52 protein-coding genes and 1 tRNA gene are annotated in these 50,005 nt (G+C 74.2%); 24 read left to right on the top strand and 29 right to left on the bottom strand.

Annotated features, from left to right (window positions below; genetic code table 11):
• Positions 1–280, top strand: a 280-nt coding sequence (locus tag LWC35_RS29375; RefSeq protein ID WP_232873522.1) for a hypothetical protein, incomplete at its 5' end; no start/stop codon positions are given.
• A 94-nt stretch (positions 281–374) separates the two neighbouring features.
• On the opposite strand, the gene LWC35_RS29370 is transcribed toward LWC35_RS29375, so the two are convergent.
• Positions 375–1,142 carry an isoprenyl transferase gene (locus LWC35_RS29370; protein WP_232873521.1) on the bottom strand — a complete coding sequence of 256 codons (768 nt, stop codon included), beginning with the start codon at positions 1,140–1,142 and terminating at the stop codon, positions 375–377.
• A 176-nt stretch (positions 1,143–1,318) separates the two neighbouring features.
• Between LWC35_RS29370 and trhA the strand changes: the two genes are divergently transcribed.
• Positions 1,319–1,948, top strand: a complete 630-nt coding sequence (gene trhA, locus LWC35_RS29365; RefSeq protein ID WP_232873529.1) for a PAQR family membrane homeostasis protein TrhA — start codon at positions 1,319–1,321, stop codon at positions 1,946–1,948.
• Positions 1,949–2,084: 136 nt separating this feature from the next.
• Here the strand turns inward: trhA and abmR are convergent, their stop codons facing one another.
• The 4 genes from abmR to mca form a co-directional block, all read right to left on the bottom strand.
• Positions 2,085–2,687: an ATP-binding transcription factor AbmR gene (gene abmR / locus LWC35_RS29360; RefSeq protein ID WP_372463122.1), complete on the bottom strand. Its 603-nt coding sequence runs from the start codon at positions 2,685–2,687 to the stop codon at positions 2,085–2,087.
• A 107-nt stretch (positions 2,688–2,794) separates the two neighbouring features.
• Positions 2,795–4,804 (bottom strand): thioredoxin domain-containing protein, encoded by a 2,010-nt coding sequence (locus LWC35_RS29355; RefSeq protein ID WP_232873520.1) that lies wholly within the window; start codon positions 4,802–4,804, stop codon positions 2,795–2,797.
• Between the two features lie 67 nt (positions 4,805–4,871).
• Complete coding sequence (locus LWC35_RS29350; protein ID WP_232873519.1) at positions 4,872–5,186, bottom strand: hypothetical protein; 315 nt, start codon at positions 5,184–5,186, stop codon at positions 4,872–4,874.
• Between the two features lie 111 nt (positions 5,187–5,297).
• On the bottom strand, positions 5,298–6,191 hold the full coding sequence (mca, locus tag LWC35_RS29345) for a mycothiol conjugate amidase Mca (RefSeq protein ID WP_232873518.1): 894 nt from the start codon (positions 6,189–6,191) through the stop codon (positions 5,298–5,300).
• 394 nt (positions 6,192–6,585) lie between these two features.
• Between mca and greA the strand changes: the two genes are divergently transcribed.
• Positions 6,586–7,074, top strand: coding sequence for a transcription elongation factor GreA (gene greA, locus LWC35_RS29340; RefSeq protein WP_232873517.1), 489 nt, complete (start codon positions 6,586–6,588; stop codon positions 7,072–7,074).
• Between the two features lie 3 nt (positions 7,075–7,077).
• On the opposite strand, the gene ilvA is transcribed toward greA, so the two are convergent.
• The gene (gene ilvA, locus LWC35_RS29335; protein WP_232873527.1) at positions 7,078–8,349 is read right to left on the bottom strand and encodes a threonine ammonia-lyase; all 1,272 of its coding nucleotides are present in this window, start codon (positions 8,347–8,349) and stop codon (positions 7,078–7,080) included.
• Positions 8,350–8,439: 90 nt separating this feature from the next.
• On the opposite strand from ilvA, the gene LWC35_RS29330 reads away from it, so the two are divergent.
• Complete coding sequence (locus LWC35_RS29330) at positions 8,440–8,706, top strand: hypothetical protein (protein ID WP_232873516.1); 267 nt, start codon at positions 8,440–8,442, stop codon at positions 8,704–8,706.
• 129 nt (positions 8,707–8,835) lie between these two features.
• Here LWC35_RS29330 and LWC35_RS29325 read toward each other — a convergent pair whose 3' ends face one another.
• From LWC35_RS29325 to LWC35_RS29310, 4 genes are all read right to left on the bottom strand, one after another.
• Entirely contained in the window at positions 8,836–9,984 is a 1,149-nt protein-coding gene (locus tag LWC35_RS29325; RefSeq protein ID WP_232873515.1) for a cystathionine gamma-synthase, read from the bottom strand.
• Positions 9,985–9,994: 10 nt separating this feature from the next.
• Positions 9,995–10,942: an endonuclease/exonuclease/phosphatase family protein gene (locus tag LWC35_RS29320; protein WP_232873514.1), complete on the bottom strand. Its 948-nt coding sequence runs from the start codon at positions 10,940–10,942 to the stop codon at positions 9,995–9,997.
• A gap of 68 nt (positions 10,943–11,010) precedes the next feature.
• A complete protein-coding gene (locus tag LWC35_RS29315; RefSeq protein ID WP_232873513.1) occupies positions 11,011–12,372 on the bottom strand; it encodes a cystathionine beta-synthase in 1,362 nt (453 codons plus the stop codon).
• Positions 12,321–14,042, bottom strand: a complete 1,722-nt coding sequence (locus LWC35_RS29310; RefSeq protein WP_232873512.1) for an nSTAND1 domain-containing NTPase — start codon at positions 14,040–14,042, stop codon at positions 12,321–12,323. Before LWC35_RS29310 ends, LWC35_RS29315 begins: the two co-directional genes overlap by 52 nt.
• 385 nt (positions 14,043–14,427) lie before the next feature.
• Between LWC35_RS29310 and shbA the strand changes: the two genes are divergently transcribed.
• A complete protein-coding gene (gene shbA, locus LWC35_RS29305) occupies positions 14,428–15,081 on the top strand; it encodes an RNA polymerase sigma factor ShbA (protein ID WP_232873511.1) in 654 nt (217 codons plus the stop codon).
• Positions 15,082–15,139: 58 nt separating this feature from the next.
• Here shbA and LWC35_RS29300 read toward each other — a convergent pair whose 3' ends face one another.
• From LWC35_RS29300 to LWC35_RS29290, 3 genes are all read right to left on the bottom strand, one after another.
• Positions 15,140–15,595 (bottom strand): pyridoxamine 5'-phosphate oxidase family protein, encoded by a 456-nt coding sequence (locus LWC35_RS29300; protein WP_232873510.1) that lies wholly within the window; start codon positions 15,593–15,595, stop codon positions 15,140–15,142.
• A 168-nt stretch (positions 15,596–15,763) separates the two neighbouring features.
• Positions 15,764–16,582 (bottom strand): Bax inhibitor-1/YccA family protein, encoded by an 819-nt coding sequence (locus LWC35_RS29295; RefSeq protein WP_232873509.1) that lies wholly within the window; start codon positions 16,580–16,582, stop codon positions 15,764–15,766.
• 110 nt (positions 16,583–16,692) lie between these two features.
• Positions 16,693–17,130: a hypothetical protein gene (locus LWC35_RS29290; protein ID WP_232873508.1), complete on the bottom strand. Its 438-nt coding sequence runs from the start codon at positions 17,128–17,130 to the stop codon at positions 16,693–16,695.
• A gap of 87 nt (positions 17,131–17,217) precedes the next feature.
• On the opposite strand from LWC35_RS29290, the gene LWC35_RS29285 reads away from it, so the two are divergent.
• Positions 17,218–17,694, top strand: a complete 477-nt coding sequence (locus LWC35_RS29285) for an NUDIX hydrolase (RefSeq protein WP_232873507.1) — start codon at positions 17,218–17,220, stop codon at positions 17,692–17,694.
• Here LWC35_RS29285 and tatA read toward each other — a convergent pair.
• Positions 17,691–17,942, bottom strand: a complete 252-nt coding sequence (gene tatA, locus LWC35_RS29280) for a Sec-independent protein translocase subunit TatA (protein ID WP_232873506.1) — start codon at positions 17,940–17,942, stop codon at positions 17,691–17,693. The genes LWC35_RS29285 and tatA overlap by 4 nt on opposite strands.
• Before the next feature lie 261 nt (positions 17,943–18,203).
• Between tatA and LWC35_RS29275 the strand changes: the two genes are divergently transcribed.
• Together LWC35_RS29275 and LWC35_RS29270 are read left to right on the top strand one after the other, a co-directional pair.
• Positions 18,204–18,425, top strand: coding sequence for a hypothetical protein (locus LWC35_RS29275; protein ID WP_232873505.1), 222 nt, complete (start codon positions 18,204–18,206; stop codon positions 18,423–18,425).
• A gap of 363 nt (positions 18,426–18,788) precedes the next feature.
• Entirely contained in the window at positions 18,789–20,456 is a 1,668-nt protein-coding gene (locus LWC35_RS29270; RefSeq protein WP_232873504.1) for an FAD-binding dehydrogenase, read from the top strand.
• Positions 20,457–20,716: 260 nt separating this feature from the next.
• Here the strand turns inward: LWC35_RS29270 and LWC35_RS29265 are convergent, their stop codons facing one another.
• Positions 20,717–21,142, bottom strand: coding sequence for an ATP-binding protein (locus LWC35_RS29265; RefSeq protein ID WP_232873503.1), 426 nt, complete (start codon positions 21,140–21,142; stop codon positions 20,717–20,719).
• 195 nt (positions 21,143–21,337) lie between these two features.
• Here LWC35_RS29265 and LWC35_RS29260 point away from each other — a divergent pair, with 195 nt between their 5' ends.
• The gene (locus LWC35_RS29260) at positions 21,338–21,886 is read left to right on the top strand and encodes a GNAT family N-acetyltransferase (protein ID WP_232873502.1); all 549 of its coding nucleotides are present in this window, start codon (positions 21,338–21,340) and stop codon (positions 21,884–21,886) included.
• Here LWC35_RS29260 and LWC35_RS29255 read toward each other — a convergent pair.
• Positions 21,883–22,413, bottom strand: a complete 531-nt coding sequence (locus LWC35_RS29255) for a GNAT family N-acetyltransferase (protein WP_232873501.1) — start codon at positions 22,411–22,413, stop codon at positions 21,883–21,885. The genes LWC35_RS29260 and LWC35_RS29255 overlap by 4 nt on opposite strands.
• Before the next feature lie 167 nt (positions 22,414–22,580).
• On the opposite strand from LWC35_RS29255, the gene LWC35_RS29250 reads away from it, so the two are divergent.
• The 4 genes from LWC35_RS29250 (at position 22,581) to LWC35_RS29235 (ending at position 26,447) form a co-directional block, all read left to right on the top strand.
• On the top strand, positions 22,581–23,753 hold the full coding sequence (locus LWC35_RS29250; protein WP_232873500.1) for a serine hydrolase domain-containing protein: 1,173 nt from the start codon (positions 22,581–22,583) through the stop codon (positions 23,751–23,753).
• A gap of 55 nt (positions 23,754–23,808) precedes the next feature.
• Entirely contained in the window at positions 23,809–24,771 is a 963-nt protein-coding gene (locus tag LWC35_RS29245; RefSeq protein ID WP_232873499.1) for an alpha/beta hydrolase, read from the top strand.
• 66 nt (positions 24,772–24,837) lie between these two features.
• Positions 24,838–25,893: a helix-turn-helix domain-containing protein gene (locus tag LWC35_RS29240; RefSeq protein ID WP_232873498.1), complete on the top strand. Its 1,056-nt coding sequence runs from the start codon at positions 24,838–24,840 to the stop codon at positions 25,891–25,893.
• 89 nt (positions 25,894–25,982) lie between these two features.
• A complete protein-coding gene (locus tag LWC35_RS29235; protein ID WP_232873497.1) occupies positions 25,983–26,447 on the top strand; it encodes a hypothetical protein in 465 nt (154 codons plus the stop codon).
• Positions 26,448–26,560: 113 nt separating this feature from the next.
• Here LWC35_RS29235 and LWC35_RS29230 read toward each other — a convergent pair whose 3' ends face one another.
• Both LWC35_RS29230 and LWC35_RS29225 read right to left on the bottom strand, forming a co-directional pair.
• Complete coding sequence (locus tag LWC35_RS29230; protein WP_232873496.1) at positions 26,561–27,034, bottom strand: hypothetical protein; 474 nt, start codon at positions 27,032–27,034, stop codon at positions 26,561–26,563.
• A 177-nt stretch (positions 27,035–27,211) separates the two neighbouring features.
• Complete coding sequence (locus LWC35_RS29225) at positions 27,212–27,925, bottom strand: TIGR00266 family protein (RefSeq protein WP_232873495.1); 714 nt, start codon at positions 27,923–27,925, stop codon at positions 27,212–27,214.
• Positions 27,926–28,025: 100 nt separating this feature from the next.
• On the opposite strand from LWC35_RS29225, the gene LWC35_RS29220 reads away from it, so the two are divergent.
• Both LWC35_RS29220 and LWC35_RS29215 read left to right on the top strand, forming a co-directional pair.
• Positions 28,026–28,217, top strand: coding sequence for a nuclear transport factor 2 family protein (locus LWC35_RS29220; protein ID WP_232873494.1), 192 nt, complete (start codon positions 28,026–28,028; stop codon positions 28,215–28,217).
• 70 nt (positions 28,218–28,287) lie between these two features.
• Positions 28,288–29,136 carry an aminoglycoside phosphotransferase family protein gene (locus LWC35_RS29215; RefSeq protein WP_232873493.1) on the top strand — a complete coding sequence of 283 codons (849 nt, stop codon included), beginning with the start codon at positions 28,288–28,290 and terminating at the stop codon, positions 29,134–29,136.
• 11 nt (positions 29,137–29,147) lie between these two features.
• Here LWC35_RS29215 and LWC35_RS29210 read toward each other — a convergent pair whose 3' ends face one another.
• Positions 29,148–29,789 carry a LysE family translocator gene (locus LWC35_RS29210; protein ID WP_232873492.1) on the bottom strand — a complete coding sequence of 214 codons (642 nt, stop codon included), beginning with the start codon at positions 29,787–29,789 and terminating at the stop codon, positions 29,148–29,150.
• Positions 29,790–30,080: 291 nt separating this feature from the next.
• On the opposite strand from LWC35_RS29210, the gene LWC35_RS29205 reads away from it, so the two are divergent.
• Positions 30,081–30,623 (top strand): dihydrofolate reductase family protein, encoded by a 543-nt coding sequence (locus tag LWC35_RS29205; protein WP_232873491.1) that lies wholly within the window; start codon positions 30,081–30,083, stop codon positions 30,621–30,623.
• Positions 30,624–30,666: 43 nt separating this feature from the next.
• Here the strand turns inward: LWC35_RS29205 and LWC35_RS29200 are convergent, their stop codons facing one another.
• Positions 30,667–30,825 carry a hypothetical protein gene (locus LWC35_RS29200; RefSeq protein WP_232873490.1) on the bottom strand — a complete coding sequence of 53 codons (159 nt, stop codon included), beginning with the start codon at positions 30,823–30,825 and terminating at the stop codon, positions 30,667–30,669.
• Between the two features lie 109 nt (positions 30,826–30,934).
• On the opposite strand from LWC35_RS29200, the gene LWC35_RS29195 reads away from it, so the two are divergent.
• The gene (locus tag LWC35_RS29195; RefSeq protein WP_232873489.1) at positions 30,935–34,141 is read left to right on the top strand and encodes a chemotaxis protein CheB; all 3,207 of its coding nucleotides are present in this window, start codon (positions 30,935–30,937) and stop codon (positions 34,139–34,141) included.
• A gap of 153 nt (positions 34,142–34,294) precedes the next feature.
• Here LWC35_RS29195 and LWC35_RS29190 read toward each other — a convergent pair whose 3' ends face one another.
• A complete protein-coding gene (locus LWC35_RS29190) occupies positions 34,295–35,254 on the bottom strand; it encodes an NADP-dependent oxidoreductase (protein WP_232873488.1) in 960 nt (319 codons plus the stop codon).
• A gap of 108 nt (positions 35,255–35,362) precedes the next feature.
• On the opposite strand from LWC35_RS29190, the gene LWC35_RS29185 reads away from it, so the two are divergent.
• The gene (locus LWC35_RS29185; RefSeq protein WP_269805009.1) at positions 35,363–35,965 is read left to right on the top strand and encodes a TetR/AcrR family transcriptional regulator; all 603 of its coding nucleotides are present in this window, start codon (positions 35,363–35,365) and stop codon (positions 35,963–35,965) included.
• A 143-nt stretch (positions 35,966–36,108) separates the two neighbouring features.
• Here LWC35_RS29185 and LWC35_RS29180 read toward each other — a convergent pair.
• The 4 genes from LWC35_RS29180 to LWC35_RS29165 all read right to left on the bottom strand — a co-directional run bounded on the left by LWC35_RS29180 (position 36,109) and on the right by LWC35_RS29165 (position 39,438).
• Positions 36,109–36,181 (bottom strand) — tRNA-Leu (locus tag LWC35_RS29180).
• A 99-nt stretch (positions 36,182–36,280) separates the two neighbouring features.
• A complete protein-coding gene (locus LWC35_RS29175; protein ID WP_232873487.1) occupies positions 36,281–37,642 on the bottom strand; it encodes an NAD(P)/FAD-dependent oxidoreductase in 1,362 nt (453 codons plus the stop codon).
• 57 nt (positions 37,643–37,699) lie between these two features.
• Positions 37,700–38,461 (bottom strand): uracil-DNA glycosylase, encoded by a 762-nt coding sequence (locus LWC35_RS29170; RefSeq protein ID WP_308194695.1) that lies wholly within the window; start codon positions 38,459–38,461, stop codon positions 37,700–37,702.
• Between the two features lie 35 nt (positions 38,462–38,496).
• Positions 38,497–39,438 carry a Ppx/GppA phosphatase family protein gene (locus tag LWC35_RS29165; protein ID WP_232873486.1) on the bottom strand — a complete coding sequence of 314 codons (942 nt, stop codon included), beginning with the start codon at positions 39,436–39,438 and terminating at the stop codon, positions 38,497–38,499.
• Between the two features lie 108 nt (positions 39,439–39,546).
• On the opposite strand from LWC35_RS29165, the gene LWC35_RS29160 reads away from it, so the two are divergent.
• Positions 39,547–41,163 carry an acyl-CoA dehydrogenase family protein gene (locus LWC35_RS29160; protein ID WP_232873485.1) on the top strand — a complete coding sequence of 539 codons (1,617 nt, stop codon included), beginning with the start codon at positions 39,547–39,549 and terminating at the stop codon, positions 41,161–41,163.
• 7 nt (positions 41,164–41,170) lie between these two features.
• On the opposite strand, the gene LWC35_RS29155 is transcribed toward LWC35_RS29160, so the two are convergent.
• Genes LWC35_RS29155 through eno form a run of 3 tightly spaced genes read right to left on the bottom strand, consistent with a single transcriptional unit; the run spans position 41,171 to position 43,485 of the window.
• Positions 41,171–41,641, bottom strand: a complete 471-nt coding sequence (locus LWC35_RS29155; protein ID WP_372463123.1) for a DUF501 domain-containing protein — start codon at positions 41,639–41,641, stop codon at positions 41,171–41,173.
• Between the two features lie 22 nt (positions 41,642–41,663).
• Complete coding sequence (locus LWC35_RS29150) at positions 41,664–42,191, bottom strand: FtsB family cell division protein (protein WP_232873484.1); 528 nt, start codon at positions 42,189–42,191, stop codon at positions 41,664–41,666.
• Positions 42,192–42,195: 4 nt separating this feature from the next.
• Positions 42,196–43,485, bottom strand: a complete 1,290-nt coding sequence (gene eno / locus LWC35_RS29145) for a phosphopyruvate hydratase (protein WP_232873483.1) — start codon at positions 43,483–43,485, stop codon at positions 42,196–42,198.
• Between the two features lie 171 nt (positions 43,486–43,656).
• Here eno and LWC35_RS29140 point away from each other — a divergent pair, with 171 nt between their 5' ends.
• The 5 genes from LWC35_RS29140 to LWC35_RS29120 all read left to right on the top strand — a co-directional run bounded on the left by LWC35_RS29140 (position 43,657) and on the right by LWC35_RS29120 (position 49,377).
• Positions 43,657–44,073 (top strand): tetratricopeptide repeat protein, encoded by a 417-nt coding sequence (locus LWC35_RS29140; RefSeq protein ID WP_372463121.1) that lies wholly within the window; start codon positions 43,657–43,659, stop codon positions 44,071–44,073.
• A gap of 186 nt (positions 44,074–44,259) precedes the next feature.
• Positions 44,260–45,084: an iron uptake transporter permease EfeU gene (efeU, locus tag LWC35_RS29135; protein WP_232873481.1), complete on the top strand. Its 825-nt coding sequence runs from the start codon at positions 44,260–44,262 to the stop codon at positions 45,082–45,084.
• 20 nt (positions 45,085–45,104) lie between these two features.
• Positions 45,105–46,265, top strand: coding sequence for an iron uptake system protein EfeO (gene efeO, locus LWC35_RS29130; RefSeq protein WP_232873480.1), 1,161 nt, complete (start codon positions 45,105–45,107; stop codon positions 46,263–46,265).
• A 92-nt stretch (positions 46,266–46,357) separates the two neighbouring features.
• Positions 46,358–47,584 (top strand): iron uptake transporter deferrochelatase/peroxidase subunit, encoded by a 1,227-nt coding sequence (gene efeB, locus LWC35_RS29125; RefSeq protein WP_232873523.1) that lies wholly within the window; start codon positions 46,358–46,360, stop codon positions 47,582–47,584.
• Positions 47,585–47,871: 287 nt separating this feature from the next.
• Complete coding sequence (locus tag LWC35_RS29120; RefSeq protein ID WP_232873479.1) at positions 47,872–49,377, top strand: hypothetical protein; 1,506 nt, start codon at positions 47,872–47,874, stop codon at positions 49,375–49,377.
• Positions 49,378–49,411: 34 nt separating this feature from the next.
• Here LWC35_RS29120 and LWC35_RS29115 read toward each other — a convergent pair.
• Positions 49,412–50,005 (bottom strand): nucleoside triphosphate pyrophosphohydrolase (locus LWC35_RS29115; RefSeq protein ID WP_232873478.1); only part of this gene is annotated, 594 nt, incomplete at its 5' end.

Raw genomic sequence — 50,005 nt, 5'->3', positions numbered from 1 at the left:
CGCGTTCGCCCACGAGTCGCACGAGACCGGCATCGACAAGTCGGGCAAGGGCCTGATCAACCTCTCCGGCAACAACGCCAACGTGCCGGTCCAGGCCTGCAACAACGACGTCCCGGTCAACGCCGGCTTCCTCGCGGGCCAGGCCAACGTCAAGGACATCGTCGGCTCCGCCACCGGTGCGCTCGGTCTGTTCGGCAACGCCAAGGCCGACAGCTCGGTGCACACCGACACCGACCGCTCCTGCGGCATCGTTTCGGGCGCGGGCGACTCGGTCGACTGAGAACCGCACCTCACCGACGGCGTCGGTCCCATTCGGGGCCGGCGCCGTTCGGCGTTCTCGGACCGTTTTCTCCGCGGGCCTCGCAGGCCCTGCGTCAGCCGCCGAATCGGCGGTGCCGGGCGGCGTACTCGCGCAGCGCCCGGAGGAAATCGACGCGCCGGAACTCGGGCCAGTAGGCCTCGCAGAAATGAAACTCCGAATGCGCGCTCTGCCACAGCAGGAAGCCGGAGAGCCGCTGCTCCCCCGACGTGCGGATCACGAGGTCGGGGTCCGGCTGGCCGGAGGTGTAGAGATGCGCGGCGATGTGGTCGACGTCGAGCACCTCGGCCAGCTCCTCGATCGACGAGCCGGCCTCGGCGTGCTGCAGCAGCAGTTTGCGCACGGCGTCGGCGATCTCCTGCCGGCCGCCGTACCCGACGGCCACGTTGAGCTCCAGCCCCGGGCGGTCGGTGGTGCGGGCGGCGGCCGCGGCCAGGCGCTGCGCGATCCGCTGCGGGAGCAGCTCCAGGGCGCCGACGACCCGGAGCCGCCACGGGGCGGCCGGGCCGCTCAGCTCGTCGACGACGTCGGCGATGATCTCCAGTAGCGGCTCGAGCTCGTCGGCAGGCCGGGACAGGTTGTCCGTGGACAGCAGGAAGAGCGTCACGACCTCGACGCCGGCGTCGCCGCACCAGCCGAGCAGGTCGGAGATCTTCGCCGCGCCGACCCGGTGGCCGTCGTTGACGTCCTCGAGCCCGGCGTCGCGCGCCCAGCGCCGGTTGCCGTCGAGGATCAGCGCGACGTGGCGGGGGCGCTCCGCACCGACCAGCCGCCGGGCGAGCCTCGCCTCGTAGGTCGAGTAGAGGAGGTCACGGACACCCACGGGGCGGAGCCTACGCCGCGGCCCCGGACCACCTGCGCCCGAAGCGTCGAGCCGGCGCGCTTCACCGACCGGCCACCGGTCGGCAACCCGGGCCCGGACGGTGATCCCGTACCCTCGGGCGGGTGACCGCCGGGACCTTCCAGCCGCCGTCGGACCTCCCCTTCGTCAAGCCGCGGATGCGCGGCTGGCTGCACTTCTGGTCGTTCGTCACCTCGGTCGCGGCGTGCGCCACGCTGATCGCCGTCGCCGGGTCGCTCGTGGGCGGGGCCGCCGCGCTGGCGACCTCGGTCTACAGCGTGACGATCCTCGGCCTGTTCGGGGTGAGCGCGCTCTACCACCGCCGCACCTGGACCACGCCCCGCAGCCGGCTGATCATGCGCCGGCTCGACCACTCGATGATCTTCGTCTTCATCGCGGGCACCTACACGCCCGTCGCGATGCTGGCGATGGCCCCGGGCACCGGCCGCATCGTGCTGGCCGTGGTGTGGGGCGGCGCGCTGGCGGGCGTGATCCTCAAGATGTGCTGGCCGCACGCGCCCAAGTGGCTCGCGGTCCCGATCTACCTCGCGCTCGGCTGGGTCGCGGTGTTCGTGCTGCCCGACCTGCTGCACAACGCGGGCGTGACCGCCCTGGTCCTGCTGCTGGTCGGCGGCGCGCTCTACACCGCCGGCGCGGTCTTCTACGCCGTGCACTGGCCCAACCCGTGGCCGAAGACCTTCGGCTACCACGAGTTCTTCCACGCCGCCACGGTGCTGGCCGCGATCTGCCACCAGATCGCGATCTGGTTCGCGCTCTTCGGCTCGTGAGCATCCGCCCTCACCGCCGCACTATGGAGCCATAACGCTGACGGAGCTCGTCGAGATCAGCATTATGGTTCCATAACGCTGTCGGAGCTCGTTGAGATCAGCATTATGGTTCCATAACGCTGTCGGAGCTGGTCGGTCACTCGGGGCCGCGGGTCCGCAGCTCGTCGACCTTGGCCATGGCCTCGCGCAGGTCGGCGAGCCAGGTGTCGGCGTTGCGGCCCACCAGGCGCACGGCCCAGGCCAGCGCGTCGGACCGCGAACGCGCCACCCCGGAGTCGACCAGGGTGTCGAGCACCATCCGCTCGGGCTGGCGCAGCCGCGTCATCACCGGCACCGACGCGGTGGTGAACAGCTCCTCGACCTCGCCGATCCGGGCGCCCCAGGCGACCTTCCGCTGGTAGCGGTGCTCGGCCTGCCGGGCGATGTCGATCCGCTCGTCGCGGGTCTCCTCGCGGAAGCGCGAGATACGCCCGGCCGCCGCGGCCGCCTTCTCGGCCCGACCGGCGTCCGTGTCCGGGAAGTCGCCCTCCACGGCCGCCAGCTCCCCGACGATCACGATCTCCTCCCGGTCGATCGTCACCTCCGGCGCGCCGACGAACCAGCCGTCGGGCAGCCGCCCGCGCAGCCATGCCGCCGCGTCGCCGGTGTCCGGCAGGTCCGCCTGCTGCCACCCGCCGCGGGGCCCGCGCCCCTGCCCGCGCCCGCCGCCGTGCCAGCCCTTGTGCATCCGTCCCGTCATCCCGCACCTCCCGCTGCGATGCTTACGAGATTACACAGCAACACCAGCAACACAAGACATGCCAGACCGTTCTCCGAGGGCGAAGCGGGACGGCGGTGGGCAGGGGCTCAGAGCAGGGCGGCCAGCTCCTCGGGCGTGGTCACCGGCCGGTCGCACACGAACCCGCGGCAGACGTACGCAGCGGGCCGGTCCGCCACGAGCGGGCGGGCGGCCAGCAGCGGCACACCCGGTGCGTCCGGATCCCCCGGCACGACGACGCCGCCGCCGGGCACCAGCGCCCGGGCACGGGCCAGGAGCTCCTCCCGGTCCGGATCGCCGACGGGCCCGACCACCGCCACCTGCGGCGGCCCGGACGCCGACGCCTCGGCGGCGGTGAGCCAGTGCCCGGCGAAGCGGGCGTGCCGGGCGAAGAGTCCGCCGACCGCGCGCACGGACTCCTCGGCCAGCTCGCGGTACCGGCCGGAGCGCTCCTCGTCGACCAGGACCGACGCCGTGAGCAGCGCGTTCGCCATCGCGGCACCGCCGGACGGGGTGGCGTTGTCGGTGATCTCGCGCGGCCGGTGCAAGAGCTCCTCGGCGTCGTCGGCCGTGTCGAACCAGCTCCCCGGGCTCTCGCCCCGGAACCGGGCGACGGCGAGGTCCAGGACCCCCACGGCGGCGGCCAGCCGCCCCGGGTCGCCCGTCGCCTGGTGCAGCGCGAGCAGGCCCTCGACGAGACAGGCGTGGTCGTCGAGGACACCCGGCGCGACGCCCACCGCGCCGTCGCGCGAGGAGCGGCGCAGCCGCCCGTCGACCACGTGCAGGCGCAGCAGCAGGTCGGCCGTCTCCCCCGCGGCGGCCACCCAGTCCAGCCGGCCGAGCGCGGCACCGGCCTCGGCGAGCGCCTGCACCGCCATGCCGTTCCAGGCCGTGACGACCTTGTCGTCCCGGGCGGGTTGCGGACGGGTCGACCGGGCCGCGAACAGGACCGTGCGGACGCGCTCCCAACGCTCCGGGTCGTCCGGGTCGTGCAGCAGCTGCAGCGTCGACGCCCCGTGCTCGAAGGTGCCCGCCGCGGTCACCTCGAGCAGCTGGGCGGCCCAGGTCGCGTCCTCGGGAGTGAGGACCTCGGCGAGCTGGCCGGGCGTCCACGAGTAGGTCAGACCCTCGACGCCGTCGGTGTCGGCGTCGAGCGCGGAGGCGAACCCGCCCTCGGGGGTGCGCAGGTCGCGCAGCAGGAACCCGGCAGTCTCCTCGGCCACCCGGGTCGCCACGGCGGAGCGGGTGCGCCGCGCCCAGTGTGCGTAGACGCGCAGGAGCAGCGCGTTGTCGTAGAGCATCTTCTCGAAGTGCGGCACCACCCAGCCAGCGTCGACGCTGTACCGCGCGAAACCCCCGGCGAGCTGGTCGTACATCCCGCCACGGGCCATCGCGTCGCAGGTCCGCTCGACCATCCGCAGGGCGTCGGCCGAGCCGGTGCGCTCGTGGTGGCGCAGCAGGAACTCCAGCACCATCGACGGCGGGAACTTGGGGGCGCCGCCGAACCCGCCGCGCTCGGCGTCGAAGTCGGCCGCGAGGCCGGCCACCGCCGAGTCGAGGACGTCCGGGTCCACCGCCACGGGCGTGGGCTCGGCGCGGGCGGCGTCGGCCAGCCGGGCGGCGATCTCCCCGGCGGCCCCGCGGACCCGCGCGCCGTCCTCGGTCCAGGCCCGGGTGACGGCGTCGAGCAGCTGCCGGAAGCCGGGCATGCCGTGCCGCGGCGTGGGCGGGTAGTAGGTGCCGCAGTGGAAGGGCTCGCCGACCGGGGTGAGGAAGCAGGTCATCGGCCAGCCGCCCTGCCCGGTCATGGCCTGCGTGGCCGCCATGTAGACGGCGTCGATGTCCGGGCGTTCCTCGCGGTCGACCTTGATCGCCACGAAGTCCCGGTTCACCTGTGCCGCCGTCTCCGGGTCGGAGAACGACTCGTGCGCCATGACGTGGCACCAGTGGCAGGCGGCGTAGCCGACGGAGAGCAGCACCGGGACGTCCCGGCGCTGCGCCTCCGCGAACGCCTCGTCGGACCACTCCCACCAGTCGATGGGGTTGTCCGCGTGCTGGAGCAGGTACGGGCTGGTCGCCTCCGCGAGCCGGTTGGGCATGCGCCCACCCTGTCACCGGCGGGCGGCACCCGCCGTCCGGGCACCCCGCCGGCGCGTCAGCGCGGGATCACCGCTGCTCGGGACGCTCCCCGGCCGAGGTGCCCGCCTCGTCGCGGTCCGCGCCGTCCGGGTCCTGCCCGGTCTGCTCGGCCGGCTCGGTCTGCCCGGACTGCTCGTCGAAGGACTGCGGCAGCCGGCGGATCCGCCTGCTCATCGACACGATCAGCACGATCGTGGCCACCGCCAAGCAGAGGATGACGACGAGCGCGACGGGCGAGGCCTTGCCGAACTCCTCGCCCTTGTCCGGCGGGGGCTCCGGGTTCTGCGCCAGGACGGTCGCGACCGTTTCCCCGGTGGGCACGCCGCCCAGCTCGACCAGCACGTTCCGTCACTCCTCGCAGGTCACGTCCTCGGACGTCCAGGCTACGCGGGCCCGCGAGCCCCGCGTGCGCCGGTCGCCGGGCCGCTCGACCCCGCCGCTCGGCCAGCCCGCTCAGCCCGCCCGCAGCGCCGGCTCCCGCAGGCCCGCGAACAGGTCGTCCTCCGGAGTGGGGCTGGGCACGAGCGAACGGACCAGCTCGTACTCCTCCCACGGCCAGATCTCCCGCTGCAGCTCCAGCGGCGTGAAGAACCAGCGGCTGGTGGGGTCGATCTGGGTCGCGTGGGCGCGCAGCGCGTCGTCCCGCCGGCCGAACCAGTCCGCGCACTCCACCCGGGTGGTGACGCGCTCCCCGGGGTCCGGCCGGTCCTTCCAGTTCGCGATCCACTCGGCGTACGGCGACTCCAGGCCGCGGGCCTTCAGCCCCTCGTCGAAGGCGAGGATCCGCTTCTTGGAGAAGCCGTGCGAGTAGTAGAGCTTGAGCACCTGCCACGGCGCGCCCGCGGCCGGGAACCGCTCCGGGTCCGCGGCCGCCTCGAACGCCGCCATCGACACCTCGTGGGTGCGGATGTGGTCCGGGTGCGGGTAGCCGCCGTTCTCGTCGTAGGTCACGAGCACGTGCGGGCGGAACTCCCGGATCACCTGCACCAGGCGCTCCGTCGGCTCCTCCAGCGGGACCAGCGCGAAGCAGCCCTCGGGAAGCGGCGGCTTGGGGTCGCCCTCGGGCAGGCCCGAGTCGACGAAGCCGAGCCACCGGTGCTGCACCCCCAGGATGTCGGCCGCCCGGGCCATCTCCTGCTTCCGGATGGAGGTCATGTTCTCCAGGACGTCCGGCCGGTCCATGGCGGGGTTGAGGATGCTGCCCGCCTCGCCGCCGGTGCAGGTGACGACCATGACCTCGTGGCCCTCGTCGACGTACCGGGCCGTGGTCGCCGCGCCCTTGCTCGACTCGTCGTCCGGGTGGGCGTGGACGGTCATCAGCCGCAACGGTTCGCGTTCGGACGTCATGGGTGACCGGGGTCCTTCCGTGTCCTCGCGCCCGCGGTGGCGGGCGGCTGTCGCAGGGCCGGGCGCCCGCCCGGCCGGTCGACGCCGATCCTGGCATGCGGGACCGACGGTTCTTCCGCGGGAGGTCAACGCGCGCGCCCCCGCGACTCTTCCCGGAACCCGCCGACCAGCGCAAACGGGTCCGCCGGGAACTTCGTCGGACGCCCGACCGTTTGCCGAAGGACCGCGCCGAGCGGTCGGCCCCGTGCTAGGGTTGCTCGCACACGGCCCGCAGGCGGGTCGTGTTTTTCCTTACTCGGGGCCTGTAGATGGACGGCCTCGATCGTGCCCGCGCGACCTGCCGGGCGCCCGGCCCGCGCGGTGCGGTGCCCGGTTCGCTGGAGGAGTGATGACCGTGACGGAGACTCAGGTGACCTGGCTCACCCAGGATGCCTTCGACCGGCTCAAGACGGAGCTCGACGAGCTGATCGCGAACCGTCCCGTCATCGCCGCCGAGATCAACGCCCGCCGCGAGGAGGGCGACCTCAAGGAGAACGGCGGCTACCACGCTGCGCGCGAGGAGCAGGGCCAGCAGGAGGCGCGCATCCGCCAGCTGCAGGAGCTCCTGCGCACCGCGCAGGTCGGCACGGCCCCGACCAGCGCCGAGGAGGCGGCCCCCGGCACCGTTCTCACGATCAAGTACGAGGACGACGACGACACCGAGAAGGTGCTGCTCGGCTCCCGCGAGGAGGGCAGCCACGGCGACCTGCAGGTGATCTCCCCGAACTCGCCGCTGGGCGCCGCGTTGCTGGGCGCGAAGAAGGGCGAGGACCGCGAGTACGCCCTGCCCGACGGCGGCAGCATGCGCGTCACCCTCGTCGACATCCAGCCCTTCACCGGCTGACCCTCACGCCCCGAGCCGCGGGTCCCCTTCCGGCACGCCGGTCACCGTCACGCGGTGGCCGGCGTCCCGCAGTGCGGTGACCATCTCGCGGCAGTGCTCCGGGCCGCGCATCTCCAGGCTCACCGCCACGTCGACCTCCCCCATCGGGACGGTCGCGCTGATCCGGGTGTGCTCGACGTCGATCACGTTGGCGCCCAGCTCGCCCACCCGGGTCAGCAGCGTGGCCAGGGCGCCGGGGCGGTCCCCGATCCGCACCACCAGGGACAGGTAGCGGGCGGTCGCGGCCATGCCGTTCTGGATCACGTGCAGCAGGACCAGCGGGTCCACGTTGCCGCCGGACAGCACCGCGACCACGGGCGGCGCGAAGCGCTGCGGGTCGTCGAGCAGCGCGGCCACCGGCGCCGCGCCCGCGGGCTCGACCAGCATCTTCGCCCGCTCCAGGCTGAAGAGCAGGGCGCGGGAGAGCGCGTCCTCGCCGACCACGGCGAACTCGTCGACCAGGGCCTCGACCTGCCGGAAGGTGACGTCGCCGGGCCGGCCGACCGCGATGCCGTCGGCGATGGTCCGCATCCCGCCCAGGGCCACCGGCCCCCCGGCGGCGAGCGAGGCGGGCCAGGCGGCGGCACCCGCGGCCTGCACCCCGACCACCCGGACGGCGGGCCGCTGCGCCTTGACGGCCGCGGCGATCCCACCGAGCAGCCCGCCCCCGCCCGTCGCGACCAGGACGGTGGCGACATCGGGCACCTGTTCGAGGATCTCCAGGCCGACCGTGCCCTGCCCGGCGATCACGTCCGGGTGGTCGAACGGGTGGATGAGGACCGCCCCGGTCCGCTCGGCGTGCTCGAGCGCCCCGGCCAGGGCCTCGTCGACCGTGGCGCCGCCGAGCCGGACGCGCGCGCCGTAGCCCCGGGTCGCCTCGACCTTCGGCAGCGCGGCGCCCGCCGGCATGAACACGGTGGCGTCGATGCCGAGCAGCTGCGCGGCCAGCGCCACCCCCTGCGCGTGGTTGCCCGCGCTGGCGGCGACCACGCCACGGGCGCGCTCCTCGTCGGACAGCCGCGCGAGCCGGGTGAACGCGCCGCGGATCTTGAACGACCCTGTGCGCTGCAGGTTCTCGCACTTGAACCACACCGGTCCGCCCACGGTGTCGGTGAGCGCCCGGGAGCGTGCGACGGGCGTGGTCCGGGTGACGCCGGCGAGCAGCTCCCGGGCCGCCCGGATCTCGGCGAGCCCGACCGGGGCCTCCGTCGGAGGATCACGATCGACCGTTCGCAGGCCGGCCGTCCCGGAGTCGGCGTTCACCCCCGCATCGTGCCACCGGGCCCGGTAGCCTCGCGAACGGGCGGTTCCAGCGGGGGAGGCACGATGCGGGGCGGGGTGGGACGCCGGCCGAACAGCGGGCCGAAGGGCGCCCGCGCGGCCGTGCCGCTGCTCGCCGCCGTGGTGCTCGGCACCCTCGCGATCGTCACCGTGGAGCAGGCGGGCTGCACCGACCCGGGCCACTACGTCGCCGTCCAGGGCGGCTACGAGCTGGTCGGCGGCTGCCTCTCCCCCGACGACCTCGTCGTCCCCGCCGCCCCCTCGGCCCCGACGCCGGTCGCCCCGTCGGTCCCGGTGCCCCCGCGCTCGTAGGAGACGCCTCGTGGGCCAGGGAGCGGGCCGGCCGGCCCCGAGGGCCGCACGTACGGCGGCCCGACCCCATGAGACCGGGTCGGACCCTCGACGTTCACGGCGGGCACGAGTGCCGTGGGGAGACCGGCCTCAGGACGCGGCCGCGTCGAGTGCGGTGCGCAGGTCCTCGACCAGGTCCTCGGCGTCCTCGATGCCCACCGAGAGGCGGACCAGGGAGTCCGGCACCTCGAGCGCCGAGCCCGCGGCGGAGGCGTGCGTCATCTGGCCCGGGTGCTCGATCAGCGACTCCACACCACCGAGGGACTCGGCCAGCGTGAACAGCCGCGTGGAGGCACAGACCTTCAGCGCCGCCTCCTTCCCGCCCGCGACCAGGAAGGACACCATGCCGCCGAAGCGGCGCATCTGCTTCGCGGCGACCTCGTGGCCGGGATGGCCGGGCAGGCCCGGGTAGAGGACCTGCGCGACGGCGGGGTGTGCGGCCAGGGCGTCGGCGATCCGCTCGGCGTTGTCGCTGTGCCGCTCCATCCGCACCGCGAGCGTCTTGGCGCCCCGCAGGGTCAGCCAGGCGTCGAACGGACCGGGCACCGAGCCGACGGAGTTCTGGGTGAACCGGAGCCGCTCGGCGAGCTCGTCGTCGTCGAGCACAAGCGCGCCGCCGACGACGTCCGAGTGGCCGCCGACGTACTTGGTCGTGGAGTGCAGCACCACGTCCGCGCCGAGGGCCAGGGGCTGCTGCAGGTAGGGCGAGGCGAAGGTGTTGTCGACGACGAGCCGGGCGCCGGCCGGGCGGGTCACCTCGGCCAGGGCCGCGATGTCGGCGATCCCGAGCAGCGGGTTCGTCGGGGTCTCGCACCAGACGACCTTCGTGGTCGGGCGCAGGGCGGCCCGCAGCGCGTCGACGTCGGCGAGGTCGACGGTCGAGTACTCCACGCCCCACTGCGCGAGCACCTTGTCGACCAGGCGGAAGGTGCCGCCGTAGGCGTCGTGCGGGATGACGAGGTGGTCGCCCGGCCCGAGCAGCACGCGCAGGAGGACGTCCGAGGCGCCCATTCCGGAGCCGAACGCGAAGCCGTGCCGCCCGCCCTCCAGCGCCGCCAGACACTCCTGCAGCGCGGTGCGGGTGGGGTTCGCGGAGCGGGAGTACTCGTACCCGCCGCGCAGCCCGCCGACGCCGTCCTGGGCGAAGGTCGAGCTGGGGTGGATCGGCACGATCACCGCGCCCGTGGTCGGGTCGGGGTCCTGGCCGGCGTGGATGGCCCGGGTGGAGAAGCCGCGCATGGCGGCGAGGCTACGCGGCCCCCGGCAACTGCATCCCCACCAGGACCGCCCGATGGTCCGTGCCCGGGAGGTCGACGACGTCGTAACGGGTCGTGCGGGCCTCCCGGGGCACCAGCACGTGGTCGATCCGGATGCCGGCCCACCGGGGCAGCGCCGCGTGGTACGTGCCGGTCAGACCCCTGCCGGTGCCCTCGGCGGCGTCCCGCACCCCGATCAGTGCCCGGCGCAGCGGGCCGTGGTCGAGGGTGGCGTTGAAGTCGCCGGCGACGATCGGTGCGGGCAGCGCGGCACACCATCGGGCGATGCTGTCCATGTCCCGGGACCACACGCGGGCCTGCCAGCGGGCCATCGGCGCCTGCGGGTGCACGGCGTGGAAGCGGCGCGGGCCGAGCAGCCCGCCGCGCGCCCAGAGGTGCTGGCGGCGCAGCTCCGGACCGGACCCGACCTCCACGTCGCCCAGCCGCTCGGAGACCAGCATCGTGACCGACCAGCCGTCGGGCTTGCCGGGCTCGGTGGAGACCCAGGAGCGGTAGCCGAGGCCGTCGAGCAGCGGCATGAGCTTGTCGCGGTACTCGCGGCCCGACTCCGGCAGCGAGACCAGGTCCGGGCGCTCGCGGGCGATCAGGGCGGCGAGCGCACCCGCGTCGGCCCTGCCGTCCCAGACGTTCGCGGCCAGGACGGTGAGGTCCGCGGTCCCGGACGGCCGGCGGCGCGGTACGACCCGGCGGAGCAGGCCCGCCGCGGCGGCGAGCGCGACGGCGCCCACGGCGAGTCCGGCCGGGCGGGTGGGCCGGCCCACCGCGAGCACGCCCGCCGCGACGGCCGCCGCGGCCGTGGTGTGCGGGCGCAGCGCCCCGAGCGCGGTGAAGGGGTGCCGCCGGTCGAGGCCGAGCCGGTCCGGCAGGACGACGGCGGCGGCGCCCGCGCCGACCACGGTCGCGAGCAGTGATCTCCGCATGGCCCCGACGGTAGCCGCGCCGGCTGAGGGACCCCTGTGAGCGGCGGGCGACCCTCGCCACTCCCGGGTCAGCCGAGGAAGGCCAGGACGTCCGAGCGGGTGACGACCCCGGCGGGCTTGCCGTCGACGAGCACCAGCGCCCCGTCGGCGGTGGCGAAGGCGCCCATCGCGGTCTCCAGCGGCTCGCCCGCGCCGATCGTCGGCAGCGGCGGGGACATGTGCTGGTCGAGCCGGTCGGAGAGCTTGGCGCGGTTGGTGAACAGCAGGTCGAGGATGTCCCGCTCGACCACCGAGCCGACGACCTCGGCCGCCATCACCGGCGGCTCGGCGCGCACCACCGGCATCTGCGAGACGTGGAACTCCCGCAGGTAGTGCACGGCGTCGGCGACCGTCTCGTTGGGGTGCGCGTGGACCAGGGCGGGCAGCGTGCCGTCCTTGCGCCGCAGCACGTCGCCCACGGTGGCGCCCGCGCTGGGCGGGAGGAACCCGTAGCTCGCCATCCAGGCGTCGTTGAAGACCTTGCCGAGGTAGCCGCGGCCGCCGTCGGGCAGCAGGACGACGATCACCGCGTCCGGCGGGGCGGTCTCAGCCACCCGCAGCGCCGCGACCACGGCCATCCCGCAGGAGCCGCCCACCAGCAGCGCCTCCTCGCGGGCGAGCCGGCGGGTCATGTGGAAGGAGTCGGCGTCGGAGACCGCGACGATCTCGTCACAGACCTCCTTGTCGTAGGTGGTCGGCCAGAAGTCCTCGCCGACGCCCTCGACCAGGTAGGGCCGTCCGCTCCCGCCCGAGTACACCGAGCCCTCCGGGTCGGCGCCGACGACCCGCACCCGTCCGCCGGAGATCTCCTTGAGGTACCGGCCGGTGCCGGAGATCGTGCCGCCGGTGCCGATGCCGGCCACGAAGTGCGTGATCCGGCCCTCGGTCTGCTCCCAGATCTCGGGCCCCGTGGCCTCGTAGTGCGACGCGGGGTTGTTCTTGTTGGCGTACTGGTTCGGCTTCCAGGCGCCCTCGATCTCCTGGACGAGCCGGTCCGACGTCGAGTAGTACGAGTCGGGATGGTCGGGGTCGACCGCGGTGGGGCAGACGACGACCTCCGCGCCGTACGCCTTGAGCACGTTGCGCTTGTCCTCGCCGACCTTGTCCGGGCACACGAACACGCACCGGTAGCCGCGGCGCTGGGCGATCATGGCCAGCCCGATGCCGGTGTTGCCCGAGGTCGGCTCCACGATCGTGCCGCCGGGGCGCAGCTCGCCGGAGGCCTCGGCCGCGTCGACCATCTTCAGCGCGATGCGGTCCTTCACGCTGCCGCCGGGGTTCATGTACTCGACCTTCGCCAGGACCAGCGGGGACAGGCCCTCGGCGATGCCGCCCAGCTTCACCAGCGGGGTGTTCCCGACGAGGTCGGAGATGTGCTCGGCGTAGCGCATGCCGTCATCGTGCCCGATGGTCGGGGCGGCGGGGCGCCCGCCTCCGGCCCGGCCGCCAGTACCCCGCCCGTGCCCGTCGGTGCGCCGCCGTGCCCGCTCGGGTCGGCCGGGACGCGGGTGAGGGCGTAGGCGGTGGCCGCCACGGCCACCACCAGCAGCACGGCGAGCACCGCGATCGCGACCTGCAGCCGGCGGGTGCGGCCGGACCCGGCCGCATCCTCCCGTCGCCGGCTCGCGGCCAGGAACTCGTGCTCGAGCGGGTAGAGCTCGTCCGGCTCCGCGGCCGCGAAGGCCTCCGCCTCCGCCAGCACACGTCCGCGCAGGAGGGTGCCCTCCTCCTGCCCGCTGTCGTGCCAGATCCGCACGCCGTCGGTCACGGTGCCCCGGACGGGCCGGAGCTCGCGGTCGTCGCGCACCCAGCCGGCCAGCCGCGGCCACGCCCGCAGCACGATGTCGTGGGCGAGCTCGAGCGTGCCCTCCCCGGCGACCAGGATCCGGGCCGCGACCAGGGCGTCCACGGCGGCGTCGGTCTCCGCGGCGGCTCCGGCGTCGAGCCCGTGGGTGAGCCCGAAGCGGCGGATGCGCCGGCGCACGGGGTCGGCGACGCCCGCCGGGCCCGGCACCCGCACGAGCCGCAGCAGCAGGGGGCGGACCAGCGCCTGCCGCGACGGCGGGAGGGCCGCGTAGGCCGCCTCCGCCGCGCGCTCGACCGCCCCGTACACCCCGCCGGCCTCGCAGTAGTGCGCGATCGTGATGCCCGGCCCGCCCACCGCGGCGGCCCGCTCCCACGTCGCCGCCAGCGCCAGCGCGAGCAGGGGCAACGCCCCCGGCGGCGACGACGCCGCCCCCGGCGGGACCTCGAGCTCCCCCAGGGCGAGCTCCGCCAGCCCGTCGGCGGTGGGGAACCCGGCCGCGAGGGCGGGCACCGTGACGACGTCGCGCAACTGCCCCGCGGACATCGCGGGCACGCGCACCAGGTCCGCCCGGAGCCCGCCGAGCCCCGGGAGGACGTCCTCGCGGATCCCGAGCAGCACGACCCGCCCGGGCGGCACGGCACCGAGCGCGTCCCGCAACGCGGCGACCTCGGCGGCGCGGTGGACGTCGTCGACCAGCACGGTGCCCGCCGTGCCGGGCAGGGCCGTGCGTGCGGTGCCCGGCGGGAGGGTCACGACGTCGTCGAGCGCCGGGAGCGCCCCGGCGTGCAGCAGGGAGCTCGTCCCTGCCCCGGACGGCCCGGTCACCACGACGACCCCGCCCGCGGTCCGCGCGGCCCGGACCCGTCCGACGACCTCCGCCACCAGGGGCGCCCGGCCGGGCAGCACCCCCTGGACCGGCGCGGCACCGGGATAGGGGTGCGGCCCGGGCGGTGGCTTCGCGGGCGCAACCGCCGCCCGCCGCAGGGCCGCCCGCCAGCGCTCGCGCACCGGGTCGTCGGTGGCGACGCCGAACGCGGTGAGGAGCGCGTCGAGCCGGACCGGCGATGGCAGGGACCGGCCCTGCACGTAGTCCCGGAAGGTGGTGAACGGCAGCAGCGGCACGCCGGACTCCTGCGTGCGCTTCGCGAGCGCGCGGAAGCTCAGCCCGGTCGCGTCCTTCATCCGGCCCAGCTGCTCGGCCAGCCCGGACCGGTCGGCGACCGCGTCCGGATCGCCGGCCTGCTGCGGCGGCATCCCCCGGCACCCCCCGACGCCCGCACCCGGGGACCGTCCCCCGGTACCGGGAGGATAGGGCGGCGCGACGCTCGCGTGCGTCGTCCGGCACCGGTGCCGGATGCCGACTTCAGCGCCCGGCCCGGCTGTACGGGACTGTACGAAGTTGTACGAACACCACCATGCCGCGTCCCTCCGGAGCACGGAGGCCGTCCGTTCGGACTAGATTCCGGGGTCCCGACGCGGGTGGCGGCCGGAGGGGCACGCCGCCGCCGCTCGCCGTCGCCGCGCTCCCCGCCCGGGCCCGGAGGCCCGGCCACGAGCACCCGCGGCGCCCACCACCGCCGGGCGCCGCGGGGCCTCCCGTCCCGTGCCCCCGTCCCAGGTCCGAGGAGGCAGGCGTCGGGTGTACGCGGGCGAGGGCGAGTCCCGCGGGGAGGGCGGGCGCGGGTCCTGGACCCCGTCCCGGCACCCCGGCCGTCGGCGCACCGACCAGGCCGCCGATCTCGACGCGCGCCTCACGGAGCTCGCCCGGTTCGCGGCGAACGGCGACCGCCGCGCCCTGGACGCCCTGCTGCGCGCCGCGAGCCCGCTGCTGGTCCGCTACTGCCAGGGCCGGCTCGGGAACCGGGCGCCGGGGCTCGCGACCCCCGACGACGTCGCCCAGGAGGTGGTGATCGCGCTCTGCGCCGCCCTGCCGCGCTACCGGGACATGGAGACGCCGTTCATGGCCTTCGCGTACGGCATTGCGCGCAACAAGGTCGCCGACGCCTACCGCTCGGCCGCCCGGGACCGCTCGGACCCGTTCGACGACGTGCCGGAGTCCACGGACGTGCGGGCCGGCCCGGAGGCCGCCGCCGTCGGCTCCGCGCAGATGACCGAGCTGATGGCGCTGATCGACAGGTTGCCGGCGCAACAGCGGGAGATCGTGGTGCTCCGCGTGCTCGGCGAGCTGACCGCGGAGGAGACCGCCGTGGCCGTCGGCTCGACGCCCGGCGCGGTGCGGGTGGCGCAGCACCGCGCCCTCGCGAAACTCAGGACCTGGCTGAACGAGGGGTGAGCGCGGTGTCGTGCGGCAGCCGGCCGCACGACACCGCGCCCGGAACCCGTCGGCGTCCTCACTCGCGCTCGACGCGCCGGACCCCGGAGCCCTCCCGCCAGTACTCGACGACGAGCCGGTCCGCCGCCTCGTTGAGGCAGGTCACCACGACCTCGGTGACGTCGGCGCGGAAGGCGTCGCCCTCGGCCTCACCGCTCAGCGGGCCGGCCGGCACGGCGCGCCCCGCGATCTTGGCGTCGCCCTCCCAGTCCGCCGGGGCGCCCTCGGGCGGGTCCACGGACGTGCTGTGCAGGGCGAACCGCGGGTCGCGGCGCAGGTCCGCGCCCTTGCGCGAGGCCGGCATCGACCCGAACGTCAGCTCGCCCGCCTCGAACTGCGCCTCGATGCCGGAGATCCGCGGCGCGCCGTCCGCCCGCAGCGTGGCGATGGTCTTGTGCGTGTGCGCGTCGAAGAGCCGGCGGGCACGCGCCGCCAGCTCGGGAGCCTGCTCCTCGACGTCCTTCCAGGAGGCCATGACACGAGCGTCCCGCGGATCCCTGACAGCTCCCGTCAGGAAGGCCCGGGAACGCGGGAGCGCCGCGGGCCGGCCCGAAGGCCCGTCCGCGGCGCCCACCCGGCCGGGTGGAGGGGGACCCCGGCCGTCACCCGGGGACGACCCGGGCGGTCCGGCGGTGCGGCCCGACTAGTCCTGCCGCAGGTAGCTCAGCAGCCGCAGGATCTCGATGTACAGCCAGACCAGCGTGGTCATCAGGCCGAAGGCGATGTACCAGGAGAACTTCGCCGGTGCGCCCTCCTTCACCGCCCGGTCGGCCATGTCGAAGTCCAGCATCAGGCTGAAGGCGGCCACGCCGATGCAGACGATGCTGAACAGGTACGCCAGCGGTGACCCGTCGCGCAGGCCCAGACCGCCCTCGGTGAAGAAACCGACGACCAGGTTGGCCAGCATCAGGATCACGACGCCGATCGAGGCGCCCATCAGCCACTTCGTGAACTTGGGCGTGACCCGAACGGCGCCGGTCTTGTAGACGATCAGCATGCCGACGAACACGCCGGCGGTGCCCACGATCGCCTGGAAGCCGATGCCCTGGAAGTTCGTGCCGGAGAACTCGAGCGCGCCGGTGAGCGCGCCGAGCGCGACACCCATCGACGCCGAGTACAGCAACACCAGGAACGGGTTCGTGCTCTGCTTGAAGATCACGATCAGCGACACGACGAAGCCGACGATGATCGCCGGGAGCGCCAGGCCGAACAGGCCGGACCAGGCCGTCAGGATGCCCGCGACCAGCGCCACGCCACCCGTGATCGCGGTCTTGATCACCACGTCGTCGACGGTCAGCGGCCGCTCGCCGGCGCCCGCTCGGCCGAACCCGGCGCGCGCGGCCTGGGAGTCGGCGTAGGCGGCCCCGCCGCCCATCATGCCGCCGCCCTGGCGGTCGAACGTGGCGTAGCCGCCCTGCCCCGTGGGCAGGTTGCGGAACGCCGGATTGCTGGTGGTGCGCACCGGTTCCTCCTCGTCGCGTGTCTCGCCGCGCTACGTGGTCAACGCCGGCGGGAGCCGATCGGTTCCCGCTCGGTAAAGACGACTTTACCCAGACCGGCGCGAGCGGCGCGTCATGCGGCGGTGGAGCCCCGGCCCGGCGGGTCCAGCACCACGCCGGCCGCCTCGATCGCAGCCTCCGTCTGCAGCCGGGCGAAGGGCCGCTCGCGTTCGGGGACCTCACACAGCGGCGGCCGCGCGACGCCGACGGCGCGGCAGAGATCGTGGAGGACGTCGTCGTAGGCGGCCATCAGGGCGACCCGGCGGACGTGGGTGGTCGGCTGCCGGCCGCACACCTCGCGGCGCAGCCGGTGCAGGTCGGCGACCAGCGACTCGAAGGACTGCCCGGTCGCGCGCGGCGGGCCCGCGCGCCGGAAGAGCCGGTGCAGCAGGTCGGGCAGCCCGAGCAGTACGGGCAGGAACCGCGCCACGGCCCAGATGAGGAGCGTCGGCGCGGCGGCGATCACGACGTAAACCAGCACGCCGAGGACGATCGGACGGTCTGCCGACACCCGACCACGGTACCGAGGATCCGCAGGTCAGAGGGATCTTGGCGGCGGCGGCCGGGGCGCTCGCGGCACGCGCGCTAGGTTCGCCCGGTGCCGCACCCCGAACCCGCGCCCCGCCGGCTCGTCCGCCCCGCCGCCTACGCGGTCTGCGTCGAGGACGGGCAGGTGCTGCTCGCCCGCCGGACCGGCCCGCGCGGCCCCGAGTGGACGCTGCCCGGCGGCGGCCTGCACCACGGGGAGGACCCGCGCGCCGGCGCGGTGCGGGAGGTCGAGGAGGAGACCGGCTTCACGGTCGCCCTCGACCGGCTGCTCACCGTCGACTCCGTGCACTTCCCGGACGCCGTGACCCGGGCGGGCGAGCCGCTCGACATGTTCGGCATCCGGATCGTCTACGCCGCCCACGTCGTCGGCGGGCAGCTGCGGCACGAGGTCGGCGGGTCCACCGACCGGGCGGCCTGGGTGCCGCTCGACGAGGTCGCGGGCCTCGTCCGGGTCCCCCTCGTGGAGACCGGGCTGGCGGCCTGGCGGTCGGAGGACCCGGCGCGCAGCGCCGTGCTCGGCTTCTAGGCGACCTGGCCCTTCGCCCTGTCGGCGTCCGTCTCGGCGGCGACGACGGGCAGGGCGGCCGTCGGGGTCGGCGGCTGGGCGTTCACCGTCGGCGCGGGGGTGTCCTCGCGCAGCCCGCGCATCTCGCCCTTGAAGATCCGGGCGCTCTGCCCGACCGAGCGGGCCATGGTCGGCAGCCGCTTCGCCCCGAAGAGGAGCAGCAGCACACCGACGAGGATGACGATCTCCCAGCCACCGAGGTTCGGCACGACGTGGTCCTTCCGTGTCGCGCGGGCCGGAGGGGACCCGCGCGGTCGGCGACCCGGTCGCGGTCGCCGTCGACCGCGGCCGTCGCGGGCCGCCCTTCTTCCCCCTGCAACGATCTCGGGGCCCTTCGGTCACCCCCCGTGCCCCGGTCGCGCGACCAGGGGGACCGATCTCCGCGGTGCGGCCGGTCGGCGCGCGCCCTACCCTCACGGTCCCGCCCGCGGAACCGCCCGGGCACCGACCCTCAGGGAGCACCGGACACGATGTGGGCCTTCTTCTCCCGCCGGCTGCGGCTGTGGCTGGTCCTCGCGATCGCCGTCCCGCTCGGCGGCTGGCTGACGGGCAAGGTCGCGGACCTGATCGAACAGCGCCGCGGGCCCAACGCCGCGAGCCGCACGCTGCACCGGGCCCGCGGTTGGCTGCAGCGCCGCTCGAGGGGACCGCTCGCCGCGCGGACCACGGAGAAGGACCGGCCGGCCCGGTAGCGGAGCCCGGGAGCCGGGCGGAAGTGGGGCGCCGCGGTCCTCCCGAGGGTTCCGGACCGCGGCGCCCGGCAGCGCGTGTTCGCTCCCCAGCAACACGCGGTGTGCCCATACCTCGTGTGGTGAGGGACCGGTGTTACGGGGAGCGGACGAACTTCCGTCGAATCGATGAGAACGCTCAGTCCGCGAGGTTCGGGCCGGTGCGTCGCGCCGCCGGGGAGCGGCCCCTCGGCTCCTCCCGCTCCGAGCGCGGTGAGGTCGAGGAAGGCGTAGGAGCCGCCGGTCCACTCGGCCCCGCGGGCATACTGCGAGGAGGTGTGAGATGTCCGGTTTGCCGGCGGGAGCGGCGGGGGCCAGGCTGGACCCGTGAACGCCGACGTGATCGTCGTGGGGGCCGGGCTGGCCGGCCTCGTCGCGACCGCCGAGCTCGCGGCCGCGGGCCGCAGGGTCGTGCTCGTGGACCAGGAACCGGAGACGAACCTGGGCGGCCAGGCGTTCTGGTCGTTCGGCGGGCTGTTCCTCGTCGACTCCCCCGAGCAGCGCCGGATGGGGATCCGGGACTCCGCCGAGCTGGCCCTGCAGGACTGGCTGGGCAGCGCGGGTTTCGACCGCGACGTCGACGACCCGGCCGGCGAGGACTTCTGGGCCCGGCAGTGGGCCACCGCCTACGTCGACTTCGCGTCCGGCGAGAAGCGCGCCTGGCTGCACCGGCTCGGCGTGCGCTGGTTCCCGCTCGTGGGCTGGGCGGAGCGCGGCGGCCACCTCGCCGACGGGCACGGCAACTCCGTCCCGCGCTTCCACGTCACCTGGGGGACGGGGCCGGGCCTGGTCGAACCGTTCGCGACCGCGGTACGCGACGCCGAACGCGCCGGGCTCGTCGAGCTCCGGTTCCGCCACCGGGTCGACGCACTGACGCGCACCGGCGGGGTGGTCGACGGCGTGTCGGGCGCCGTGCTCGAGCCCAGCCCCGCCGCGCGCGGGGAGGCCAGCTCACGCGTCGAGACCGGGACCTTCGAGCTGCGGGCCCAGGCGGTCGTCGTCACGTCGGGCGGCATCGGCGCGAACCACGACCTGGTCCGCGCGAACTGGCCGGCCCGCCTCGGCACCCCTCCGGAGGACATGGTCACCGGCGTCCCCGCCCACGTCGACGGGCGGATGCTGGCCATCACCGAGGCGGCGGGCGGGCGGCTCGTCAACCGCGACCGGATGTGGCACTACACCGAGGGCATCCGCAACCACACCCCGATCTGGGCGGGGCACGGGATCCGGATCCTGCCGGGGCCGTCGTCGATCTGGCTCGACGCGACCGGGCGGCGGCTGCCCGCGCCGAACTTCCCCGGCTTCGACACCCTCGGCACGCTGGAGACGCTGCGCGCCACCGGGTACGACCACTCGTGGTTCGTGCTGACCCAGAAGATCATCGAGAAGGAGTTCGCGCTCTCGGGCTCGGAGCAGAACCCGGACCTCACCGCGAAGGACGTCCGGGCGACCCTCGGCCGGATCCGCCCGGGCGCGCCCGCGCCCGTCGAGGCGTTCAAGGAGCGCGGCGAGGACTTCGTCGTCGCCGCGACGCTGGCCGAGCTGGTCGACGGGATGAACAAGCTGACCGCCGAGCCGCTGCTCGACGCGGCCGCGATCGAGCGGCAGATCGTGGCCCGCGACCGCGAGATGACCAACCCGTTCACCAAGGACCTGCAGGTCGGCGCCATCCACAACGCCCGGCGCTACCGCGGCGACCGGTTGGGCCGCACGGCCGCCCCGCACCGGATCCTGGACCCGGCGGCGGGCCCGCTGATCGGCGTGAAGCTCCACGTGCTGACCCGCAAGACGCTCGGCGGCCTGCAGACCGACCTGTCCGGCCGGGTGCTCGACGGCGCGGGCACGCCCGTGCCGGGGCTGTTCGCGGCCGGCGAGGTGGCGGGTTTCGGTGGCGGCGGCGTGCACGGCTACCGCTCGCTGGAGGGCACCTTCCTGGGTGGCTGCCTGTTCGGCGGCCGGGGCGCCGGGCGGGCGGCCGCCCGCGACACCGCCTGAGCCCGGGAGGACCGGCCGGGGGGTACGAGCACGGGGTGCGGCCCGGCCGCCGTCGAGCCGGCCGGACCGCGTACCTCCGGGGGTGCGCGCGTAGCTCCCCAGTTGCGCGCGCGAGGTAGATCGTGCTCGTCGTCGGCACCCGACCCCCGACGACACGGTGCCGTCGCCGAGTCTGGACCACGACGATCACGTTTCGGCTACCCGGTCGCGCCGGAACGGAAACGGCGTGCCGGAATTCCGTAGATCTTCCGGATTGCCTCTCAGGCCAGCTCGAGCGTGGCCCAGACCGTCTTGCCGGTGCGGGTGCGGCGGACGCCCCAGCGCGCGACGGCGTTGACGATCGTGAGACCCCGGCCGCGGTGCGCGCCGAGGCGGGACTCGCCCACCGTCAGCGGGTCGCCCGCACCGGCGTCGTCGACCTCGATGCGCATCCGGACGCGATCGAGCACGGTGACCCGCAGCCGCCGGGGGCCGCCCGCGTGTTCGACGGCGTTGGTCACGAGCTCGGTGCACACCAGCTCGGCGTCGAGCAGAGCGTCCGCGGGTGCCAGCTGCTCCCGCAGCCACGCACGCAACCCGGGTAGACAGGTGGCGTCGCGGAACGCGGCGACGAGCGAGGCCGGCCGCGGGCCGTCCACGCGGTGCCCGGCCACGTCCGTCCTCTCGTCCACCTCGACCGTCGTCATGGTGCGGCTGTACCCCGTTCGGCCGTCGTCCACGCGTCCGGTGGAGCACGCCCCCCGATCCGTGGACGGAGGACCTCCGCCCGGGCCCCGGGGTCCCGTCCGGGCCCGGTCCGGCCCCTCGTCCGCACGCAGGGCCACCGGCCCGGGCACCGGCTCCACCGGGCCGTCGGCGGCGATGTCTGCGAGGGTCGGGACGTGCAGTGGAGTGCGTGTCGCGAGGGCCGGATCAGCATGCGGGAGCACGCCGAGCTCGCGGCCCTCCTCCGGGCGGCCTACGCGCACCTGCCCCAGCTCTACGGCGGGGTGCGGACGTGGTCCTCCGCGCGGCCGGAGGCCCGGGTCCTGGGCTGGGACGGCGAGGGGGCTGCCGCGCACGCCGGTGTGCTGCGGCGCTTCCTCCAGGTCGGCGGCACGGACCAGCTGGCCGCGGCGGTGGGGCTGGTGGCCGTGCGCCCCGGCCTGCAGCGGCAGGGCGTCGGACTGGCCCTGCTCGACCGGGTGCGGGCCTTCCTCGGCGAGCTCGCCGTGCCCTTCGGCATCCTCATGTGCGCCGAGCACCACGTGCCGTTCTACGAGCGGGGCGGCTGGCGCCGGCTCTCCCCGCGCCGCGCCCTGTACTCGCCCGACGACACCACGGAGCCACGCCCGTTCGTCGACGAGATCACCACGACCACCCTCGTCCTGCCCGTCACGCAGGAGGAGTGGCCGGACGGCGAGATCCGGTGGAACGGGGCGACGGTCTAGTACTCCAGCCGCCGGGCCGGCCCGCGGACCTCGAGGGTCATCCCCTGCTCGGGCAGCACGAAGCCGTCGGGCCGCTCCTCCACCTGCCGCCGCCCGTCCGCGACCCACCCACGGGCGCGGTAGAACGCCGTGGCGCGCTCGTTGCCGGCGAGGACCCACAGCTCCGCCCGCGTGCAGCCCTGCCGGGCGAGGTGCTCGACGGCCGCGTTGTGCAGCAGCGTGCCGATCGTGCGGCGCCACTGCGACGGGGCGACGTAGAGGGCCATGAGCTCGCCGACGTCCGGGACGCCCGGCCGGGACCGGACCACCACGAACCCCACGACCGGGCCGTCCTCCGCGACGAGCACGACAGCGCCGGGCGAGGGCGCCCCGACGATCCCCCGCCAGAACTCCTCCCGGTCGTCGACGGACAGGCCGGCGAGGACGGCCGTCGGCAGGAGGTCCCGGTAGGCGCTGCGCCACGACTCCACCACCACCCGCGCGATCGCCCCGGCGTCGGCGGGCTCGGCGGGCCGGATCCCGACCACCCCGTGATGGTCCTCCCCCACAGCGCGAGAACGACCCCGCCGAATGGCGGGCGCCGCCCCCGAAGCTGCGGATGATCGTCGGTACCGCGGCGCGCGGCGGGTCGGCACGATCACCTCCGCGCGCCTCGACGGGCGCGGTCCCCCCATGTCGACCGACGGAGCTCAGCATGACCACTGCCATCGACGGAAGCGCCATCGACCGGGTCCTGCGGGAGGCGGTCGAGACCGGCGCGGTGCCGCACGTCGCCGCCATCGCGGCGGACCGCGACGGGATCCTCTACGAGGGCGGGGCCGGGCCCCGTGTCGTCGGGGAGAGCAGCGACGAGGTCTCGACCTCCACCCAGTTCCGGATCATGTCGATGACCAAGATCGTCGCGACGACGGCGGCCCTGCAGCAGGTCGAGCGGGGCGAGCTGGAGCTCGACGCGCCCGTCGACACCTACTGCCCGGAGTTCGCCGAGATCCAGGTCCTCGAGGGCTTCGACGGCGACACCCCCAAGCTGCGCCCGGCCGGCAGCCGGGCCACCGTGAAGCAGCTGGTCACGCACACGTCGGGCCTCGGGTACTGGTTCTGGAACGAGGCGCTCGACAGGTACCAGAAGGTCACGGGCCTGCCGAACGTCCTGGGTGGGGCCGCGGCGTTCAAGGCGCCGTTGGTCGCCGACCCCGGTACACGGTTCGTCTACGGGATCAACACGGACTGGCTCGGCAAGGTCGTCGAGGCCGTCGCCGGCACCGGCCTGGACGTGGTGATCAAGGAGAACATCACCGGTCCGCTCGGCATGGACGACACCATGTTCCTGCTCGACGAGGGCCGCCGCGAGAACTGCGTGACCGTGCACGTCCGGGGCGAGGACGGGAACTGGGCCTCGGCCGGCGAGCTGCTGCCGCAGCAGCCCGACTGGTGGGCCGGCGGCCACGGTCTCTACTCGACCCCACGCGACTACATCCGCTTCGAGCGCGCCCTGCTGCGCGGCGGCGAGCTCGACGGCACCCGGATCCTCGCCGAGCAGACCGTCGACGCGGCCTTCACCAACCAGATCGGCGACCTGGACTTCCCCGCGGAGATCCCGACGGCCGACCCGCCGATCACCGACACCCTGCGCGCCGGGCCGGGGTTCAAGTGGGGCCTGGGGCTGCTCCTGAACACGGAGGACGTCCCGGGGCGCCGGCGGGCCGGCACGGGGGCGTGGGCCGGGCTGTTCAACACCCACTTCTTCGTCGACCGGGCCAGCGGCGTCTGCGCCTCGATCTACACCAACTCGCTCCCGTTCATCACGGAGAACGAGGCCTGGAAGCTCTACGGGGACTTCGAGTCCGCGCTCTACGCCAGCCTGTGAGAGCGCCCACCGCGGCCGGTGCGCCGGCCGCGGCGGGCCCTGCGGAGGGGGTGCGGTGACGACGGTCGCCCGACCGGAGTTCGACCCGGAGCTGAAGGCCGGCCTGGCCGTGGTCGGCGGGGTCTTCCCGCCGACGATCACACCGGACCTGATCGCCTTCATGCGGCGCTCGTACGCGTCGCCGCCGATCGAGGAGACGCTGCGGGGACGGGCGATCGAGCGGCGCGACCACGTGATCGCGGGCCACGGCGGCGACCCGCTCGCGGTCTCGGTCCTGCGGCCGGCGGGGATCGACACCCCGCGGCCCGGGGTGCTCTTCGCGCACTCCGGCGGGCTGATGTTCGGCGACCGGTTCAGCGGGGCGGACCTCGTGCTGGACTGGGTCGACGGGCTGGGGGCGGTGCTGGTGACCGTCGAGTACCGGCTGGCCCCGGAGTTCCCCGACCCGTTCCCGCGCGAGGACTGCTACGCGGCGCTCGAGTGGGTCGCCGCGAGCGCCGAGGTGCTCGGGATCCGGCGCGACCGGCTCATGGTCGCCGGCGCCAGCTCCGGCGGCGGCCTCGCGGCCGGGACGGCCCTGGCCGCCCGCGACCGGGGCGGGCCGGCGCTCTGCGGGCAGGTGCTCGACTACCCGATGCTCGACGACCGCGGCGTCACCCCGTCGACCCGTCAGTTCGACGGCGTCGGCGTCTGGGACCGGGTCAGCAACGAGACGGGATGGACCGCGCTGCTCGGCGAGGCCTGCGGCGGCCCGGACGTCTCGCCCTACGCCGCGCCCGCCCGCGCCACGGACCTGTGCGGGCTGCCACCGGCGTTCGTCGACGTCGGGGCCGCGGAGATCTTCCGCGACGAGGCGATCGGCTACGCCGACCGGATCTGGGCCGCGGGTGGCGACGCCGAGCTGCACGTCTGGGCGGGCGGCTTCCACGCCTTCGACATCTTCGCCCCGCACACCGCGCTCGCCCGCGGCATGATCCGCACCCGGAACGCGTGGGTGGAGAAGATCCTGTCCGACTGACCGGGTGCTCGACGGTGACCTGGGCCACTACACTCGGCCCCTCGGAGCGACGTGGTGAGGTGGTCGGTGCAGGAGCTGCTGGGCCGCATCTCCGCCCTCGATCCCCAGGCGAGTGTGAGCCTGCGGGTCATCGCCTGCTTCGACGAGCTGGTCGTCGGCAACGTCAACACCCGCGGCCTGCTCAGCGCCGCCGCCTCGCTCGCGGGCTGCACCGCCGGCTTCCGCCAGGACCTGCCGGCCCGGTCCGTCCGGGTCACCCCGAAGGGCGAGATCGCCGAGGGACGGGCGCTGCCGCCGCCGGACTCGTCGATCTCCTGCGACGGCCTCACGGTGTGGCTGGAGCGCGCGGGACCCGCCCACGCCAACGACACGATCATCCTCGAGCGGCTCGCGCTCGCCCTCCGGATCCGGCACGGACGGGGGCGGCGGGACGTGGACAACCGCCGCGAGCTGGGCCTGCTGCTCGACCGGACCGTCCCGGTCGAGGAACGCCGCACCGCCGCGGCACGCCTGCACCTCGCCCCGGGGGTGCGGTACCGCGTGCTCGCCGCGCCGCTCTTCGCGGTGTGGGCGGAGCACCCGACCGGGGCCGAGGACGTCGTCCCCACGCCCTACGGGCCGATCCACGCGCTCGTCGTCCCGCAGGACCACGCCCGTGGTGGCGCGAGCCCGTCGGGCATCGGGGTCGCGGCCGCACCGGAGCACCTGCACCGCTCGTTCCGCACCGCCGTCGTTGCGCTGCGGTTGTGCGCGCCGCCGGTCACGGGCTGCGTGCTCGCCGACTGGTACGGCGGGGTGATCGAGCTGCTCGCCGACGCCCCGCTCGACGCCGACCTCCCCGACGTCGACTCCCTCGACGAGGTCATGGGCCACGCCTGGGGCCCGGCCACGCTCGACGCGCTGGTGCGCGCCGGGTCGGTCCGGCAGGCCGCGCGCCTGGCCGGGGTGCACCACAGCACGCTGCAGACCCGGCTCGACGCGATCACCGAGGTCGCCGGGTTCGACCCGTTCGACGGCATCGGCCGCACGCGGCTCGGGATCGCGTACCTGGTCTGGCGGCTGCGCAACTCCCGGGTGCTGGACCTGCCCGCGCCGACCTACACGGCCTCCACCGCGGGCTGACGCCGATCTCGTCCCGTCGGCGGCTCGCCGGGCCCGAGAATGTCGGTCCTCCGCCGTACGGTTCCGGCACGCGGACGAGGGGGGCGGCGGTGGAGCAACCGGACCCGGTGATGGCGGAGATCGCGCAGGTGGTCGAGCTGGGGCAGGCCGGTGGGGCGGCGGAGGCGCGGAAGCGGTTCGCGCTGCTCTGGGAGCGGCTGGGGCCGCGAGGCGACCCGCTCCACCGTTGCGCGCTCGCCCACCACGCGGCCGACGTGCAGGAGGACCTCGGCGAGGAGCTGCGCTGGGACCTCCGCGCACTCGCGGCCGCCGACGAGCTCACCGACGACCGGGCACAGCAGCACCACGCTTCCCTCGCCGTGGCCGGCTTCTACCCGTCGCTGCACCTCAACCTGGCCGACGTCCACCGCCGCCTCGGCGATCCCGCCCGTGCGCGCGAGCACCTCGACCGGGCCGAGGAGGCCGTCGGCGCCCTCGGCGACGACGGGTACGGGCGGATGATCCGGCAGGGGATCGCCCGCTGCGCCGCCCGCCTTGCTCCAGGAGGGCCTTGATCGCCGGACCGATTCGGGAACGACGTCGGGCGTGAACGTGTCGAGCGTGGCGGTGGGTCGCGCGGTCGGCACGGACGGCGACGTGCTGACCATGTATTTCGAGCTCGGGCAGCTCACGAGCGGTCGAGACGGCGGTAGGTGACGGCGAAGTCGTGCTCCCAGGTCGCGCCGCCGTCGTGCGACTGCTCCCAGGCGCCCGCGATCGTCCGCCCGTCGTCGCCGAAGGTGCCGGAGTAGCGCTGCGCGAAGGGCAGAGCGGTGAAGTCCGCTCGGTCACGGAGGAGCGTCCACTCGCCGTCGTGCAGGGTCATGCGGTAGACGCGCACGACCCCGCGCGAGTCGAAGTAGTGCTGCACGTAGTCATGGCCGTCGCCCTCCTCGGCCACGGACACCAGCGCGACGGTGCCCGGCGCGGCGGGATGGTCGACCGTGGTCTGCTGCCGCAGGAACTGCCCGCCCAGCTCCCACGTGAAGGCGACGGTGCCGCGGATCGGTTCGGGGGTGAAGGAGAAGCGCGCTTCGGCCTCCCACTCCCCCACGAACGGTTCCAGTCGCCTCAGCGCCGCGGCGCGGGTGGCGTCGTCCATCTCGGTCCTCCTGGCGATCGCTGTTGCCGGAAGAGACTCGACGACGTCCCGTTCCTCATCGCGGCGCGGGGTACCGGTGCTCTGCGCGCGCCGGAGGACCGAGGGTGGGCGCGCACCCCGAGGGGTCCACCGCCGGATGGCCGACGACGTGGCGGCCGTCCACCCGCCGCCGAGGCGTCACCCGTTGTCGGAACCCGGGGAGCGCTCCGGCAGGTAGGGCTGGATCGCGGAGGCGAGCTTCTCGGCGGTCATCGACTGGAGCCAGACGTGCCCGGGCCCGTGGATCTCCGCCAGCAGCAGCGAGTCCCCGAACAGCTTGTTCTTGACCCCGCGGATCGAGCTGAACTGCAGCTCCATCCCGGCCCGGTACAGCGCCAGGTGGCCGGGGTGGATCAGCATCGACTGCCCGGCCGGGATGTCGTACTCGGTGATCTCGCCCGCCAGCTGCACCCAGGCCACGCCCTCGCCGGACAGCTTCTGGAACACCACGCCGGCACCGCCGAAGATCCCCGCGCCGAGCTTCTTCTGCAGCCCGACCGACACCTCGACCTTCGCGGTGCTGGCCATGTAGGCGCCCGACTGCACCATGAACTCGTCGGCGGCGTCCACGCGCAGCTCGCGGATCGTGCCCGGGAGGTCGGTCGCGAAGGCGACGAACCCGCCGCTCTGCGGCGCCGTGTACTCGGTGAGGAACAGCTGCCCGCCGCCGAGGGCGCGTTTGAGGCCGCTCATGAAGCCGCCCCGGCCACCCGAGCCGAACCGGGTCGACGTCTCGAGGTCGAATCCGGAGGACAGCCACGCGACGTCCCCGCCCTCGGCGATCACCTGCTCGCCGGGACCCATGGTGAGCTCCAGGACGGGCATCGTCGTGCCCATGATCCGGGTCTGCATGGCAGGAACGTAGGGGCGGCGCGGCGGTGCCGGAAGGGGCTCGACCGCCTGAGGACCAGGGCCGAAAGGCGGCAGCCCGGCAGGTATCCGGCGCAGTACCGTGTCCGCCCCGTCCACCGGTCGCTCCCCTCGAGGAGGCCACGATGACCACGACGACCGCGGGCTCGCGCAACGAGACGGCGCTCGACCGGGCCGTCGGACGGCGCTGCCGGGCATCACGATCCTGCACTTCGAGGACGGCCTGTGCGTCGAGCGCTGGGTCTTCGCCGACATGCTGGGCCTGCTGGTCTAGCTCGGCGCGGTACCGCCGCCGTCCTGACGGCCGCCGGATCGACCCGGGCGGCCCGCGTTAGCGTCGAGCGGTGATCGCGCGGGCTCCGAGCACGACCGAGATCGAGGTGGCGCGGACGCTGCTGCCGGGCCTGGACCCGGACGGGGCGACGACGATCCCCAGCGGCTCGCACGACGTCGTCCTGCTCCCCGGCCGGGCCGCCGTCCGGATCGCCCGCAGCCGCCCCGCAGCCGAGGCCCTGCCCCGCCGGACCGCGCTCCTGGCCAGGCTGCAGGACGCCGGACTCCCCTTCGCGGTCCCGGAGCCCCTCACCCCGGTGGTCACCGGCCGCGGCTGGACCGCCGTCGCCGTGTCGTGGCTCCCCGGCTCGTACCCGTCCCCGGAGGACGGCGAGCCCCGGACGCTGCGCGCCCTGCTCGACGCCCTCGCCGCCGTCGACCTCGGCCCCCTCGCCGACGTCCTGGACGTCCCCCACGCGTACGCGGGCCGCGAGCGGTGGGAGGGGCTGATGCTCGACGAGGCGGTCCCGCGGCTGCCACCCGAGCTGCGCCGGTCGGGGCGGCGCCGGGTCCGGGAGGCGCTGGCGCTGGAGCCGGTGCCGCCCGTGCTGGTCCACGGCGACCTGACCGGCGAGAACCTGCACTGCGCCGCGGACGGCCGGGTGCTCGGGGTCCTCGACTGGGACCTGGCGAGCCCGACCGACCCGGCGATCGACGCGGCCTGCCTCGCCCACTGGTACGGCTGGCCGACGCTGCGCCGCGCCGTCGACCGGGCCACGTACGACCGCGCCCGGACCTGGTACGCGACGCTGTCCGTCGAGCAGATCGTGAAGGCCCTGCTCGACGGCGCCGGCGCGCGGGAGATGGAGGAGTGCGTCGCCCGGGTGGCGCGGTGGATGACGTCCGACGACATGCCCTGAGGCGCGCCGCGTCAGGACGTCGCCGGCGTGTTCCCGAGCGCGGTCCGGACCGCGAACGCCCCCAGCAGGCTGCCGGCGATCCACCGCTGGACGGTCATGGCCCGCGGCCGTGCCGCCAGGAAGCGGGCGACCGACGCCGCGGCCAGGACGATCAGGGCGTTGACGCTGACCGCGACGACGATCTGGACCGCCCCGAGCTGGAGGAACTGCGTCCACGCCGCCCCGCCCGCCGGATCGACGAACTGGGGCAGCAGCGCCGCGTACAGGAGCGCGATCTTGGGGTTGAGCAGGTTCGTGAGCAGGCCCATGCCGAACAGCCGCCCGTCCGAGGCCGGCTCCAGGTTCCGGGCCTCGAACGGGGAGCGGCCGCCCGGCCGCAGCATGCCCCAGGCCAGCCATGCGAGGTACAGGGCACCGGCGATCTTCACGGTCGTGTACGCCACGGGAACCGCCGCGAACAGGGCGGACAGGCCGGCTGCCGCGGCCAGGAGGTAGCACAGGAACCCGACCACGGTCCCGGCCAGGGAGACCAGGCCGGCGCGGCGCCCCTGGGAGATCGCCCGGGACGCCAGGTAGATCATGTTCGGGCCCGGCGTGAGGACCATGCCGAGGGCGACCGCGACGACGCCGAGACCGGCGGACGGCTCAATCACGATCCGAGTTCCTTCCGACGCGCAACTCCCGCCCACACAAGCACGCCGCTCCCGCGACGACCACGCATTTGCCGGTCGTCGAGCCCGAGCACGATCTCGTCGCTGTCGACGGTGTCCCGTCGAAGTGGATCGCGACCCGCGTGCACCCGATGCCGACCAGCCAGTTCAGCAGCCGGCCATCGGGCCACCCGCCGCGCCCCGGCTCGGGGCGACCGACGGTCCGTTCCGGCTCTGCCCGGCCCGACCCGTCGCGCGCCGATGAGTTCGGGCCGCGCCTCGGGTCGACACGGTATGAGCGATTCGGACGCCGGCCTGGGCAAGGTCGTCGTGAACAGGGCGATGTCTCTCGACGGCTTCATCGCCGGCCCCGACAACGCGATGGACTGGATCTTCGACTACCTGGACAACGACGCGTTCCCCGAGGTCATGCACGCCACCGGCGCCATGCTGGCCGGCCGGGGCACCCACGAGGTCAGCAAGCGGATGTCCGCCCAGGACGCCGAGTACGACGGGGGGCCGGTGTTCGTCCTGACGCACCGACCGCCGGACGAGCCGGAGGAAGGGGTCACCTTCCTCACCTGCGATCTCGAGAAGGCCGTGGCCACGGCCCGTGCCGCCGCGCAAGGGAAGAACCTGGAGATCCTCGGAGCCGACCTCGCCAGCCAGTGTCTGCAGCGCGGTCTCGTCGACGAGGTGCTGGTGTACGTCCTGCCGGTGCTCCTCGGGGACGGCGTGCGTTTCTCGACCTCGGGGCTCGGCCGGATCGACCTCGACCCGTTCGGCAACAGACAGGCGGGTCCGGTGACGATGCTCCGCTTCCGTGTGCGGAAGTAGGGAGGGGTGCCCCGGTGGCACTCGAACCCACACCGTGACCCTCTCAGGGGTGCCGCAGTGGCGGGTGTACGGGCACGTTGAGCTTGATGAACAGTGTGGCCGCCTCCGCCTTCGACCGAGCTTCGGCACGTATTCGCGCGGCCCCGGTCGACGGTGTGCCGCCGAGTACTTCCCGGCCTTCGGTCATGGCGCTGTCGGTCATGGCGGCAGCAGATCCGCGGACGACGGGTGCGCCGTGCGGTCCCCGACCCGGAGAGGTGCGCTGCTGCCAGGGTGTTTCCCGTGGGGAGCTCCGTGGGGACACTTCGGGGGTGAGGGGTCCGCAGGATCGGGCGAGGGTCGAGGTCGTCGCGCTGGTGGCGTCGGCCGCGGGTCTGGACGCGCTGTCGGTGGTGTTGCGGGGCTTGCCGGTTGATCTGCCGGTGGCGGTGGTGGTGCAGCAGCATTTGGGCGGGCAGGCGAGTGTGCTCCCGAAGATCCTCGAACGGCGGCTGGGGCGCCCGGTGGTCTGGGCGGTGGACGGGGCGCCGGTTGTGGTGCCGGGCCGGGTGACGGTGACTCCGCCGCGGACCTGCATGGAGGTTCTGCCGGATGGAACATGTGGGCTGCACCCGTTGGAGTCCGCGAGTGAGCGGCCGCATGACGGCCTGCTGGTGTCGCTGGCGGACTCGTTCCGGGATCGCGCCATGGGGGTCGTGTTGTCCGGTGGGGGCACCGACGGCGCCGCGGGTGTGGGCACGCTGACCGCGGCGGGCGGGGTGGTCATCGCGCAGGCAGCGGACACCGCCGAGTACCCGTCGATGCCGCGGGCGGCCGCCGCGGCAGGGGCCGACCTGGTCCTGCCGCTGCACGAGATCGCGGGCGTCGTCGCCGAGGTGGTGCGCGGCGGCCCGCTGCCCAAGCCGCCGGACGAGGTGGACGCGATCCGGCTCACCTTCGGCGAGGTGGGCGAGGCCGCCCGGCTGGCTCGAGCCATCGACTGGTCGCAGCACGTGCTCGGGCCGGTGCACCGGTGGCCCGCCGCGCTGCGAACCGCGGTGCGCCTGGCCGCCACTCACCCGGACCCGGCGGTCGTGTACGTCGGTGAGCAGCTCATGGTGCTGTTCAACGACGCGGTGATGCCGTCGTGGGGCGCGAAGGCCGCGGAGGTCTTCGGGCGGCCGCTGTTCGAGGTGTTTCCCGAGGTCGAGTACCAGCGCGAGTGGTTCGTCCGGGCCCGGTCCGGCGAGCCGGTCTCGCTGGCCCTGCACCACGTCCTGTACTTCCGCAGGAGGACGGCGCTGACGCGCGGATGGTTCCAGATGACCTTCACGCCGATCCACGACGAGCACGGCGTCGTGCTGGGCATCTTCGAGGTTGTCACCGACCGCACCGAACAGGTTCTGGCGTCGCGTCGGCTCGCCACGCTGAGCGAGCTCGCCGGCACCGCGGCCGAGGGCGGACGGCGTGAGGCGCTGGACACGGCGCTGGCACGGCTGGCCGGATCCGAGGACGTGACCTTTGCGCTGGCCTACCTCACCGCGCCCGGCGGCGCCGCGGTGAACCTGGTGGGGGCGACCGGCGTCGAGGCCGGGGGTCCGCTGGCCCCGCGGCACGTCGTCCTGCGCGCGGGAACGGCGGGCTGGCCGTTGAGCACTGCCGTCACCGACCGGGTACCGGTCGTCGTCGACGACGCCGGCGACCGGTTCCGGGGTCATCTGGTCGGGCGCGAGCCGCGGGAGCCGGGCGTCGCGGTGATCGTGCCGCTGCACGATCCGGCGGAGAACCGGGTCGCCGGCGCGCTGGTGCTCGGTGCGGACCCGCTGCTGCCCTTCGACGACACCTACCGCGAGTTCTTCCGCACCGCCGGCGAGACCATCGCCGGGAAGATGGCCGAGTCGCACGCCCGTCACCACGAGCACGAGCGTTTGGCGAAGCTGGCCGAGCTGGACCGGGCCAAGACGGAGTTCTTCTCCAACGTCAGCCACGAGTTCCGGACCCCGCTCACGCTCATGCTCGGCCCGCTGGAGGAGACGCTGCGGCGCGCCGACGAGCTCCCCGACGGCGTCGCCGCCGAGCTGGAGGTGGCCCAGCGCAACACGCGGCGGCTGCTGCGGCTGGTCGGCACCCTGCTCGACTTCTCCCAGGCCGAGGCCGGCCGGCTCCACGCGCATCTCGCGTCGACCGACCTGGCCGCGTCGACCACCGAGATCGTGTCGATGTTCCGCGGCGCCGCCGAGGCCGCCGGGTTGAAGCTGACCGTCGACGTGCCGCCGCTGCCCGAACCGGTGCGGGTCGACCCGGAGATGTGGGAGAAGATCGTCTCCAACCTGCTGTCGAACGCGTTGAAGTTCACCTGGCAGGGCGGAATCGAGGTCAGCCTGCGGGCCCTTCCCATGCACACCGAGCTTCGCGTCCGCGACACCGGCGTCGGGATCCCGAAGGAGGAGCAGCCCTACATCTTCCAGCGGTTCCACCGGGCCCGGGAGGCCCGAGGCCGCACGCATGAGGGGGCGGGGATCGGGCTGGCGCTGGTCGAAGAGCTGGTCCACCGCCACCACGGCCGGGTACGAGTCACCAGCGAGCAGGGAACCGGGACGACCTTCACCGTCTGGATCCCGTCGGGGCGCCGCCCCAGCGAGCCGGCCGCGGCCCAGCCGTCGCCCCCCGGCGGGGTGGCGGCGCTGATGGCCGAGGAGGCGCTGCGCTGGGACGCGGCGCGCGAGAAGAACCACGCCGCACTGGGAATGGACGTCGAGCCGGTCCTCGACCAGCGGTTGGCCTGCCGCGCCGTGGGCGCCCGGGTGCTCGTCGTCGACGACAACGCCGACATGCGCGACTACCTGAGCCGGCTGTTGGGCGGGAACTGGTCGGTGACCGTGGCCGGCGACGGTGAGGAAGCCCTACAACTGATCGCGCGCGAGCGGCCCGACCTGATCCTTGCCGACGTCATGATGCCCGGAATGGACGGGTTCGCCCTGCTCCACGCGATCCGCGCCGACGAGGATCTGACCTCGACACCGGTCGTTCTCGTTACCGCCCGCGCCGGTGAGGAGACCGCCATCGAGGGCCTGCTCGCGGGGGCCGACGACTACATCGTCAAGCCGTTCTCCGCCCGCGAGCTCGTGGCCCGGGTCGGCGCCGAGCTTGAGCTCGCCCGACAGCGCCGGCAGAACGAGCGGCGCCTCCGCGCGCTGATCAACGCCAGCTGGGACGTCGCCTACCGGATGAGCCCGGACTGGACGGAGATGCGCACCCTCGCCGGTCACGGCTTCATCGCCGACACCGACCGGCCCAGCACCAGCTGGCTGGACACCTACATCCATCCCGACGACCAATCGCACGTCAACGCGACCATCCAGCAGGCCATCCGGACCAAGTCCGTGTTCGAGCTCGAACACCGCGTCCGCCGCCCGGACGGCACGCTGGGCTGGACCCTCTCCCGCGCCGTCCCCCTCCTCGACGACGACGGACAGATCGTGGAATGGGTCGGCGCCGCCACCGACGTCACCACACGACACCCCTCGGCGGAATCCTGACATGTCGCCTGCGGCCGATCCCGGGTCCCGCCGGCGCGTCGAGCCTGTCCTTGCCGCGTTTCTGCTGGTTATGGGCCTTGTGCGCCTTCGTGCGCCTGTGCACCTCCGCATCGCCTCGGGTCGAGAGGGGCCTCGCCCCTCACCGGAGCTCCTTCAGAGGTCGATGACGACCTTCCCGTGCACGTGGCGGCCCGCCTGGAGCTCGACCGCGGCGCGGATCTGCTCGACCGGGAAGTGTGCTGCGATCGGCACCCGGAGGCGGCCCGCCGCAACCAGGCCCGCGATGTCCTCGAGGGCGCGCTGGGGCGCGTCGGCGCCGTTCGCCGGCGTGATCCCGTCGATCCGGGCGGCAATGGTGGTGATGCGCTCGTCGAGCACGCCCAGTTCGCGTGCCACGGCCGCGGTGTCCGTCCCGTGCAGGTCCATGGCCGCGGAGACGCCGGCGGGGGCCAGCGCACGGACGCGGTCGCGTAGGCCCTCGCCGTAGGCGACCGGCTCGGCCCCCAGGGCGCGCAGGGCATCGGCCGAGGTCGCCGACCCCGTCCCGATCACTCGTGCTCCTGCCAGGCGCGCGAGCTGGACGGCGAACACGCCTACCCCGCCTCCCGCGCCCCCGATCAGCACCGTGTCACCCGGGCCCGCGTCGACCACGGCGAGAGCCGCGGCCGCTGTGCGGCCCGCGATGGCAAGGGTGGCAGCGGTGCGGTCGTCGACGCCGTCGGGGGTACGGCGCGCCTCCCCGCCCACTGCGATGGACCCCGCCTCGTCCACGACGACGTGGTCGGCGACCGCGCGGGACAGGACGCCGCCGAAGACCCGATCACCGACCGCGAACTCGCACACGCCGTCGCCGACCTGATCCACGACCCCGGCGAAGTCGGTGCCGAACCCGCACGGCAGGCTCAAGCCGAATCGCGCGGCGGTCTCGGCGTCGGAGGTCATGAACCAGTCCATCGGGTTCAGCCCGGCCGCAGTGACCCGCACACGGATCTGTCCCGGGCCGACCTGTGGCACAGGTACCTCGCGGATGGTCAAGGCCTCCGGTCCGCCGAACGACTCGAACCGGACCGCCCGGCCCGTGGCCGCCGACGGGGTGACGCTCGGTTCTCTCATGCCCGCTTGTCTCCTGTCTGGTGGCCCCTCGTACCGCGGGTGCACCATAAACGGACTACGCTCCGCTTGCCGTGACCCGAACCTAGCACAAGTGGAGCGTGATCCGCTTTGGCTGTCGCAAAGCCCCGTGGGTCGCGCGCGGACGCGACCCGCAACCGCCAGCAGCTGCTGGACGTGGCGACCCGCATGTTCGCCACGGCCGAGGCCGAGCCGTCGATGCGCGCCATCGCCCACCGAGCCGGGGTCGGCATCGCCACGCTCTACCGGCACTTCCCCACCCGCGAGTCGCTGGTCGACGCCGTCTACCGGGACCAGGTCTCGCGGCTCACCGCCGGTGCGGGTGAGCTGCTCGCCCGCCTCGACCCACCCGCAGCGCTGCGGCGCTGGATGGACCTGTTCGGCGACTGGATCGCGACCAAGAACGGGATGCTCGACACGCTGCTCGCGATGGTCGAGGCGGGTGAGATCGCCCATGCTCACACCCGGGCCGAGCTGCTCGCGGCCATCGACAGCCTCCTCGAAGCCGGCCGCACGAGCGGGGAACTCCGCGCCGACGTCCCGGCCGAGGTCGTTACTGCCGCCCTCATCGGCATCTTCACCGTCACGAGTCCGCCCGAACAGGAAGAGATGACGGCTCGCCTGCTGGACCTCCTGATGGACGGACTCCGGTCCTCCGCCTGCGACCAGCCGAAGGCGGCCGAGCGAAACTGAGGAGGTGGTCGCCGCGACGGGCCGGGACAGGAATCGAGGTTTCCGTGCCCGTCCGGTACCGGAGGCCCGTCCCGATGCGTACGCCGAAGAGGAGGGTGGACGAATCCGCAGATCAGGGCCGTGATCGGGCTGGTCGGCACGGGTGCCCCCGGTGGGACTCGAACCCACACTGTGACCCTTTTAAGGGGCCTGCCTCTGCCGTTGGGCTACGGGGGCCCGGGTCGCAGCCTAACGACGGGCCGGCCGGAGAACGCCGACGGCGCCCGCCCCCGGTGAAGGGCGGGCGCCGTCGAGCGCCTGTCGGCCGGTGCCGCGTCAGCTGGCCTTGGCGTCGGCCTCCTGCGCGACCGTCGGGGGCAGCGGGGTCACCGTGCCGCCGGCGATCCGGCTGAACTCCGCCTTCGGCTCGTGGATCTGGCCCAGCGCCACGACCTCGCGGCCCATGAGCAGCGCGGTGGTCCAGTCCATGACGATCCGGAAGCGGCGGTTCCACGTGGGCATGCGGCTCACGTGGTAGGTGCGGTGCATGAACCACGCCGGGAAGCCCTTGAGCTTGATCCCGTAGACCTGGGCGACGCCCTTGTACAGGCCGAGGCTCGCGACCGAGCCGGCGTAGCTGTGCTTGTACTGCTTCATCTCGTACCCGCGCAGGTACGCGACGATGTTGTCCGCCAGGACCTTCGCCTGCCGCACGGCGTGCTGGGCCGACGGGCTCGTGCGCGCGTTCGGGTCGTCCTTGGTCAGGTCGGGGATCGACGCGCAGTCGCCCGCGCTGAACACGCCCTTCAGCCCGTCGACGGTGAGGTCGGCCGCGCACTCGACGTGCCCGCGGGGGCCGCGGGGCAGGTCGGTCTGGTCCAGCATCGGGTTCGGCTTGACGCCGGCGGTCCAGACGATGGTGTCGGCATCGAACTCCTGGCCGTCGGAGAGCACGACGTGGCCGTCGACCATCGACTCGACACGGGTCTCGAGGAGCACCTCGATGCCGGCGTCGAGCAGGCGGCGCACGGTGTAGGCGCCCATCTTCGGGCCGACCTCGGGCATGATCCGGTCCATCGCCTCGACGAGGACCCAACGCAGGTCGCCCGGCTCGATGCCCTCGTAGTAGCGGGTGGCGTAGCGGGCCATGTCGGCGAGCTCGGCCAGCGCCTCGACGCCCGCGTACCCGCCGCCGACCACGACGAAGGTCAACAGCCGGCTGCGCAGCTCCGGGTCGGCGGTGGTCGACGCCGCGTCGAGCCGGGACAGCACGTGGTTGCGCAGGTAGATGGCCTCGCCGACGGTCTTGAAGGCGATGCCCTGCTCGGGCAGGCCGGGGACCGGGAGGGTCCGGGCGACCGAGCCGGGGGCGACGACCAGGACGTCGTACTCCAGCCTGGTGGTGTGCCCGGCCGCGGTCTGCACCGTGACCTGCTTCTCGGCGTCGGAGACGGCGGTGACCCGGCCGGTCAGCACGCGGCAGCCGCGCAGCACCTTGTGCAGCGGGACGACCACGTGCCGCGGCTCGATCGAGCCGGCCGACGCCTCGGGGAGGAAGGGCTGGTAGGTCATGTGCGACTGAGGGTCGACGACCGTGATGTCGGCCTCCCCGCGGCGCAGCTTCTTCTGCAGCCGCAGAGCGGTGTACATGCCGACGTAGCCGCCACCGACCACGACGATTCGTTGAGCGTGCGCCATACCCACATTCGTACCCCGGAGACGTAAGCCCGACCGCCGGATGCGACGTGATCTGCGTCAGAGGGGGTGTGAGTTCACCGACAGCCCCGCCGCGCGCCCGGCGGCGCCGAGGACCTCCTCCAGCATCGCCGGGGTGAGACGGCCGGTGAAGGTGTTCTGCTGGCTCACGTGGTAGCTGCCGAACAGGTGCAACGTCGACGCGGGCCGCACCGACGCCAGCTCGACGTGCGCCCCGTGGCCGAAGCGCGGGCGCGGCCGCGGGATCGTCCAGCCGTGGTCGGCGAGCACCGGCAGCAGCGCCTGCCAGCCGAAACCCCCGAGGACGAGGACGGCGCGCAGGGTCGGGCGGAGCAGCTCGATCTCCGCGTCGAGCCAGGGCCGGCAGGTGTCGCGCTCGGCCGGGGTGGGCTTGTTCTCCGGCGGGGCACACTTCACCGGCGCGGTGATGAAGGTGCCGAGCAGCCGCAACCCGTCGTCGCGGTGCACCGCGGTCGGCTGGTTCGCGAGGCCGACGGCGTGCATCGCCGCGAAGAGGACGTCGCCCGAGCGGTCCCCGGTGAAGATCCGCCCGGTCCGGTTGCCGCCGTGCGCGGCCGGGGCGAGCCCGACGATCAACAGCCGGGCGTCGGGCGGGCCGAGCCCGGGGACGGGGCGGCCCCAGTACTCCCAGTCCCGGAAGGCCGCGCGCTTGTCCCGCGCCACCTTCTCCCGCCACTCGACCAGCCGCGGGCACGCCCGGCACCCGGTGACCCGGGCCTCGAGCTCGGCAGGGGTCGACGCCGCCGGCGCCGCGCGCCGGGGCCAGTCCGGTGCCGACACCTCGCTCGGCGCCGACGAGCCGCCCGCGAGCCCGTTCACGCGATCGATCGCGCGATCCCGTCGAGGATGTCGTGCTCGGAGACCACGAGCTTGCCGATGCCGGCGCGGGAGTGCAGCTCGTCCGCCAGCGCCTCGACGACGAGGGCGCCCGCGCCGATGACGTCGACCCGGCCGGGGTGGAGCGCGCCGAGCTTCTCGCGCTCCGCGCGCGGTGAGGTGACGAGCATCTGGGCGACCCGGTGGACGTCGTCGCGGGTCAGCGTGGACAGGTGCACGGCCTCGGGGTCGTACTCCGGCAGGTCCTGCGCGATCCCGGAGAGGGTGGTGATCGTGCCGGCCACGCCCACCCAGCACGACGCGCCCTCGACCGGCACCGCCTCGAACGCCTCGTCGAGGATCTCCCGGGCGAGCGCGCGGGCCTTCTCGACGTCCTCGGGTGCCGGCGGGTCGCCGGGCAGGCAGCGCTCGGTGAGCCGGACGCTGCCGACGTCGACCGACCGGGCCGCGGTGACGCCGCCGGCGTCGCCGATCACGACCTCCGTCGAGCCGCCGCCCACGTCCGTCACCACGAACGGGCCGTCGTCCGGGTCGAGGTCGCCGACCGCGCCCTGGAAGGACAGCCGGGCCTCCTCGTCGCCGCTGATCACCTCGGCGTCGACCCCGAGGACCTCGCGGACCATGCCGAAGAAGTCCTCGCGGTTGGTGGCGTCGCGGGTGGCGGAGGTGGCCACCATCCGGACCCGCTCGACACCCTTGCGCCGGATCGCCGCCGCGTAGTCGCCCAGGGCGACGCGGGTGCGCTCGAGGGCCTCCGGGTCGAGCCGGCGGGTCGCGTCGACGCCCTTGCCGAGCCGCACGATCCGCATCTCGCGGTGCAGGTCGCGCAGGTCCTTCGTGCCGTCGAAGGTCTCCGTGACGTCGGCGATCAGCAGCCGGATCGAGTTGGTCCCGCAGTCGATGGCGGCCACCCGGGACATGCGCGCTCCTGAGGGTTCGGGGTCGTTCCCGCTCACCGTATCGGCCGACGGGACGGTCCGGGGGCCGCGTGCTCCCGAAACCACCGGCCACGGGGTTACCCTCCGGTAATGAGCGTGGCACCGGGCACCGAGCTGGGCACCCACACCGTCGTGAACCAGGCCCCGCCGCTCGACGGGTTCGACCCGCTCGAGTGCGACCCCGGCCTGGCCGACGCGCTGCGCCGGGAGGGGGCGGCGCCCGACCTCAAGGCGCTCGCGCTGGCCGTCGGCTCGGCGGAGTACCGGGAGCACGCGCGGCTCGCCAACGCGCACGAGCCGGTCCTGCGCACCCACGACCGCTACGGCCACCGGATCGACGAGGTCGACTTCCACCCGTCGTGGCACGCCCTGATGCAGCTGTCCGTGGAGCACGGGTTGCACGCGGCCCCGTGGGCCGACGGGTCGCACCTCGCGCGCGCAGCCGGGTTCTACCTGGTCAGCACCCTGGAGCAGGGGCACTGCTGCCCGATCTCGATGACGTACGCGGCCGTCCCGGCGCTGCGCCACGCGCCGGAGCTCGCCGCGCGGTACGAGCCCGGCCTGGCCTCCCGCGCCTACGCGCCCGGCCTGGCCCGTCCGGAGACGAAGCCGGGGCTGCTCGCCGGCATGTCGATGACCGAGAAGCAGGGCGGCTCCGACGTCCGCAGCGGCACCACCCGCGCCACCCCGAACGCCGACGGCACGTACTCGCTGGTCGGGCACAAGTGGTTCACCTCGGCGCCGATGAACGACCTGTTCCTCACGCTCGCACAGGCGCCGGGCGGGCTGACCTGCTTCGTCCTGCCCCGCGTGCTGCCCGACGGGACCCGCAACGTCCTGCGGATCCAGCGGCTCAAGGACAAGCTCGGCAACCGGTCGAACGCCTCGGCCGAGCTGGAGTACTCCGGTGCCGTGGGGTGGCGGGTGGGCGACGAGGGCCGCGGCGTCGCGACGATCATCGAGATGGTCTCGATGACCCGCCTGGACTGCGTGCTCGGCGCCGCGGGCACGGTCCGCGCGGCCCTGTCCGAGGCGGCACACCACGTGGCGCACCGCTCGGCGTTCGGCGCGCTGCTGGCCGACCAGCCGCTGATGCAGGCCGTGGTCGGTGAGCTGGCGGTGGAGTCCGAGGCCGCGACCACCCTCGCGATCCGGCTGGCCGGGGCCGTCGAGCGGGGCGAGACCGCGTTCCTGCGGCTGGCCCTGCCGGCCTCGAAGTACCTGGTCTGCAAGCGGACGCCCGCGGTCGTCGCGGAGGCGCTGGAGTGCCTGGGCGGCAACGGGTACGTCGAGGAGTCACCGATGCCGCGGCTCTACCGGGAGAGCCCGCTGAACTCGATCTGGGAGGGCTCGGGCAACGTCACGGCGCTCGACCTGCTCCGCGCCCTGGCCCGCTCACCGGAGTCCGTCGACGCGGTGCTCGACGAGATCGCCCTCGCCCAGGGGGCCGACGCCCGTCTCGACCGGTCCGTCGAGCAGCTCCGCGCGGAGTTCCGCGTTCCGGAGCCGCGGCGGGCCCGGCGCCTGGCCGAGCTGCTCGCGCTGTGCCTGCAGGGCTCGCTGCTGCTGCGCACCGCCCCGGCCGAGGTCGCCGACGCCTTCCTGGCCGGCCGCCTGCAACCCGACGGCCCGTGGCGCACCGCGGGCACCCTGCCCGAGGGCGTCGCGGCGAAGCCGCTGCTGGAGCGCGTGACCCCCGCCGTCTGACGGCGGGTCAGGCGCAGTCGGTGCCGGTCCACCAGTCGCCGAGGAGTTCCAGCGCCTCGTCGCCGAACGGGTTCACGCCGGGCCCCCTGGCCAGGCTGTGCGCCACGTGGACGTGCAGGCACTTCACGCGGCCGGGCATCCCGCCGGCGCTGACGTCGGTGCCGAGCGGCTCGATCGCGTCCCGCTCCGCGAGGTAGGACTCGTGGGCCCGGCGGTAGTGCTCCGCCAGCTCCGGGTCCTCCTCGAGCCGCGCGGTCATCTCCTTCATCAGCCCGGAGGCCTCGAGGGTGCCGATGCGCGAGGCCAGGCGCGGGCAGGTCAGGTAGTAGAGCGTGGGGAACGGGGTGCCGTCGGGCAGCCGCGGCGAGGTCTGCACCACGTTCGGGTGGCCGGACGGGCAGCGCGAGGCCACCGCCCGCATCCCGCGCGGCGGCCGGCCGAGCTGGGCGGCGACCGTCTCCCGGTCCTGCTCGGAGATCGTGTCGCTCACTGTGCTGACCTCATCGGGGCGCTCCTTCGGTCACGTCGCTCCACAGGGTCCGGTACCAGGGGGTCGCCTTGCGCGCGGCCTCCACGTCGGCCGGCGAGGGCGTGTCCGGCAGCTGCACCACGTAGGGCACCTCGCCGGGCCGGACGTACCCGAGGCGCGACCGCGCCTCGGCCGCGACCTCGTCCGGGTTCGACAGCCGCGCCTTCTGCTCCTCCAGCTGCGCGACCTCGGCCGCCAGCGCGCGTTGCTGCTGCTGGACCGCGGCCAGCTCCTGCCGCTGCGCCACGTAGTTGCGCAGCGGCACGGCCACGGTCAGCGCCAGCGCGCAGACGACGATCGCGAGGATGGCCGCACGCCGGGTCGAGGACAGCCCGAGCAGCCCGCTCGTGCGGGCCACCACGTTCCCCGCCCGGGTCCGGGTGCGGGTGAGCCGCGGTTCGCGCACGCGCCGGCCGCCGGGCGCGGGGCGGGCCTGCCCGGCCCCGCCCCGGTCCGCCCGGGCGGCGGCCCGCTCGCGGACCCGCGCCTCACCCGCCACGCGGTCAGGCCCCCGGCGTGAACCGCGGGAAGGCCAGCTCGCCGGCGTAGCGCGCGGCGTCGCCCAAGCTCTCCTCGATGCGGAGCAGCTGGTTGTACTTGGCGACCCGCTCGGACCGCGCGGGCGCGCCCGTCTTGATCTGGCCGCAGCCGGTGGCGACGGCGAGATCGGCGATGGTCACGTCCTCGGTCTCGCCCGAGCGGTGGCTCATCATGCAGCGGTAGCCGTTGTTGTGCGCCAGCGTGACCGCGTCGAGGGTCTCGGACAGCGTGCCGATCTGGTTGACCTTGACCAGGAGGGCGTTGGCGGCGCCGCGGTCGATGCCGTCCTCGAGCCGCTCGGGGTTGGTGACGAACAGGTCGTCGCCCACGAGCTGGACCTTGTCGCCGAGCGACTCGGTCAGCGAGACCCACCCGTCCCAGTCGTCCTCGGCCAGCGGGTCCTCGATCGAGACCAGCGGAAACGCGTCGACGAGCTCGGCCCAGACCTTGGCCAGGTCCGCCGAGGAGAGCTCCTTGCCCTCGTAGCGGTAGACGCCGTCGGCGAAGAACTCGGTGGCGGCCACGTCGAGCGCCAGCACCACGTCGGTGCCGAGGGTGAAGCCCGCCTTGCCGATCGCCGTGGAGATCAGCTCGAGCGCGCCCCGGGTGCCGCCCGCGACGTCCGGCGCGAAGCCGCCCTCGTCGCCGAGACCGGTGGCCAGGCCCTTCTCCTTCAGCACCGACTTGAGCGCGTGGTAGACCTCCGCGCCCCAGCGCAGCGACTCGCGGAAGGACTCCGCGCCGATCGGCGCGACCATGAACTCCTGGACGTCGACCGAGGTGTCCGCGTGCGCGCCGCCGTTGAGGATGTTCATCATCGGCACCGGGAGCACGTGCGCGTTCGGCCCGCCGACGTAGCGGTAGAGCTCCAGGCCCGACGACTCGGCCGCGGCCTTGGCGACCGCCAGCGAGACGCCGAGCAGCGCGTTCGCGCCCAGGCGCGACTTGTCCGGGGTGCCGTCGAGGTCGACGAGGCGCTGGTCGACCAGGCGCTGGTCCACCGCGTCCAGCCCGGTCAGCTCCGGGCCGATCTCGTCGAGGACCGCGGCGACGGCCTTCTCGACACCCTTGCCGCCGTACCGCTTCGGGTCCCCGTCGCGGAGCTCGACGGCCTCGTGCTCGCCCGTCGAGGCCCCGGAGGGGACCGCGGCGCGCTCCAGCGTCCCGTCGTCCAGCGCGACCTCGACCTCGACCGTGGGGTTCCCCCGCGAGTCGAGGATCTCGCGCGCGCCGACCTGCTCGATGACAGCCACCCAATAGCTCCTGTTCTCTCCGGCTCGCCGGAACTCGCGGGTCAGGGTAACCACCCGTCCCCGTGATCAGGGCGGCGAACCGCCGCCGAGCCGCGCACGTCACGCCCCGGTGCGGGGCGGTCGCCCCGTGTCAAGACCTCGCGGATCGCCCGCCCGCGGCCTACCGTAGGAATGACCATGACGAGTCAGCCTGCATCGGAGCCCGGTCCGCGCGCCCGCAACCGTGTCTTCGAGGGGTTCCGCCGCGCGGAGCTGCTCCTGGCCGACCGGCGGCCGCTCGACGCGCTGCAGGCTTTGCTCCCGGTCCTCGAGAGCCAGCCCAACGACGCGTCGGTCCACCTGCTCGCGGGCCGCGCCTACCTCGACTCGGCCCAGCTCGCCAAGGCCGAGGAGGCCTTCTGCCGGGTGCTCGAGCTCGACCCGGCGGACCACTACGCCCGCTTCGCGCTCGGCAAGGCGCTGCAGCGGCAGGGCCGGCTCGGCGAGGCCAAGGGCCAGCTGCAGATGGCCACGGTGATGGACCCGCGCCCGGAGTACCAGGAAGCGCTGGGCGAGGTGCGGGCGAGGATCGCCCGCATCACCGAGTAGCGGCGCCGCACCGCCCGTCGATCACGGTTGCGGCTCGCGGCCCGACATCCATCACAAATCGGACATACGCCCTGCTCAGCCTGCCTACCCGGGCCTACCGCGTCCCCCGTTCGGGAAGATAGCCTCACCTCGGTCCGCTGAGCCTCACCTCAGCGGAGGTACGCCGACACAGAGGAGACCGGGACGGTGCTGGGCAACGCCCTGATCGGGTTGCGCGAGGGCCTCGAGGCCTCGCTCGTCGTCAGCATCCTGGTCGCCTTCCTGATCCGCACCGACCGCCGGCGCGAGCTGCCGAAGGTCTGGGCGGGCGTCACGTTCGCGATCCTGGTCAGCATCGGGGTGACGCTCGGGCTCACCCTCGCCGAGCAGGCCCTCACCTTCCAGGCCTCCGAGGCCCTCGGCGGGTCGCTGTCGATCGTCGCCGTCGGGTTCGTCACCTGGATGATCTTCTGGATGCGCGCCAACGCGCGGGCGCTGAAGACCGAGTTGGAGGGCAAGCTCGAGGCGGCGATCAAGATGGGCCCGGTGGCCGTCGTCGTGATGGCCACGCTGGCCGTGGGCCGCGAGGGGCTGGAGACGGCCGTCTTCTTCTTCTCCGCCGCCCAGGCCGCGGGCGAGACCCTGCAGCCGCTCATCGGCTTCCTGATCGGCATCGCGATCTCGGTCGTGATCGCCTACCTGATCTACCGCGGCGCGATGCGGATCAACCTGGCCAAGTTCTTCACCGTCACCGGCTTCTTCCTGGTCTTCGTGGCCGCGGGCATCCTCGCCTACGGGGTGCACGACCTCCAGGAGGCCGGTCTGCTGCCCGGCCTGAACACGCTGGCGTTCGACGTCAGCGCCCAGGTCCCGGCGGACTCCTGGTACGGGACGCTGCTCAAGGGCGTCCTCAACTTCTCCCCCCGGACCACGGTGCTGGAGGCCAGCGTCTGGTGCCTCTACGTCGCGGTCGTCCTGACGCTGTTCCTGTTGCCCCAGCGCACGCGGTCCACCACCGCCGCCGCCGCGTGACATCACCGAGGAGAACGCCCATGTCCCGCAGGACCCCGGATCACCGCAGAGCAGGCGCCGCCGTGCTCGCGGCCGGCACCGCCCTGCTGCTCGCCGGCTGCACCAGCACGGCCCAACCCCCGGCCGCCCAGGGCGGCGGCGGGCCGATCGCGGTCAACGCCAGCGACACCGCCTGCGAGGTCTCCGCCACCGAGGCGCCCGCCGGCAACATCTCCTTCACCGTGAAGAACACGGGCACGAAGGTGACCGAGTTCTACCTCTACGGCACCGGCGACCGGATCATGGGCGAGGTCGAGAACATCGGCCCCGGCTTGTCCCGCGACCTGCTCGTCGAGGTGCCCGACGGCGGCAGCTACACCACCGCCTGCAAGCCCGGCATGGTCGGCGACGGCATCCGCGCGCCCTTCACCGTGACCGGCACGGCCCAGCGCTCCACGGACACGAACGGGAAGCTGGCCGACGCGACGGCCGGGTACACCCGCTACGTCACCTCGCAGACCGAGGCGCTGGTCGCCAAGAACAAGGAGTTCACCGACGCCGTCAAGGCGGGGAACGTGGCCCAGGCCAAGGCCCTGTACCCCGTCTCCCGGACCTACTGGGAGCGGGTCGAGCCGGTCGCGGAGTCCTTCGGCGACCTCGACCCGAAGATGGACGGCCGGGAGGACGACGAGCGCGAACCGGGCGTCCCGTTCACCGGTTACCACCGGCTCGAGAAGGACCTGTGGGTCGACGGGCTGCAGCCCGACTCGGGGCAGATCGCCGACCAGCTCGACGCGGACGTGCTCGACCTGCAGAGCCGCGTGAAGAGCGTCCAGCTCACCCCGGTCCAGCTCGCGAACGGCGCGAAGGAACTGCTCGACGAGGTCGCCACCGGAAAGATCACCGGTGAGGAGGACCGCTACTCCCACACGGACCTCTGGGACTTCAAGGCCAACGTCGAGGGCAGCCAGGCCGCGATCGCGGCGCTCCGGCCGGTCATCGACGAGAAGGACCCGAACCTGGGTCCGACGCTCGACCAGCGTTTCGCCGACGTGGAGAAGCTGCTCGAGGGCTACCGCACCCCGGACGGCGGCTTCGTGCTCTACACGCAGCTGACCCCGGAGGACACCAAGAAGATGGCCGACTCGGTCGACGCGCTCGCCGAGCCGGTCTCCCAGGTCGCAGGAGTCGTCACGTCGTGAGTGCGAGCCGGTCCCCGTCCTCGACACCGGAGAGCCCGCCCGTCGAGCCGCCGCCCACCGACCCGCCCACCGGCGGGGACGGCGGGGGCGGGTTGTCCCGGCGGCGGCTGTTCGGCTACGCGGGGGCCGGCGTCGCGCTGGCCGGCTCCGGCGCGGCGATCGGCTACGCCGCCGGGGCCTCCGGTGGCGGACCGGACCGCCCGGGCGTCGTCCCCTTCCGGGACACCCACCAGGCCGGGATCGTCACGCCGGCGCAGGACCGGCTGCACTTCGTGGCCCTGGACCTGACGACCACCGACAAGGCCGAGGTCCAGCGGCTGCTGCAGAAGTGGACCACCGCGGCCGAGCGGATGACGGCCGGGCAGGAGGTCACCGAGAACGGCGCGGTCGGGCTGAACAAGTACGCCCCGCCCACCGACACCGGCGAGGCCCTCGGACTGCCGGCCGCCTCGCTCACCCTGACGATCGGGTTCGGCGCGTCGTTCTTCGAGAAGCTGGGCCTGCAGGACCGGATGCCGGCCGCGCTGGCGCCGCTGCCCTCGTTCACCGGGGACAACCTCGACCCGAACCGCTCCGGCGGCGACGTCTGCCTGCAGGCCTGCGCCGACGACCCGCAGGTCGCGGTGCACGCGATCCGCAACCTCGTGCGGATGGGCTTCGGCACCGCGTCGGTGAAGTGGTCCCAGCTCGGGTTCGGCCGCACGTCGTCGACCTCGACCGCGCAGGACACCCCGCGCAACCTCTTCGGCTTCAAGGACGGCACCAACAACCTCAAGGCCGAGGAGCCCGCGGACCTCGACGCGAACGTCTGGGTGCAGCCCGGCGACGGGCCGGACTGGATGACGGGCGGGTCGTACCTGGTCGCCCGCCGGATCCGGATGCACATCGAGATCTGGGACCGGACCTCGCTCGACGAGCAGGAGCAGATCGTCGGGCGCAGCAAGGGCGAGGGGAACCCGCTGAGCGGGGCGAAGGAGTTCGACGTCGCCGACCTCGCGGCCAAGGGCCCGGACGGGCAGCCGGCCATCGCGACCGACGCGCACATCCGGCTGGCGTCGGCCGAGGCGCACAACGGCGCGAAGATGCTTCGCCGCGGCTACAACTTCGTCGACGGCTCGGACGGCTCGGGCCACCTCGACGCCGGTCTGTTCTTCCTCGCGTTCGTCCGCAACCCGCAGACGCAGTTCGTACCGATCCAGCGGGCGCTGGCGAACAAGGACAAGATGATGGAGTACCTGGAGCACAACGGCTCCGCACTCTTCGCCGTCCCACCCGGCGTGCGTGACGGGGAGTACTGGGGCCAGGGCCTGTTCGCCTGAGACCTCCCGCTCCGGGAGTCGGTGTCCGAACTGAGAGCACCTGCGGCCGAGCGGAGCAACAGCCCACCCCGAACGCCCCGTCGGGCGGCATGTCGTCGCGCGGGGACGGCTGTTCGCCGCGGCCGGGCAACCCGGTCTCTCAGCTCGGCCCGTTCCGGCGCGCAACGGATCTAGCGTCTTCCCGTCGCGCGGGCGCTCCCCCTCGGCCCGGACCGGGCCCGCCCCGCGCGCGTCGGCGGCGGACCGGTGTCACCGGGACGGCGCCTGCAGGACGAGAGGTTCCCCGGATGGGTTCACGACACTCCGTGGAGCGCGCACGCCGCTCCCACAGACCCGCGCTGCTGCTGGTCCTCCTCGCCTTCGCCGCCGTCGCGATCGGCGCTGCGGTGACCCCCGCCTTCGCCGCGGGGCGGACGGCGGGCACACCGGGTCCGGCGCAGGCCGCCGCCACGGCCACACCGGCCGACCGGGCCGACGGCACCCCGCAGCCCGGCCCGGAGGACGGCCGCAAGGCCGGTGGCCGGCACGCCGCCCCGGCGCAGGCAGCCGGCCGGCAGCAGGGCACCGCCGGGATCCAGAACGGCGGACAGCAGAACGGGGCCCAGCAGAACGGCAACCAGAACCAGAACGGCAACCAGGACCAGAACGGCGCCCGGAACCAGAACGGGGCCCAGAAGCAGAACACGCCCAACCCGAACTGCACGCTCACCGTGCCGCCCGCCCCGCTCACCGCGGCCGGTCTCGCCACTCCCTATCGGCTGCGGGGCACCGGCGACGGCGGGGACTGCCACGAGGCGAACACGGCCCAGTCGGCCTTCGTCGAGGCGACGATCCTCGACCCGGCCACCGGCTCGCTGTCCGTGTACCACCCGCTGGTGATCGACGAGGGCTCACAGCCCGCCGCCGCGCCCGTCCCGGTGACCCTGCCGGCGAACGCCGTGGTCGGCATCTGGTTCGGGTTCCAGGGCGACGCGCTGACCCTGCGCACCTCGCCCGCCGACGCGCAGACCTGCGTGAACGGGCTGCCGGGCTCGCCGTTCGGCCAGTTCGCCGACTGCAACGGCGCGGCCTTCTTCGGCGCCGCGAACGCCGCGATCAAGGCCGGCATGCTGAAGGTCCCGGCGCTCGGCACGGGCCGCGACGGCCTGCCCTGCCCCACGACCCGCGACTTCGCCGTGGTCGACCAGGACCAGAGCGACAACCTCGTGACCCGGTACCGCGCCACCCGGGACGGCCGGATCGCGCAGGACTCCCCCGCCAACACCGGCCTCGGCGGCACGGTGCTGACCAACGCGTCGGACAACGGGCTGCTGGCGAGCGCGGTCGACCCTGCGCTCGGATGCACACCGTTCACCGCGCCGGACCTCACCGCGGGTGGCGCGCCGACCCCGTCGCTCGCGCTGAACGAGCTGCAAGCCGCGGCGGACCAGCCCGCGCCGGTCGCGACCGTGCCGCTCGACGACCCGATGGTGAAGGTCGACGACCGCACGAGCACGGCGAAGACGAACCTGTACCGGGCCGGGGTCGACATGGCTCCGCTCGGTGCCGGTGACCCCGGCGACGGTGCGGCCTACTGCCGCAACCTGGCCGCCGTCGCCCCGGACCGGCTGGCCCGGGACCGCGACCTCCTGCAGGCGGCGGCCTCGCCGGACCCGGCCGCGGCGAAGACCCTGTTCGGCTTCCTCACCCAGCGGCTCACCACCTCGTGGCAGAACCTCGGCTGCCAGGACCTGGTGCACGCCGGGCCGCCGCAGGTGGCCGGGGCGCCGAAGGCGCAGCAGCAGGACAACTGATCCCGGGACCGGCCGCCGCGCCCCCGGCACTGCCTCAGGCGGGCCAGGCGCGGCGCCAGGTCTCCGGGTCGAGGGCGTGCGGGTCGGCGCCCTCGGCGGCGGCGGAGCGCTCGGCGGCGCGGACCCGCTCGGCGAAGGCGCGGGCGGCGGTGCGGAGCTCGGCCTCGGGGTCGGAGCCGCCGAGCTTCGCCCGCGCGACCTGCCGGAACAGCTCCTCCCCCACCCCGTCGCCGGCGGGCAGCAGGTCCTCGGGCAACCCGGCGCGGGCGGTGCGGGACACCAGCTTCGCGGCGAGCGCGACGGCCGGCTGCCCCAGCGGCACCCCGTCGACGGAGGAGCTGCGCTGCTTCTCGGCGCGCTTGAGCTCCTCCCAGCGTCCCTCCTGCGCGGTCGCCGTCTCGATCCGCTCGGACCCGGCGAAGACGTGCGGGTGCCGCCCGACGAGCTTGGCCACCAGGCCCTCGGCCACCGCGTCGACGTCGAACGCGCCCTCGGCCGCCTCCTGCGCGACCCGGGCGTGGAACAGCACCTGGAGCAGGACGTCGCCCAGCTCCTCGCGCATGTCGGCGCGATCGCCGTCCTCGATCGCCTGGTACAGCTCGTAGCACTCCTCGACGAGGTACTGCAG

This window comes from Pseudonocardia kujensis, assembly GCF_021283305.1.
In the GTDB taxonomy this organism is placed as follows: Bacteria; Actinomycetota; Actinomycetes; order Mycobacteriales; family Pseudonocardiaceae; genus Pseudonocardia; species Pseudonocardia kujensis.
Note: the sequence above shows the minus strand (reverse complement) of the source record. Positions and strands in the feature narration are given on the sequence as shown.

Excerpts from the sequence above, each read along its gene's own strand:
- mca (WP_232873518.1), bottom strand. The coding sequence starts at position 6,191 with ATGACGTCCGAACGCGAACCGTTGCGGCTGATGACCGTCCACGCCCAC.
- LWC35_RS29205 (WP_232873491.1), top strand. The coding sequence starts at position 30,081 with ATGAGCGATTCGGACGCCGGCCTGGGCAAGGTCGTCGTGAACAGGGCG.
- LWC35_RS29165 (WP_232873486.1), bottom strand. The coding sequence starts at position 39,438 with ATGTCCCGGGTGGCCGCCATCGACTGCGGGACCAACTCGATCCGGCTG.
- efeO (WP_232873480.1), top strand. The coding sequence starts at position 45,105 with ATGTCCCGCAGGACCCCGGATCACCGCAGAGCAGGCGCCGCCGTGCTC.
- LWC35_RS29275 (WP_232873505.1), top strand. The coding sequence starts at position 18,204 with ATGTGGGCCTTCTTCTCCCGCCGGCTGCGGCTGTGGCTGGTCCTCGCG.
- LWC35_RS29315 (WP_232873513.1), bottom strand. The coding sequence starts at position 12,372 with ATGCGCTACGCCGAGCACATCTCCGACCTCGTCGGGAACACCCCGCTG.
- LWC35_RS29265 (WP_232873503.1), bottom strand. The coding sequence starts at position 21,142 with ATGACGACGGTCGAGGTGGACGAGAGGACGGACGTGGCCGGGCACCGC.
- LWC35_RS29200 (WP_232873490.1), bottom strand. The coding sequence starts at position 30,825 with ATGACCGACAGCGCCATGACCGAAGGCCGGGAAGTACTCGGCGGCACA.
- LWC35_RS29300 (WP_232873510.1), bottom strand. The coding sequence starts at position 15,595 with ATGGCCTCCTGGAAGGACGTCGAGGAGCAGGCTCCCGAGCTGGCGGCG.
- abmR (WP_372463122.1), bottom strand. The coding sequence starts at position 2,687 with ATGACGGGACGGATGCACAAGGGCTGGCACGGCGGCGGGCGCGGGCAG.
- LWC35_RS29230 (WP_232873496.1), bottom strand. The coding sequence starts at position 27,034 with ATGGACGACGCCACCCGCGCCGCGGCGCTGAGGCGACTGGAACCGTTC.
- LWC35_RS29140 (WP_372463121.1), top strand. The coding sequence starts at position 43,657 with ATGACCATGACGAGTCAGCCTGCATCGGAGCCCGGTCCGCGCGCCCGC.
- LWC35_RS29190 (WP_232873488.1), bottom strand. The coding sequence starts at position 35,254 with ATGAGAGAACCGAGCGTCACCCCGTCGGCGGCCACGGGCCGGGCGGTC.
- LWC35_RS29355 (WP_232873520.1), bottom strand. The coding sequence starts at position 4,804 with ATGCCCAACCGGCTCGCGGAGGCGACCAGCCCGTACCTGCTCCAGCAC.
- LWC35_RS29330 (WP_232873516.1), top strand. The coding sequence starts at position 8,440 with ATGCGGGGCGGGGTGGGACGCCGGCCGAACAGCGGGCCGAAGGGCGCC.
- LWC35_RS29160 (WP_232873485.1), top strand. The coding sequence starts at position 39,547 with ATGAGCGTGGCACCGGGCACCGAGCTGGGCACCCACACCGTCGTGAAC.
- LWC35_RS29225 (WP_232873495.1), bottom strand. The coding sequence starts at position 27,925 with ATGCAGACCCGGATCATGGGCACGACGATGCCCGTCCTGGAGCTCACC.
- LWC35_RS29250 (WP_232873500.1), top strand. The coding sequence starts at position 22,581 with ATGACCACTGCCATCGACGGAAGCGCCATCGACCGGGTCCTGCGGGAG.
- LWC35_RS29320 (WP_232873514.1), bottom strand. The coding sequence starts at position 10,942 with ATGCGGAGATCACTGCTCGCGACCGTGGTCGGCGCGGGCGCCGCCGCC.
- trhA (WP_232873529.1), top strand. The coding sequence starts at position 1,319 with ATGCGCGGCTGGCTGCACTTCTGGTCGTTCGTCACCTCGGTCGCGGCG.
- LWC35_RS29120 (WP_232873479.1), top strand. The coding sequence starts at position 47,872 with ATGGGTTCACGACACTCCGTGGAGCGCGCACGCCGCTCCCACAGACCC.
- LWC35_RS29325 (WP_232873515.1), bottom strand. The coding sequence starts at position 9,984 with ATGCGCGGCTTCTCCACCCGGGCCATCCACGCCGGCCAGGACCCCGAC.
- LWC35_RS29310 (WP_232873512.1), bottom strand. The coding sequence starts at position 14,042 with ATGCCGCCGCAGCAGGCCGGCGATCCGGACGCGGTCGCCGACCGGTCC.
- LWC35_RS29175 (WP_232873487.1), bottom strand. The coding sequence starts at position 37,642 with ATGGCGCACGCTCAACGAATCGTCGTGGTCGGTGGCGGCTACGTCGGC.